General features: G+C 73.5%; 57 protein-coding genes (1 of these 57 only partly in view). 32 read left to right on the forward strand and 25 right to left on the reverse strand.

Annotated elements, in window-relative coordinates:
- Positions 1-260: 260 nt before the first annotated feature.
- On the forward strand, positions 261-1,013 hold the full coding sequence (locus ACFYZS_RS20855) for an MBL fold metallo-hydrolase (protein ID WP_389014454.1): 753 nt from the start codon (positions 261-263) through the stop codon (positions 1,011-1,013).
- Between the two features lie 36 nt (positions 1,014-1,049).
- Here the strand turns inward: ACFYZS_RS20855 and ACFYZS_RS20860 are convergent, their stop codons facing one another.
- Positions 1,050-1,628, reverse strand: a complete 579-nt coding sequence (locus ACFYZS_RS20860; protein ID WP_389014457.1) for a DM13 domain-containing protein — start codon at positions 1,626-1,628, stop codon at positions 1,050-1,052.
- Between the two features lie 318 nt (positions 1,629-1,946).
- Between ACFYZS_RS20860 and ACFYZS_RS20865 the strand changes: the two genes are divergently transcribed.
- Entirely contained in the window at positions 1,947-3,434 is a 1,488-nt protein-coding gene (locus ACFYZS_RS20865) for a cellulose binding domain-containing protein (RefSeq protein WP_389014460.1), read from the forward strand.
- 24 nt (positions 3,435-3,458) lie between these two features.
- Here the strand turns inward: ACFYZS_RS20865 and ACFYZS_RS20870 are convergent, their stop codons facing one another.
- The gene (locus ACFYZS_RS20870) at positions 3,459-4,229 is read right to left on the reverse strand and encodes a VOC family protein (RefSeq protein WP_389015153.1); all 771 of its coding nucleotides are present in this window, start codon (positions 4,227-4,229) and stop codon (positions 3,459-3,461) included.
- Between the two features lie 275 nt (positions 4,230-4,504).
- Here ACFYZS_RS20870 and ACFYZS_RS20875 point away from each other — a divergent pair, with 275 nt between their 5' ends.
- Positions 4,505-5,716 (forward strand): aromatic acid exporter family protein, encoded by a 1,212-nt coding sequence (locus ACFYZS_RS20875; RefSeq protein ID WP_389014463.1) that lies wholly within the window; start codon positions 4,505-4,507, stop codon positions 5,714-5,716.
- Between the two features lie 32 nt (positions 5,717-5,748).
- Here ACFYZS_RS20875 and ACFYZS_RS20880 read toward each other — a convergent pair whose 3' ends face one another.
- From ACFYZS_RS20880 to ACFYZS_RS20895, 4 genes are all read right to left on the reverse strand, one after another.
- Positions 5,749-6,120 (reverse strand): SH3 domain-containing protein, encoded by a 372-nt coding sequence (locus ACFYZS_RS20880; RefSeq protein WP_389014466.1) that lies wholly within the window; start codon positions 6,118-6,120, stop codon positions 5,749-5,751.
- 167 nt (positions 6,121-6,287) lie between these two features.
- Positions 6,288-6,443, reverse strand: coding sequence for a DUF6131 family protein (locus ACFYZS_RS20885; protein WP_389015156.1), 156 nt, complete (start codon positions 6,441-6,443; stop codon positions 6,288-6,290).
- Positions 6,444-6,551: 108 nt separating this feature from the next.
- Positions 6,552-6,932 carry a hypothetical protein gene (locus tag ACFYZS_RS20890; protein ID WP_389014469.1) on the reverse strand — a complete coding sequence of 127 codons (381 nt, stop codon included), beginning with the start codon at positions 6,930-6,932 and terminating at the stop codon, positions 6,552-6,554.
- 72 nt (positions 6,933-7,004) lie between these two features.
- Entirely contained in the window at positions 7,005-8,051 is a 1,047-nt protein-coding gene (locus ACFYZS_RS20895) for a hypothetical protein (RefSeq protein WP_389014472.1), read from the reverse strand.
- A gap of 179 nt (positions 8,052-8,230) precedes the next feature.
- Between ACFYZS_RS20895 and ACFYZS_RS20900 the strand changes: the two genes are divergently transcribed.
- The gene (locus ACFYZS_RS20900; protein ID WP_365957780.1) at positions 8,231-8,404 is read left to right on the forward strand and encodes a CsbD family protein; all 174 of its coding nucleotides are present in this window, start codon (positions 8,231-8,233) and stop codon (positions 8,402-8,404) included.
- Positions 8,405-8,480: 76 nt separating this feature from the next.
- Here ACFYZS_RS20900 and ACFYZS_RS20905 read toward each other — a convergent pair whose 3' ends face one another.
- Complete coding sequence (locus tag ACFYZS_RS20905; RefSeq protein WP_389014475.1) at positions 8,481-8,795, reverse strand: helix-turn-helix transcriptional regulator; 315 nt, start codon at positions 8,793-8,795, stop codon at positions 8,481-8,483.
- Positions 8,796-8,995: 200 nt separating this feature from the next.
- Here ACFYZS_RS20905 and ACFYZS_RS20910 point away from each other — a divergent pair, with 200 nt between their 5' ends.
- The gene (locus ACFYZS_RS20910; protein ID WP_389014478.1) at positions 8,996-9,388 is read left to right on the forward strand and encodes an STAS domain-containing protein; all 393 of its coding nucleotides are present in this window, start codon (positions 8,996-8,998) and stop codon (positions 9,386-9,388) included.
- 8 nt (positions 9,389-9,396) lie between these two features.
- Here the strand turns inward: ACFYZS_RS20910 and ACFYZS_RS20915 are convergent, their stop codons facing one another.
- Positions 9,397-9,897, reverse strand: coding sequence for an ATP-binding protein (locus ACFYZS_RS20915; protein ID WP_389014480.1), 501 nt, complete (start codon positions 9,895-9,897; stop codon positions 9,397-9,399).
- Between the two features lie 217 nt (positions 9,898-10,114).
- Between ACFYZS_RS20915 and ACFYZS_RS20920 the strand changes: the two genes are divergently transcribed.
- Positions 10,115-10,696 (forward strand): TetR/AcrR family transcriptional regulator, encoded by a 582-nt coding sequence (locus ACFYZS_RS20920; protein WP_389014483.1) that lies wholly within the window; start codon positions 10,115-10,117, stop codon positions 10,694-10,696.
- Between the two features lie 11 nt (positions 10,697-10,707).
- Here ACFYZS_RS20920 and ACFYZS_RS20925 read toward each other — a convergent pair whose 3' ends face one another.
- Positions 10,708-12,129, reverse strand: coding sequence for an NADP-dependent succinic semialdehyde dehydrogenase (locus tag ACFYZS_RS20925; protein ID WP_389014486.1), 1,422 nt, complete (start codon positions 12,127-12,129; stop codon positions 10,708-10,710).
- A 193-nt stretch (positions 12,130-12,322) separates the two neighbouring features.
- Between ACFYZS_RS20925 and ACFYZS_RS20930 the strand changes: the two genes are divergently transcribed.
- Positions 12,323-12,682 (forward strand): ArsR/SmtB family transcription factor, encoded by a 360-nt coding sequence (locus tag ACFYZS_RS20930; protein WP_376018071.1) that lies wholly within the window; start codon positions 12,323-12,325, stop codon positions 12,680-12,682.
- Entirely contained in the window at positions 12,679-13,320 is a 642-nt protein-coding gene (locus tag ACFYZS_RS20935; protein WP_389014489.1) for an SRPBCC family protein, read from the forward strand. Before ACFYZS_RS20930 ends, ACFYZS_RS20935 begins: the two co-directional genes overlap by 4 nt.
- Positions 13,321-13,334: 14 nt before the next feature.
- On the opposite strand, the gene ACFYZS_RS20940 is transcribed toward ACFYZS_RS20935, so the two are convergent.
- The 3 genes from ACFYZS_RS20940 to ACFYZS_RS20950 all read right to left on the reverse strand — a co-directional run bounded on the left by ACFYZS_RS20940 (position 13,335) and on the right by ACFYZS_RS20950 (position 15,752).
- Positions 13,335-13,916 carry a hypothetical protein gene (locus ACFYZS_RS20940; protein ID WP_389014492.1) on the reverse strand — a complete coding sequence of 194 codons (582 nt, stop codon included), beginning with the start codon at positions 13,914-13,916 and terminating at the stop codon, positions 13,335-13,337.
- Between the two features lie 123 nt (positions 13,917-14,039).
- Positions 14,040-14,453, reverse strand: a complete 414-nt coding sequence (locus ACFYZS_RS20945; protein ID WP_389014495.1) for an Ig domain-containing protein — start codon at positions 14,451-14,453, stop codon at positions 14,040-14,042.
- Positions 14,454-14,591: 138 nt separating this feature from the next.
- Positions 14,592-15,752 (reverse strand): aminotransferase class V-fold PLP-dependent enzyme, encoded by a 1,161-nt coding sequence (locus ACFYZS_RS20950; RefSeq protein WP_389014497.1) that lies wholly within the window; start codon positions 15,750-15,752, stop codon positions 14,592-14,594.
- Between the two features lie 182 nt (positions 15,753-15,934).
- Between ACFYZS_RS20950 and ACFYZS_RS20955 the strand changes: the two genes are divergently transcribed.
- From ACFYZS_RS20955 to ACFYZS_RS20965, 3 genes are all read left to right on the forward strand, one after another.
- On the forward strand, positions 15,935-16,714 hold the full coding sequence (locus ACFYZS_RS20955) for a class I SAM-dependent methyltransferase (protein WP_389014500.1): 780 nt from the start codon (positions 15,935-15,937) through the stop codon (positions 16,712-16,714).
- A gap of 18 nt (positions 16,715-16,732) precedes the next feature.
- A complete protein-coding gene (locus ACFYZS_RS20960; protein WP_389014503.1) occupies positions 16,733-19,495 on the forward strand; it encodes an exo-beta-D-glucosaminidase in 2,763 nt (920 codons plus the stop codon).
- A gap of 191 nt (positions 19,496-19,686) precedes the next feature.
- A complete protein-coding gene (locus tag ACFYZS_RS20965; RefSeq protein ID WP_389014506.1) occupies positions 19,687-20,790 on the forward strand; it encodes a mechanosensitive ion channel family protein in 1,104 nt (367 codons plus the stop codon).
- A 9-nt stretch (positions 20,791-20,799) separates the two neighbouring features.
- On the opposite strand, the gene ACFYZS_RS20970 is transcribed toward ACFYZS_RS20965, so the two are convergent.
- Complete coding sequence (locus tag ACFYZS_RS20970; RefSeq protein WP_389014509.1) at positions 20,800-21,378, reverse strand: MepB family protein; 579 nt, start codon at positions 21,376-21,378, stop codon at positions 20,800-20,802.
- A 96-nt stretch (positions 21,379-21,474) separates the two neighbouring features.
- Here ACFYZS_RS20970 and ACFYZS_RS20975 point away from each other — a divergent pair, with 96 nt between their 5' ends.
- Positions 21,475-22,473, forward strand: coding sequence for an NAD-dependent epimerase/dehydratase family protein (locus ACFYZS_RS20975; protein WP_389014511.1), 999 nt, complete (start codon positions 21,475-21,477; stop codon positions 22,471-22,473).
- Positions 22,474-22,745: 272 nt separating this feature from the next.
- Positions 22,746-23,477 carry a hypothetical protein gene (locus ACFYZS_RS20980; protein ID WP_389014514.1) on the forward strand — a complete coding sequence of 244 codons (732 nt, stop codon included), beginning with the start codon at positions 22,746-22,748 and terminating at the stop codon, positions 23,475-23,477.
- 33 nt (positions 23,478-23,510) lie between these two features.
- On the opposite strand, the gene ACFYZS_RS20985 is transcribed toward ACFYZS_RS20980, so the two are convergent.
- Positions 23,511-24,632, reverse strand: a complete 1,122-nt coding sequence (locus ACFYZS_RS20985; protein ID WP_389014517.1) for a sensor histidine kinase — start codon at positions 24,630-24,632, stop codon at positions 23,511-23,513.
- Complete coding sequence (locus tag ACFYZS_RS20990) at positions 24,619-25,452, reverse strand: response regulator transcription factor (protein WP_389014519.1); 834 nt, start codon at positions 25,450-25,452, stop codon at positions 24,619-24,621. Before ACFYZS_RS20990 ends, ACFYZS_RS20985 begins: the two co-directional genes overlap by 14 nt.
- A 123-nt stretch (positions 25,453-25,575) precedes the next feature.
- On the opposite strand from ACFYZS_RS20990, the gene ACFYZS_RS20995 reads away from it, so the two are divergent.
- From ACFYZS_RS20995 to ACFYZS_RS21005, 3 genes are read left to right on the forward strand one after another with little or no spacing between them, the layout of a single operon-like run.
- The gene (locus tag ACFYZS_RS20995) at positions 25,576-26,301 is read left to right on the forward strand and encodes a glycosyltransferase family 2 protein (RefSeq protein ID WP_389014523.1); all 726 of its coding nucleotides are present in this window, start codon (positions 25,576-25,578) and stop codon (positions 26,299-26,301) included.
- On the forward strand, positions 26,298-26,981 hold the full coding sequence (locus ACFYZS_RS21000; RefSeq protein WP_389014526.1) for a DUF2064 domain-containing protein: 684 nt from the start codon (positions 26,298-26,300) through the stop codon (positions 26,979-26,981). The genes ACFYZS_RS20995 and ACFYZS_RS21000 overlap by 4 nt, the downstream gene beginning before the upstream one ends.
- Complete coding sequence (locus tag ACFYZS_RS21005) at positions 26,963-27,661, forward strand: methyltransferase domain-containing protein (RefSeq protein ID WP_389014528.1); 699 nt, start codon at positions 26,963-26,965, stop codon at positions 27,659-27,661. Before ACFYZS_RS21000 ends, ACFYZS_RS21005 begins: the two co-directional genes overlap by 19 nt.
- Positions 27,662-27,733: 72 nt before the next feature.
- Here the strand turns inward: ACFYZS_RS21005 and ACFYZS_RS21010 are convergent, their stop codons facing one another.
- Both ACFYZS_RS21010 and ACFYZS_RS21015 read right to left on the reverse strand, forming a co-directional pair.
- Positions 27,734-28,138: a hypothetical protein gene (locus ACFYZS_RS21010; protein WP_389014531.1), complete on the reverse strand. Its 405-nt coding sequence runs from the start codon at positions 28,136-28,138 to the stop codon at positions 27,734-27,736.
- Entirely contained in the window at positions 28,138-29,286 is a 1,149-nt protein-coding gene (locus ACFYZS_RS21015) for a molybdopterin-dependent oxidoreductase (protein ID WP_389014534.1), read from the reverse strand. Before ACFYZS_RS21015 ends, ACFYZS_RS21010 begins: the two co-directional genes overlap by 1 nt.
- Positions 29,287-29,398: 112 nt before the next feature.
- Between ACFYZS_RS21015 and ACFYZS_RS21020 the strand changes: the two genes are divergently transcribed.
- Positions 29,399-30,811 (forward strand): glycosyltransferase family 87 protein, encoded by a 1,413-nt coding sequence (locus ACFYZS_RS21020; protein ID WP_389014537.1) that lies wholly within the window; start codon positions 29,399-29,401, stop codon positions 30,809-30,811.
- A gap of 15 nt (positions 30,812-30,826) precedes the next feature.
- On the opposite strand, the gene ACFYZS_RS21025 is transcribed toward ACFYZS_RS21020, so the two are convergent.
- Positions 30,827-31,225: a nuclear transport factor 2 family protein gene (locus ACFYZS_RS21025; RefSeq protein WP_389014540.1), complete on the reverse strand. Its 399-nt coding sequence runs from the start codon at positions 31,223-31,225 to the stop codon at positions 30,827-30,829.
- A gap of 167 nt (positions 31,226-31,392) precedes the next feature.
- Here ACFYZS_RS21025 and ACFYZS_RS21030 point away from each other — a divergent pair, with 167 nt between their 5' ends.
- The 5 genes from ACFYZS_RS21030 to ACFYZS_RS21050 all read left to right on the forward strand — a co-directional run bounded on the left by ACFYZS_RS21030 (position 31,393) and on the right by ACFYZS_RS21050 (position 38,527).
- Positions 31,393-33,702 (forward strand): family 20 glycosylhydrolase, encoded by a 2,310-nt coding sequence (locus tag ACFYZS_RS21030; protein WP_389014543.1) that lies wholly within the window; start codon positions 31,393-31,395, stop codon positions 33,700-33,702.
- 152 nt (positions 33,703-33,854) lie between these two features.
- Positions 33,855-35,090 (forward strand): cytochrome P450, encoded by a 1,236-nt coding sequence (locus tag ACFYZS_RS21035; RefSeq protein ID WP_389014546.1) that lies wholly within the window; start codon positions 33,855-33,857, stop codon positions 35,088-35,090.
- A 180-nt stretch (positions 35,091-35,270) separates the two neighbouring features.
- Positions 35,271-36,776, forward strand: a complete 1,506-nt coding sequence (gene mptB, locus ACFYZS_RS21040; protein ID WP_389014549.1) for a polyprenol phosphomannose-dependent alpha 1,6 mannosyltransferase MptB — start codon at positions 35,271-35,273, stop codon at positions 36,774-36,776.
- 213 nt (positions 36,777-36,989) lie between these two features.
- Positions 36,990-37,397, forward strand: a complete 408-nt coding sequence (locus tag ACFYZS_RS21045) for a VOC family protein (protein WP_389014552.1) — start codon at positions 36,990-36,992, stop codon at positions 37,395-37,397.
- Positions 37,398-37,585: 188 nt separating this feature from the next.
- On the forward strand, positions 37,586-38,527 hold the full coding sequence (locus ACFYZS_RS21050; protein ID WP_389014554.1) for an SDR family NAD(P)-dependent oxidoreductase: 942 nt from the start codon (positions 37,586-37,588) through the stop codon (positions 38,525-38,527).
- A 37-nt stretch (positions 38,528-38,564) separates the two neighbouring features.
- Here ACFYZS_RS21050 and ACFYZS_RS21055 read toward each other — a convergent pair whose 3' ends face one another.
- Complete coding sequence (locus tag ACFYZS_RS21055; protein ID WP_389014557.1) at positions 38,565-40,052, reverse strand: FAD-dependent monooxygenase; 1,488 nt, start codon at positions 40,050-40,052, stop codon at positions 38,565-38,567.
- Between the two features lie 134 nt (positions 40,053-40,186).
- Between ACFYZS_RS21055 and ACFYZS_RS21060 the strand changes: the two genes are divergently transcribed.
- Positions 40,187-40,867: a TetR/AcrR family transcriptional regulator gene (locus ACFYZS_RS21060; RefSeq protein WP_389014560.1), complete on the forward strand. Its 681-nt coding sequence runs from the start codon at positions 40,187-40,189 to the stop codon at positions 40,865-40,867.
- A gap of 34 nt (positions 40,868-40,901) precedes the next feature.
- Here the strand turns inward: ACFYZS_RS21060 and ACFYZS_RS21065 are convergent, their stop codons facing one another.
- Positions 40,902-41,795 (reverse strand): calcium-binding protein, encoded by an 894-nt coding sequence (locus tag ACFYZS_RS21065; RefSeq protein ID WP_389014563.1) that lies wholly within the window; start codon positions 41,793-41,795, stop codon positions 40,902-40,904.
- Positions 41,796-42,019: 224 nt separating this feature from the next.
- Here ACFYZS_RS21065 and ACFYZS_RS21070 point away from each other — a divergent pair, with 224 nt between their 5' ends.
- Both ACFYZS_RS21070 and ACFYZS_RS21075 read left to right on the forward strand, forming a co-directional pair.
- On the forward strand, positions 42,020-42,304 hold the full coding sequence (locus ACFYZS_RS21070) for a hypothetical protein (RefSeq protein ID WP_389014566.1): 285 nt from the start codon (positions 42,020-42,022) through the stop codon (positions 42,302-42,304).
- A 97-nt stretch (positions 42,305-42,401) separates the two neighbouring features.
- Complete coding sequence (locus ACFYZS_RS21075) at positions 42,402-42,956, forward strand: DoxX family protein (RefSeq protein ID WP_389014569.1); 555 nt, start codon at positions 42,402-42,404, stop codon at positions 42,954-42,956.
- A gap of 60 nt (positions 42,957-43,016) precedes the next feature.
- Here the strand turns inward: ACFYZS_RS21075 and ACFYZS_RS21080 are convergent, their stop codons facing one another.
- Positions 43,017-43,268, reverse strand: coding sequence for an EF-hand domain-containing protein (locus ACFYZS_RS21080; RefSeq protein WP_389014572.1), 252 nt, complete (start codon positions 43,266-43,268; stop codon positions 43,017-43,019).
- A 197-nt stretch (positions 43,269-43,465) separates the two neighbouring features.
- Between ACFYZS_RS21080 and ACFYZS_RS21085 the strand changes: the two genes are divergently transcribed.
- Genes ACFYZS_RS21085 through ACFYZS_RS21115 form a run of 7 tightly spaced genes read left to right on the forward strand, consistent with a single transcriptional unit; the run spans position 43,466 to position 48,884 of the window.
- On the forward strand, positions 43,466-44,077 hold the full coding sequence (locus tag ACFYZS_RS21085; protein WP_389014575.1) for a DUF5133 domain-containing protein: 612 nt from the start codon (positions 43,466-43,468) through the stop codon (positions 44,075-44,077).
- A 59-nt stretch (positions 44,078-44,136) separates the two neighbouring features.
- Entirely contained in the window at positions 44,137-44,586 is a 450-nt protein-coding gene (locus ACFYZS_RS21090; RefSeq protein ID WP_389014577.1) for a hypothetical protein, read from the forward strand.
- 2 nt (positions 44,587-44,588) lie between these two features.
- Positions 44,589-44,900: a hypothetical protein gene (locus ACFYZS_RS21095; RefSeq protein WP_389014579.1), complete on the forward strand. Its 312-nt coding sequence runs from the start codon at positions 44,589-44,591 to the stop codon at positions 44,898-44,900.
- Positions 44,897-45,229, forward strand: a complete 333-nt coding sequence (locus tag ACFYZS_RS21100; RefSeq protein WP_389014582.1) for a DUF4288 domain-containing protein — start codon at positions 44,897-44,899, stop codon at positions 45,227-45,229. The genes ACFYZS_RS21095 and ACFYZS_RS21100 overlap by 4 nt, the downstream gene beginning before the upstream one ends.
- A 3-nt stretch (positions 45,230-45,232) precedes the next feature.
- Positions 45,233-46,534 carry an MFS transporter gene (locus tag ACFYZS_RS21105; protein ID WP_389014585.1) on the forward strand — a complete coding sequence of 434 codons (1,302 nt, stop codon included), beginning with the start codon at positions 45,233-45,235 and terminating at the stop codon, positions 46,532-46,534.
- Positions 46,531-47,769: an anhydro-N-acetylmuramic acid kinase gene (locus ACFYZS_RS21110; protein ID WP_389014588.1), complete on the forward strand. Its 1,239-nt coding sequence runs from the start codon at positions 46,531-46,533 to the stop codon at positions 47,767-47,769. The genes ACFYZS_RS21105 and ACFYZS_RS21110 overlap by 4 nt, the downstream gene beginning before the upstream one ends.
- A 56-nt stretch (positions 47,770-47,825) precedes the next feature.
- Complete coding sequence (locus ACFYZS_RS21115) at positions 47,826-48,884, forward strand: alpha/beta hydrolase (protein ID WP_389014591.1); 1,059 nt, start codon at positions 47,826-47,828, stop codon at positions 48,882-48,884.
- Between the two features lie 13 nt (positions 48,885-48,897).
- Here the strand turns inward: ACFYZS_RS21115 and ACFYZS_RS21120 are convergent, their stop codons facing one another.
- The 4 genes from ACFYZS_RS21120 to pgm all read right to left on the reverse strand — a co-directional run.
- The gene (locus ACFYZS_RS21120; RefSeq protein ID WP_389014593.1) at positions 48,898-49,632 is read right to left on the reverse strand and encodes an SOS response-associated peptidase; all 735 of its coding nucleotides are present in this window, start codon (positions 49,630-49,632) and stop codon (positions 48,898-48,900) included.
- Positions 49,633-49,891: 259 nt separating this feature from the next.
- Positions 49,892-50,560, reverse strand: coding sequence for a hypothetical protein (locus ACFYZS_RS21125; protein ID WP_389014595.1), 669 nt, complete (start codon positions 50,558-50,560; stop codon positions 49,892-49,894).
- A gap of 134 nt (positions 50,561-50,694) precedes the next feature.
- On the reverse strand, positions 50,695-51,924 hold the full coding sequence (locus ACFYZS_RS21130; protein WP_389014597.1) for an FAD-dependent monooxygenase: 1,230 nt from the start codon (positions 51,922-51,924) through the stop codon (positions 50,695-50,697).
- 123 nt (positions 51,925-52,047) lie between these two features.
- A protein-coding gene (gene pgm / locus ACFYZS_RS21135) for a phosphoglucomutase (alpha-D-glucose-1,6-bisphosphate-dependent) (protein WP_389014599.1) crosses the window boundary here: on the reverse strand, positions 52,048-52,916 show its 3' portion. Its footprint extends 772 nt past the window's final position; only the last 869 of its 1,641 coding nucleotides appear in the window; its start codon lies beyond the right edge, outside the window; it ends in the stop codon at positions 52,048-52,050.

Here is a 52,916-nt window from a genome sequence, read left to right on the forward strand (position 1 = left end):
CGGTCGAGTCCCTGCACCGCGTGTTCCGCGACCGCCTCGACACCTCGCCCGGCGAGTACCGCAGCCGGTTCCGCACCGCCGCCTGAGAGAACCGCCTGCGGGTTCGGCTCGGTCGAGTCCCTGCACCGCGTGTTCCGCGACCGCCTCGACACCTCGCCCGGCGAGTACCGCAGCCGGTTCCGCACCGCCGCCTGAGAGAACCGCCCACCGGTGCGGCGACGGTCCCGTACGCCCACCCCACCCACCCTGGAGCCACCACCGTGAAGTTCTCCGCCACCCACATAGGCACGGCGACCGTCCTGCTGGAGGTGGCAGGCGTACGCCTGCTGACCGACCCGGTCTTCGACGCCGCCCCCGCCGAGTACCGCCACGGTCCGGTCGTCCTGCGCAGCACGGCCGGCCCGGCGTTCGCCCCGGCGGACCTGCCGCCGATCGACGCCGTCCTCCTCAGCCACGACGACCACCCCGACAACCTGGACACCGCCGGCCGCACCCTGCTGCCCGGGCGGCCCGTCCTGACGACGGCGAGCGGGGCGGCCCGCCTCGGCGACCAGGCCGTGGGCCTGGTCCCGTGGGCCTCGTACGAGCTCACCGTGCGCGGCACCACCCTGCGGATCACCGCCACCCCGGGCGTCCACGGGCCGGTCGGCGAGGTCATCGGCTTCGTCGTCGAGGCCGAGGGCGAGGAGGAGGCGCTCTACATCTCCGGAGACACCGTGTACGTGGACGAACTCGACGGCATCGCCGACCGGTTCGGCATCGGCACCGCGCTCCTGCACCTCGGCGCCGCCCGCATCGCGGCCTTCGGCGACGGCCGGCTCATCACCATGGACGGGGCCCAGGGCGCGGCGCTGACCCGCGCGCTGGGCGCCCGTACGGTCGTCCCCGTCCACTACGCGTCGTGGGAGCACTTCGGCGAGGACCGCGACGAGATCACCGCGGCCTTCGTGGCGGCCGGTGTCGGCGACCGCCTCCGCTGGCTCGCCCCCGGCGCTCGCGAGACCTTCGGCTGAGGGGGCGGGGGTTCAGGCCGCCCGCGGGACGGGCGTTCAGGCGGCCCGCAGGGCGGCTGCGCCGAAGGACACGTTGAAACGGTCGCACCAGATGGTGACGCTGGAGTAGTCGGCGAGGTTCACATCGGCCGGGATCTCGTAGTTCTGGTCGCCCTTGTTGCCCTTGAGCTTGCCCAGGCTGACGTACTTGCCGTCGTCGAAGACGAACCAGCCGTCCGCGCCCTCCTTCACGGGCGCGTCGGTGAGCCACACGCGCAGGTCGGGGCCGCTGCTGGTGTCGAGGTTCTCCAGGCGGAGCGTGCGCGAGCCGTCGGGTAGCCTGATGAGCCTCACCGTGCCGGTGGTGGCGTGCTCGTGACTGATCAGGGAGCCCTGGGAGATGGTCTGCGGGCCCTGCGCCGGGTCGGCTCCCGGCCGCGAGGAGCCGGGCGCCGGAGCGGCGGAGGCGGTGGGCAGCGCCTCGTTGACCGTGGAGTTCTGCCAGAGCTTCCACGGCTGGGCCCAGTACAGACCGGCGCCCAGCACCAGCGTGGCCGCGGTCAGCACCCCCACCAGCAGCCGACGGCGCCGGCGCCTCCCCGTTCCCGCCGCCGCGCCCGTCGTCGTCCCCGTCATGCCAGCCCCTCTTCGTCGTTGCGTTCCCTCACATTGAATGCGGCCGGAGATCCGGGATCCAGGATCTCCGGATGACGAAAGTCTTACGTCGACGGGCGGGGTGACCGGCGGCTTCCTTGACCACGGGGGCACCGGGCCACCCTGCGCGGCGCACGGGAAGGAAGTCCCCGCCGGGCAGAGGTCATTAACCCTCTCCGATCCGTTCCTTAAGGCGGCCTCAAGAACGCGGGACCGGAGCCCGAACCGCACATTCGTCCGTTTTGCGGTCGCTAGCGTGCTGCTCGAACCCCCATCCCCCGAGCACGGAGGCAGGTCCTCATGGCTGGCCATTCCCATCGCCGTACGACGAGTGCCAAGACCAAGGCGGCCGCGGCGCTGGCCGTCGCGGCGGCCGTCGCGGGCACCGCCGTGGCCCTGACCGGCACCGCACAGGCCGCGTCGGTCGGCGCGACCTTCACCAAGGCGAGCAGCTGGACCACCGGCTACACCGGCCAGTACGTCGTCACCAACCGGAGCGGCGGAACGCTCAAGGACTGGACCCTCGAGTTCGACCTGCCCGCCGGCACCTCCCTCGCCTCCCTCTGGAACGGTGAACACACCGTCAACGGGCAGCACGTGACGGTCAAGCCGCCCCGCTGGGACACGGCCGGCCTCACGGCCGGCGCCTCCGTCACCGTCGGGTTCGTGACCAGTGCGAGCGGGACCGCGGGCAGTCCCACGGGATGCCTCATCAACAAGGAGAAGTGCTCCCCGGCCACCGGGCCGACGCCCAGCCCGAGCGGCCGGCCCACCACCGCACCGACCACCGCGCCGACCGTCGCACCCACGGCGACGGCCACCACCGCACCCACGGCGACGTCGAAGCCGACGCCGAAGCCGACGCCGACCGTGCCCCCGGGCGGCGGCAGCAGCACGCCGGCCGGGTTCGCGCCGTACGTGGACACCTCGCTCTACCCGGCCTTCGACCTGCTGGACACGGCCGCCCGGACGGGGGTGAAGGAGTTCAACCTGGCCTTCGTCACCTCCGGCGGCGGCTGCTCCCCCCTGTGGGGCGGGGTCACGGCCCTCGGCGACGACCGGGTCGCCTCCCAGATCTCCGCCCTGCGGGCCAAGGGCGGGGACGTGCGGGTGTCGTTCGGCGGCGCCGCGGGCTCCGAGCTGGGCCTGGTCTGCGGCTCCCCCGCCGAGCTCGCCGCCGCGTACGGCAAGGTCGTGGACACGTACCGGCTGACCAAGGTCGACTTCGACATCGAGGGTGCCGCCCTGCCGGACACCGCGGCGAACGGCCGCCGTGCGCAGGCCATCGCGCAGCTCCAGAAGTCCCATCCCGGGCTCGACGTCTCCTTCACCCTGCCCGTGATGCCGGAGGGACTGACCCAGCCGGGGGTCGACCTGATCGCCAACGCCAAGCAGAACGGGGTGGCGGTGTCCGCCGTCAACATCATGGCGATGGACTACGGCCCGGCGTACAGCGGCGACATGGGCGGTTACGCCATCCAGGCGGCCACCGCGACGCAGGCGCAGATCAAGGGCGTACTGGGCCTGAGCGACGCCGCGGCGTGGAAGGCGGTGGCCGTGACCCCGATGATCGGCGTCAACGACGTCGCCGGCGAGGTCTTCACGGTGGACGACGCCAAGCAGCTCGTGGACTTCGCCCGCTCCAAGGGCCTCGGCTGGCTGGCGATGTGGTCGGGCGCCCGTGACAAGCAGTGCCCGGGCGGCGCGAAGAACTCGGCCGACGCGACGTGCTCGTCCATAGTCCAGGAGCCGCTCGCCTTCACGAAGGCCTTCGCCGCCCGCGGCTAGGGGTGTCTTGCGGATCAGACCGGATCAGGAAGCCGCCGGGCCCTTCGCCCGGTGGCTTCCTCCGGGTGGGTCCTGGAGCGCCACGATCGTGAAGAGGGCGCCGTCCGGGTCGGCCAGGGTGATCCGGCGGCTCGTAGGCGTGGTGTGGACGGGTGAGACGGTGCGGCCGCCGAGCCGGGTGGCGGTCTCCACCGCGGCTTCGAGGTCCGGCACGTCGAAGTGGACGTGCCAGCGCGGCCGGACCTGCGGGTCCGGGGCCTCCTCGACGGCTCCGCCGCTGATCACGGCGACGGTGTCGCGGCCGCGGCGGATGACGACGTGGTCGTGTTCGTACGAGACGTCGCAGCACCCGGAGCGCTCACACGCCCAGTCCAGGACCTCGCCGTAGAACACGGCCGCCGCGAAGGCGTCCCGCGTGCGCAGTTCGAGCCAGGCGGCGGCGCCGCCGGGATGCGCCGTCCAGTCCGGGATCACCTCGCCCTGCCAGAACCCGAAGACCGCGCCGTCGGGATCGGCCGCGAGTGCGGCCCGGCCGGTCCCGAAGGCCAGCGGGCCCACCCCCATCGTGGCGCCGCGCTCGCGCACCCGGGCGGCGGTGACGTCCGCGTCGTCGACGGCGAAGTACGGGGTCCACGCCACCGGGACCCCCAGGCGCCGGGCCAGCCCACCGATGCCGGCGACCGGCGCCCCGTCGCGCATCGCGACGGAAAACCCCTCGCCGAGGCGGGTGGGGCGGAACCCCCAGCCCAGCACGGCCCCGTAGAACCGCTGCGCGGCATCGAGGTCGCCGGTCATCAGGCTGACCCAGCACGGCGCCCCGAACACCTCATGGCTTGACGTCGACACCGGCTCCGACCTCCCTCGACCTCCCCCCGATCCACCCTAGCCCCGGCCCGCGCGACCGGCTCCGAGGCCGGGCCGCCCGGGTGGGAGGACGGCGTGGGCCGTACGGAGTAGGGGCGCGGCTCGGGACGACCGGCGGGAAGCCGGGAGGAACCGCCTCGCGTACGGTGGTGCCGTCTTGATCCGTGTGACGCGTGGTGCCGCCGAGTCCGGGAAGGCTGGCACGTATGCCCGAAGTCATCGTCACCGTACGAACCCTCGTCAGCCGCCGCCGTGAGCCCGTCGTCGTACAGGCCGTCCGGTCGACGGCGGCAGCCGTGGTGTCCTACGTCGTCGCGCTCTGGCTGAGCAGCGAGCCGGCGCCGCTGACCGCACCGCTGACGGCGCTGCTCGTCGTCCAGGTCACCCTCTACACCACCCTCACCACCGGCATCCGCCGGGTGAACTCGGTCGTCGCGGGTGTCCTCGTCGCCATCGGGTTCAGCACCCTCGTGGGGCTCACCTGGTGGAGCCTGGGGCTGGTCATCCTCACCTCGCTCGTCGTGGGCCATCTCGTACGGGTCGACGAGTTCGTCCCCGAGGTCGCGATCAGCGCGATGCTGGTGCTCGGCGTGACGCAGGTGGCGGCCACCGCCTGGGACCGGGTGCTGGAGACGCTGATCGGTGCGGTCGTGGGGCTCCTGTTCAACGTCTTCCTCACGCCGCCCGTCTGGGTGGCACCGGCGAGCGAGGCGATCACCTCGCTCGCCCGCCGCATGGGCGACCTGCTGGTCCACCTCGGCGACGAGCTGGCGGAGCACACCCCGGTGGAGAAGGCGGCCGCCCGGCTGCACGAGGCGCGGCGGCTGGACAACGACATCGCGGACGTGGACGCGGCGCTGCGCCAGGCCGAGGACAGCCTGCGGTTCAACCCCCGGGTGAAGGAGGGGCTCCTCTTCCGCCTCGTACTCCGTACGGGACTGGACACCCTGGAGATCTGCGCGGTGGTGCTGCGGGTCTGCTGCCGCACGCTGACCGACCTCGCCAAGACGCGTACGGACGGCCCGCTCTTCCAGGACCACCTCGCCCAGGCGCTGCGGGAGCTGTTCGCGCACATGGCGAGCGCCGTCGAGAACTTCGCCGTACTGATCACCGCGCAGATCAGCACGAGCGCCGAGGAGGCCGAGCTCCGGCTGACGCAGGAGCTCGCGGCGGCCCGGATCAGCCGCGAGCGGGCCGCGCGGCTCCTGCGCGAGGAGGCTCGGGCGAGGCCCGGGACCTGGCAGCTGTACGGGGCCCTGCTCGCTGAAGCCGACCGGGTACTGGACGAACTGGGGGTGGAGAAGCGCTCGGAACGGCTCGTGGAGGAGCTCGACCGGCACTCCCGTACGCAGCGTGCCCGCGGTCCGCGGCTGCGGCTCGGCCGGCTGTGGCGCGACCGCTCGCCCGCGGACGATTAGGCCGTGTCCTTCGGATCAGGCAGGGCCGCCCGTCAGCACCACCGGACCGGCGTGTAGTTGTGCACGAAGCGGGCCGAGACCCAGCCGGGCTCGCCGTGCAGCCGGTACCAGATGTTGTTGCCCTCCACCGTGGAGCCCTTGGCCTGGCAGGACAGTTGCACCTTCTCGAACGGGTCCAGCGAGCCGAGGACCGTCGCCGAGGTCGTCGCCCTGGCCCGTACGTGGAGGGCGACGCGGCTGACCACGACGCCCTGCACGTGCGCGTTGGCGGCTTCGGTGAGCGTGGCCGCGTTCGATGCCGGCTCCGGCGTGCCCGCCGGCGCGGCGGACGCCGGCACTCCCGGGACCAGCAGTCCCAGGCCGAGGCCCACCGCGGCCATCGCGATCAACGTCTGTTGGTTCATCCGCTGCCCCATGCACTGACTCCCGTTCCCTGGTCGACGCCTGGGCCCGGCCGGTTTCGGCCGGCCTGCGTTCGACCTTGCCCCGGGAGGCAGTGCCCGGAACGGCGACGTGCCGCCCACTCGCTCGTATGGCGCAGCGCTCGGCCGCCGGCGGGTGGGGGCCGCCGTCAGTAATAGTGCTTGCGACCTCCCACCGCGTGCCCGACAGCACCGAGGACCCAAAGAACCAGGCCGATGATGACCAGGATCAGGCCGATCGTCCAAAGAATCGAGATTCCGAAGACGAACCCTAGGATCAGCAGGATCACTCCGAGGACAATCACGACTACCTCCAGGCGCCCCGGCACCTCAGCGCACCAGGACATCCTGCGTGTACCATCCACGCCGCGTTTCATGCCTGGAAGGCGCCTCGAATCATTCGGCCTCCGGTGTCAGTCGGCCTCCGAGTAGCTGAAGTCGCCCATCGTCCAGGCACTGACGTCCTTGATCGCGATCCGGTACATCCCGCCGGTCTCGGGGATGCCCACGGTGCCCTGGAGGATCCTGGCCACGTGGAAGTGCAGGTAGGAGGGTGGCGGTGGCGCCTTCCGCGGGGTATCGCCGTCTTCGGCGCCCATGAACAGGCCGGCGAACGTACCGAGGCGGTCCGAGTCCGCCAGGACCTCGGCCACCCGTCGGCGCCACGCGCTCTCGGGAGCGAGGCGGCCGGTGATGACGGCCCCGTGCACCAGGACGGTCAACGACATCTGATTGGTCTGCTGCGACTCCACGGCGGCAGCGATGGCGACGAGCAGGTCGTCAGGCTTCGACATGGGCAGGAATGCTACAAGCATCCGGGGCCGAAGCCGGGCGTGTTCACCCCCTTGTGCCGGGGCGGGGCGGCTTCAGGTGGCGAAACCGACGTGTACGTGGTCGTGGTGCGTGGCATCGGAGAAGAACTGGTTCGGCCGGGTTCCACCCGAAAGTTGTACGGGGCCGCCGACGTTGTACGAGCCCGCGGCGGCGGCCGCGCGCATGAACGCGGTGACGAGGCTCCGCGGCGTCGCGGGGTCGACGACGGGGCGGCCGTCGACGGCCCAGACGTCGAAGGCACGGCCGACGGGGTGGTCGCTCGGCCGATCGGTGCCGAACACGTTCAGCGGGTGTCCGGACCGCACCACGCTGACCGACATCCGGTGGGCGTCCGCGAGGCGGAGCATCGCGCGCAGCACGCTCTCGTGCACCGCGCCGCTGCGGATGTCGGCGGCCGAGGCGGGCGGCAGCTCGATCCGGGGCTGGGCGAGCACGGCCCGCGCCGAGGCGCCGAGGGGGGCCGCGGGCCCCGGGCGTCCGGGGCGGAGCGCGGTCACGGCCCAGCCCGCGGAGGTGCGCTCGAGGCGTACGTCGATCGTGGTTCCGCCCTCGCGTACGGCGGACCCGGTCCGGGTGGACTGGGCGCAGGGGACCAGGACGCTCGCGGAGTCGGGCAGGAGCCCGCCGTACTGGGCGTCGATCACGCGGACGACCGCCTGGTCCGCCGCCGGGGTCAGCGGCCCCGCCTCGGCCGCGAGTTCGGCGGCCCGTGGCGGGGAGATCCCCAGCGCCGCCGCTCTGGCCGCCGCTTCGCGCCGGCCGCCCCGCCCCGCCGGCCAGGTCCCGAGCGCCTCGACGAGCCGTACAGCGGCGAGTTTGGCCGCGGGCTCGATCTCGCCCGGCCCCGGACGCCATGGAACCGCGGCGGGAAGGGCCCGCGGGGACGCGGGCGCCTGCGGTGTGGCGGGCGCGGCTCCGGCGGGCGTACGCGCTCCCGCGGCGGGCGGGATCGCTGCCGAGGGCCCCGTACCCTGCCCGCACCCGGCGGCAGCGGCGCACCAGGCCGCCGTGCCCAGCAGCAGTGAGCGGCGCCCGGGACCACCGGACGAAGGCACGTGCGGGGCGGGACGCGGGACCATGGCCGGCTCCTCGAACATCCGGGGACGGGACGGAACGTGGTGCGACGGCCGTGTCCGCCGACCGCCACGGGCAACTTCGCACCTCGATGGCCTTCGATCGGGGAGCGGCACGTTTACGGTGGCCCATCCGGGTCAGACGCCAGAGCGTCCGGAATTCCCTTCCCAGCGGAGGACCCACCATGTCCGGTGAACAGAAGGCCAAGGCCAAGGGTGAGCAGGCCAAGGGCAAGCTCAAGGAAACGGCAGGGCGGGCCGTCGGCAACGAACGGATGACCGCCGAGGGCCGCGCCGAGAAGGCGAAGGGTGACGCCCGTCAGGCCAAGGAGAAGATCAAGGACACCCTCAAGGACTGACGCATTCCGTCGGTGAAGCGCAGCCTCCCGAGCGCCCTCACGGCGCCGGGAGGCTCCTTTGCGTGTGTCCCGCGCGCTACTGCGGCATCGAGGACGTGTCCTCGGCGAGCAGGGCGAGGAGGCCCGCGACCTCGTGGCCGGCTTCTGCCGGGTGCCGGAACATCGCCCCTTCGGCGATTTCGTAGCGGTTGCGCCTGCCGTCGCGCGAGCGGCTGAGGTATCCGTCCGCTTCGAGGTCGGCGACGATCGCCTGGACCGTCCGCTCGGTGAGTCCGCAGGTGGCCGCGACGTCACGCAGGCGGATCCCCGGATCTCGGGAGATCGTCACGAGGACCCGTGCGTGGTTGGTCAGGAACGTCCAGGAAGGGCGGAGCTCCGAGCTGCTTGCCATTCCTCCATCATGCGCCGCCCCATTCATGTGAGACAAGTCGCGTATGGCGGATCGCGTGAGGTGAATCGTGTGAGGACAATCGCGTAATGGAAGACGTGTAAAGGAAACCACGAAATACTTTTCCAGTAATTCTTGACGTATGACCCCGCGCGGCGCACGATCGAGATGCAGCGATCCGACAGGGCCAAGGGAGTCGGGAGATGTCTGCAGCTCGGGAAGGCACCACGGCGGCGCGGGCTGACGATCCGCGGTCGACCGTCCGCGTGCGACCGGACGGCGCGGGCGGCGCACTCGTCGTCGTCGCGGGAGAGATCGATCAGGACTGCGCCCCGGAACTCGGGGAGGCCCTGGCCTCCGCCTTGCGTGCCCATCCCGGCGCGATGGTGGTCGATCTGGCCGGCGTCACCTTCTGCGACTGCACGTGCCTGAACGTCCTGCTGCAAGCCCGCCGGAAGGCAGGCGCCCGGTTCAGCGTCCGGAACATCAGCGCCCGGATGTCGCGGCTGCTGGAGCTGACGGGTACCTGCGCGTACTTCCCGAACGGCGCCGGCCCGCGCGCGCATCCGCCCCGGAAGGGTCGGGGCCGGGTCTGACGGCGGACTCAGCGGCTTCGCGCCCCACGGGCCGGAACCGGGGCCGCCACCTCGAACCAGACGGTCTTCCCGGCCTCCCGCTGCATCACTCCCCAGCGCCTGGCCAGCAGCTCCATCACCATCAGGCCGTATCCGCCGGGCAGCCCCAGCAGCGTCGGGGTCCGGCGCCGCGGCAGTGCCCGGCTGGCGTCGCTGACCTCGATCCGCAGGTCTCCCGCGCGCCGCGGCGCGACCGCTTCGCACGGCGCGACCGGTTCGCGCGACCCGAGCCTCAGGACGAGCTCCGTGGGGCCTCCCCCGTGCCTGACCGCATTGGTCACCGCCTCGGAGACCAGCAGCAGAACGTCCTCGACCACCGCGTCCCGCTCTTCGTCCGTGAGGGCGCCGAGGCATTCCGGTTCGGGCCAGGACCAGTCCTCGATCGCGCTGCGGCAGAAGGCGCGGCATCTCGCGACGACCGTGGCGGCGCCGTACAGGCTGAGCCGCCTCGTCCGGGCACTCGATCCCATCCGCTCCCTCATCTCCGGGTCCACGATGCCTCCGGTTCCGTGCCGACGCCCCTGTGCCCACTCCCCCACCACTGGCCCCTACCCCCGATGCCGGAGTGGAACCTGCGGCCCCGAGGCCGACGAGGTGGACGAGGTGGACGAGGTGGACGAGGTGGACCCAAAAGGCTAACAGATAGCCTTAATGAGTCGCTAGCCACCGCAGGGTAGGGTGGTCCGCATGACCGAGACGACGGGGCGCCGCGAGCGCAAGAAGGCCCAGACGCGCAAGGCTCTGGCGGATGCCGCCCTGCGGCTCTTCACGGAGCGCGGCTTCGACAACGTCGGCGTCCGGGACGTGGCCGAGGCGGCGGACGTGGCGGTCACGACCCTGTTCAAGCACTTCCCGAGCAAGGAGGCGCTCGTCTTCGACGAGGACGAGGGCAAGGAGGCCGCGCTGATCGCGGCCGTGCACGACCGCGCCCCCGGCCGGTCCGTCCTGCACGCCCTGCGCGACCACCTGACGCAGACCGTCGTGGCGGTCGGCCGGGACACCCCGGAGTTCGCCCGGCTCACGGCGCTGGTGGACTCGGCCCCCGCCCTGCAGGAGTACATGCACCGGATGTGGCTGCGGCACGAGAAGGCCCTGGTCGCCGCCCTCACCGAGGCCACCGGCGCCCCCGAGGGCGACGTCCGCACCGCCGCGCTGGCCCGTTTCGTCATGGAGAGCCCGAGCCTGGTCCGCGGCCACGCGGATCCCCAAAAGGCCCTCCACGAGGTGTTCGACCTGCTGGAACACGGCTGGGGCAGCGCCCCGTCCTGACCCGGCGGCGGCTACGAGCCGTTGCCGGGCTCGGCCGCGTGCCACACCGTCGTCGTGTTGCAGAACTCGCGGATGCCGTGGCCCGAGAGCTCGCGCCCGTACCCCGAGCGCTTCACCCCGCCGAACGGCAGGGCCGGGTGGGAGGCGGTCATGCCGTTGAAGAAGACGCCGCCCGCCTCGATGTCCCGTACGAAGCGCTCCTGTTCCGCCGCGTCACGGGTCCAGACGTTGGAACTCAGGCCGAAGGGCGTGTCGTTGGCGAGCTCCACCGCCTCGTTCAGGTCCCGCACCCGGTACACGGTGGCCACCGGCCCGAACGCCTCCTCGCGGTGGATGCGCATCTCGGGCGTGATCCCGGTCAGGACGGTCGGCTCGAAGAACCAGCCCCGCTCCAGGCCGTCGGGCAGGCCCTGCGGCCGCCGCCCGCCGCACAGGGCCGTCGCCCCGCGGCGTACGGCGTCCTCGACGAGCTCCTCGACGTCGGCGCGGCCCTGCTCGGTGGCGAGCGGACCGACGTCCGTGGACTCGGACAGCGGGTCGCCGACGGTCAGCGCGGCCATGCGGGCGGTGAAGGCGCGGGTGAACTCCTCGTGGACGTCGGCGTGGACGAGGAACCGCTTGGCCGCGATGCAGGACTGGCCGTTGTTCTGCACCCGGGCGGTGACGGCGACCGCCGCGGCCCGTTCCACGTCGGCCGACGGCATCACCACGAACGGGTCGCTGCCGCCCAGCTCCAGGACGGTCTTCTTCACCTCGTCGCCCGCCACCGCCGCGACGGCCCGGCCCGCCGGCTCACTGCCGGTGAGCGTCGCCGCCGCGACCCTGGGGTCGCGCAGGATGCCCTCGACGGCGCGGGAGGAGACCAGCAGCGTCTGGAACACCCCTTCGGGGAAGCCGGCCCGCCGGAAGAGGTCGCCCAGGTAGAGCGCCGTCTGCGGCACGTTCGAGGCGTGCTTGAGCAGCCCGGCGTTGCCCGCCATCAGGGCGGGCGCCGCGAAGCGGACCACCTGCCAGAGGGGGAAGTTCCACGGCATCACGGCGAGGACCACGCCCAGCGGCCGGTAGTGGACCCGGGCGCGGGAGGCTCCGGCGTCCGCCACGTCGGCCTGCGAGGGGTGCTCGTCGGCCAGCAGTTCCTCGGCGTTCCTCGCGTACCAGCGCATGGCCTTCGCGCACTTCGCCGCTTCGGCCCGGGCGGCGGCGAGCGGCTTGCCCATCTCGATCGTCATCGTTCGGGCGATGTCGTCCCGGTCCTGGTCCAGCAGGTCGGCCGCGCGCTCGAGGAGGCGGGCGCGCTCGGGGAACCCCGTCGTGCGGTAGCCGCGGAAGGCCGCGTGGGCGGTCGCCAGGCACTGCTCGATCCGCCCGGCGTCCAGCTCGTCGAAGGTCTTGAGCGTCTCGCCGTTCGCGGGGTTGACGGTTGCGATGGGCACGTCCGGCCCTCCTCGTCCTCGATGCGTCGAACCGAACCGGATCGAACCGGACCGTACCGGCCCCGTCATCCGTCCGCCCGGCAGACTGCGGTGGCGTGTCCGCCGGGGAAGCGGATTCACTCGATCGCCGAGGGCGGCGTCGACCGCCGGACGGTTATCTAAGTCGTTGCTTATATAAGTGGAGGATGGCATAGTGGCGGGTGTGCACGCCTTTGACGTACTCGGAGACCCCGTGCGGCGCCGGATATTGGAGCTGCTCGCAGCCGGCGAGCAGCCGTCCGGAGCTGTCAGCGAGGTGATCCGGGAAGAGTTCGGGATCTCTCAGCCCGCCGTGTCGCAGCATCTGCGGGTGCTGCGGGAGAGCGGCTTCGCCGTCGTGCGGGCGGAAGGGACCCGGCGGTTGTACGCCGTCCAGGCCGAGCCCCTGCGCGAGGTCGACGCCTGGCTGGACAGGTTCCGCGGCTTCTGGGAGCAGCGGTTGGACGCGCTGGGCACGGAGCTCGCGCGGGGCCGCCGCGAGCGGCGGGAACAGGAAAGAGGAGAGGCGCCATGAGCGACATCGTCGGACAGATCAACGACATCCACCGCGAGGTCGGCCGCCGCGAGGTGGGCGGCGAGGAGGCGCGGACCGTACTGCTGCGCCGCACGTACCCGTCGGGTGTCGAGGACGTGTGGGAGGCCTGTACGAGACCGGACCGGCTCGGGCGGTGGTTCCTCCCGGTCAGCGGCGACCTGCGGGAAGGCGGGCACTACCAGACGGAGGGGAACGCGGGCGGGAAGATCCTGCGGTGCGAGCCGCCGAAGCTGCTCCGGGTGAGCTGGGTGATGGGCCAGGCGCCCGGGTTCAGCGAGGTGGAGCTGCGGCTGACTCCCGAGGGCGCGGAGCGGACCGTCTTCGAGCTCGAACACGTCGCGGTGGTGGAGCCCGAGTTCTGGGACCAGTACGGCCCCGGGGCGGTCGGTGTCGGCTGGGACCTCACCGTGCTGGGTCTCGGGATGCACCTGGCGGGCAATTCCGTGCACCCCTCGGAGGCGGTGGCATGGATGGCCTCGGACGATGCCCGGGCGTTCATGACGGGCAGCAGCGAGGCCTGGGGCGAGGCGCACACGGCCTCCGGGGAGTCGGCGGCGGCCGTGGCCGCGGCGGTGCGCGCGACGACCGGGTTCTACGTGCCCCCGAAGCCGCAGTAGCCGCAGTAGCCCGCCTACACCTCCCGGAAGGGACCGGCCGCGGCGACGAGGGTGCTCAGGGCGAGCAGGACCACGGCGCCCAGACCGGCCGCCCAGGGCGAGTTCGCGCCCTCCAGCGCCGGGGACACGCGGTGCCGGGGGTCGTAGGCCACGCGGATCTCCCCGCCCGCGGCCGCGATGCGCCGGCCGTCCGTGAGCTCGTCGGGGTAGCCGCCCGGGCAGTCCAACAGGTGGCGGTAGACGATCCGCTCCCCCGGGAGGCCCTCGCCGGCGGAACTCGTCTTCTGCTCCTGGACCTCGCGTACGGCGCAGGGGGCGACCTCCGCCCGCGCCGCGGCCTGGTCCGTGGCCGTCACGGTGAGCAGCAGCCCGAGCGCCAGGAAGAGCGCCCCGAAGAGGCTCCGGCTCCCGCCGACGCAGGCGAAGTACACCACCGAGGCGCCGACGAGCAGGACCGCGCCCCCCGCCAGCGCGACCGCGGCGGACGGCGCCGAGGCGCCGGCGTAGCACCAGTGCGCCCAGCCGTACAGCGCCGCGGCCGCCACGACGGGCACCAGCGCGGCGAGTCCCCGCACCTTCGGCTCAGCCTCTGACATGAACACCACCCCCTCCCCGACGGGGACGCCGTGGGGCGCACGGATGGTTTCCGAGCGCCCCACGGCGCGGGCGGCCGCGGCGGGCGCCGGCTCCGCCCGCGACGCGGGGCTGGGTCGGGCGGTTCAGCAGCGCGGGCAGGCGTCGCGGATCACGCGCCAGGTGAACGTGGTGGAGCCCGTGGCGCCCGCCGCGTCCTTCGCGGTGACCGTCACGGTGCGGGTGCCGCTGCCGCGCAGCAGGCCGGAGATCAGACCGGTCGAGGCGTTGATCGTGAGGCCGGTCGGCAGGTTGGCCGCCGACCATGCGTACGGGGTCGTGCCGCCGGTGGCGGACATCTGCAGCCGGGCGCTGTCGTACTGGTAGTTGACCTGGTTGCCGGGGAAGGCCACCACCGGGGCGGCGGCCACCGCGGCGGCCGCGGATGCAGCCGGCTGCGCGGCAGCCACGCCCGAGGTGGCGACGGGGACGGCCAGGACGGCCGCCAAGCCGACGGCCAGGACCGCCAATCGACGCGGGACACGCTGGTTCGCTCTCAAGATGACCTCCGAACTCGCTTGGTGGAAAGCTGCGTTCAAGGTGCGACGTGACGCCGGAATGCTACGCACGCGTGTGCGTTTCCACCAGAACGGGTCTCGGACCCGAACAGGGCTCCGCAGGGCTGCCCGGCCCTGCGGTCACGGCCGGTTCAGCGCGGCGTCCAGCGCGCTCAGCAGCTGTTCGATGTCGGCGCCGGTGGTGTGGAGGTGGGGGCTGATGCGGATGGCCGAACCGCGGGCACCGACGAACACGTTCGCCTCCTGCAGCGCCGCCACCACGCGCTGCTGGAGGCCGTCGGGGACCGTGACGCCGAGCATGTGCGGGCCCCGCGGCGACGGGACGGGCAGGCCCCGCTCCCGCGCCGCCGAGGCGATACGGGCCGTGGTGGCCGCCAGGGTGACGGCGATCCGGGGGACGGTCCAGGCCGACAGCTGCTCCAGGGCGGCCAGCGCCATCGGGGTGAGCTCGAAGGCGGTGCGCGCGCCCACGTCGAAGCGGCGGGCTCCGGGCTGGTATTCGGTGCGGTACTCCACGAGCCGCCCGAAATCGTCGGAGTCCTTGCGCACGATCCAGTTCTCCTCCAGCGGCCGCCCCTCCTGCCGGGCCGGAGCCACGTACAGGTAGCCGAGCCCGAAGGGGCCGAGCAGCCACTTGTAGCCGACGCTGACGAGGAAGTCGGGCTTCAGCGTGCGCACGTCGAGGGGGATCGCCCCGACGGACTGGCTGGCGTCGATGACCAGGGCGGCGCCGGCGGCCCGGGTGGCCTCGGCGATCCGCTCCAGGTCGAGCAGGGCGCCGTCGGTCCAGTGCACCCGGGGCACCGAGACCACGGCCACGCCGTCGTCGAGGGCGTCGAGGACGGCCTCGGTCCAGGTCTGGCCGCTCTCGCGCCGGACGGTGAGCATCGAGGCCCCCGTACGCTCGGCGAACCGCCACCAGGTGTAGATCCCGGACGGGTACTCGCCGTCGAGGACCAGGATCCGCTCGCCGGCCCGCGCGGACAGATTGGCGGCGGCCACCGCGAACCCGTAGCTGGTCGCCGGCACCAGGGCGATGTCGTCGGCGGCGGCCCCGATGAGGTCCCCGAACAGCGCCCGGCGCCGCTCGGCCCCGCTGAACCAGTCGGGGCCCAGGAGCCGCCACGGCTGGGCCCGCTTGAGCAGGGCGGCCTCGCCCGCGACGAGGCCGGTGCGCAGGGTCGGTGCCACGCTGGCGGTGTTGAAGTAGGCGATGCCGTCGGGGATGTCGAACAGCTCGCGGGCGTTGGGGAGCGGCTCGCTGCCGACAGGCGAGGTCATGGCGTGCCTTTCGCGTCGTTCGAGGGCCGGAGCCCACCACACTGCCCGGCTCGCGCGGCCGGAAACATCAGCCGCCCCGGAGCAGCACCGCACTCGCCCCGGTTGGCCGACCGTCGCCGTCGGGGTGGCGGACGGGCGCGCCGCAGCCGCCGCCCGGGCCGCCGGGCCGATAGTGGGGAGCTGTGAACAACGGCTCAGCGGGACATGAGGAAGAGGGCGGCGCCTGGTCCGGGCCCGCCGGGGCAGAGGCCTTCGCGGCGGTGGAGGCGGCCACGGACTGGCTGCTCGGCTATCCGTTCGTGTTCGAGGCCCTGTCCCGCCGGGTCGGCGCGGACGAGGTGCTCGTGGACTACGGCTGCGGGCCCGGCGCAGTGGCCGACCGGGCCGCGCGGGTGCTGGGCGCACGGGTGGTGGGGGTGGACACGTCCGCGGAGATGCTGGCGCTGGCCCGGAGCACGGCGCCGGCGGTGGCGGAGTTCCACCTGGTCAGGGACGGCCGGGTGACGGGCCTGCCCGACGGGTGCGCGGACGCGGTGATGTGCAATCACGTGCTGGCCTCGCTGCCGACCGAGGAGGCCCTGCTCGGGGTGTTCGCCGAGATCCGCCGCCTGCTGCGGCCCGGAGCCCCGCTCGTCCTGCTGTCCACGGACCCCGCCTGTACGGCCCTGGAATACGCCTCGCTGCGCGTGGGCGACGCGGGGGCCTCGTACCGGCCGGGCGAGGAGATGCCGCTGCGGCTGCGGCGTACGGACGGCACCTGGCAGGAGGTGCGCAACCACGCCTGGCCCCTCGACCGGCTGCCGGTCCTCCTCGAGAGCGCCCGCTTCCGCGAGGTCTCCCAGCGCCGGCCGACGGTGGACGAGGCACTGGCCCTCGCCGACCCGGGTCTCCTGGACCGCTACCCGTGGACCGCGGAGCGGGCCGCACCCCCGCTCGTGATCACCGCCGCCGTCGCCGCCTGAGCCCTCCCGGAGACCACCGTGATCCCCTCTTCCGTCCGAGCCGTCCGTTGGGAAGCCTCGGTCCTGGCCGTGCTGGGCCTCTTGGGCACGCTCCTCGCGGGTGCCCCGGCCGCGGCTCCCTACCCCCGGGCCGCACCGGTCCGGGCGGTGACCGCCGTTGCCTCTGCCCCGGGCAGCACCACGCCCCTGTCCGGCTACGCCATCCGCTCCACGGCCGAGGTCGTGGACGCGGCGGCCCTCGTCTCCGCCCCGGGCTACCCGACGACCGGCTGGCACCCGGCCGGGCCGCGATCCACCGTGCTGGCCGCCCTGGTCGCGGACGGCACCCATCCCGATCCCTTCTACTCCACCGACCAGCAGCGGATCCCGGCCGCCGATTTCACCGTGCCGTGGTGGTTCCGCGCCGAGTTCACCGTGGCCGACACCTCCTCGCGCACGTACCTGGACTTCAGCGGGGTCGTCTCCGCCGCGGACGTGTTCGTCAACGGCAAACAGGTCGCCACGGCCTCCGCGGTGGCCGGCGCGTACACGCACCACGAGCTCGACGTCACCGGGCTGGTGCGGGCCGGGGCCAATGCGGTGGCCTTCCGGATCAAGCCGAACAACCCCCGCAAGGACCTCACCATGGGCTGGCTCGACTGGCTGCAGCCGCCGCCGGACGAGAACATGGGCATCGTCCGCGACGTGCTGGTGCGGCGCGGCGGCCCCGTCGCCCTGCGCGACGCGCACGTGCTGACCAGCCTGGCGCTGCCCTCCCTGGCCTCTGCGGACCTGACCGTGAAGGCGAAGGTCCGCAACGAGTCGGCCGAGGCCGTCACCGCCGCGGTCTCCGGCACCATCGGGACGGGGATCGCCTTCCGCCGGGACGTTCCCCTGCTCGCGCACGAGACGAAGACGGTGGCCTTCACCCCGGCCGACACCCCGCAGCTGCGGCTCGACCGGCCGCGGGTGTGGTGGCCCGCCGGACTGGGCGCCCAGGAGCTGTACGAGCTCGATCTGGCGGTCACCGTCTCCGGTGCCGAAACGGGAGCCGGAGCCGCCTCCGGCACCGTCTCCGACCGGACCCGCCACGGCTTCGGCATCCGCAGCGTCCAGGCGCCGCTCAACAAGGACGGCGCCCGCCAGTACTCCGTCAACGGCCGGCCGCTGCTGATCCGCGGCGCCGGCTGGTCCCCCGACGAGCTGCTGCGCTGGGACCCGGCCTACGCCGAGGACCGGCTCGCGTACGCACGGGACCTGGGCCTCAACACCCTGCGCCTGGAAGGGCACCTCGAACAGGACGAGTTCTTCGACCTCGCCGACCGCTACGGGATCCTCACCCTGCCGGGCTGGCAGTGCTGCACCAAATGGGAGGGGGAGGTCAACGGCACCGAGGCCGGAGAGAGCTGGACCTCGGCCGACCACCTCGTGGCCAAGGCCTCCATGGCGGCCGAGGCCGCCCGCCTGCGCGATCACCCCAGCGTGATCTCCTTCCTCGTCGGCAGCGACTTCGCCCCGAACGCGGAGATCGAGCGGGCCTACGTCGAGGCGCTGAAGGCCGCCGACTGGCCCACCCCCGTGATCCCCGCGGCCGCCGCCAAGTCGGCCCCGCTCACCGGCGCTTCGGGGATGCGGATGCCGGGACCGTACGACTGGGTGCCGCCCGGCTACTGGTACGACAAGCGGGAGGGCGGGGCCACCGGCTTCAACTCCGAGACCAGCGCGGGCCCCGACATCCCCACCCTCGACACCCTGCGCCGCATGATGTCCCCGGCCGAGCTGACCTCCCTCTGGAAGGACCCGGCCGCGCCGCAGTACCACCGCTCGCCCTCGCGCACGTACTCCACGCTCAAGCTGTACGACGACGCGCTGAGCGCCCGGTACGGCGCCCCGCGCAGCCTGGAGGACTACGTCGCCAAGGCGCAGCTCGCCCAGTACGAGAACGTCCGCGCGCAGTACGAGGCGTACGCGCGGAACGCCACCGACGCCTCGAAGCCGTCGACGGGGTTGATCTACTGGATGTTCAACAGCGGCTGGACCTCGCTGCACTGGCAGCTCGTGGACCGGTACCTCGACCAGAACGGCGCCTACTTCGGGGCGAAGAAGGCGAACGAGCCCCTGCACATCCAGTACTCCTACGACGACCGGACGGTGGCCGTCGTCAACCGCCGCACGGCGCCGGTGTCGGGGCTGACGGCGCGGGTCTCCCTCTTCAACACGGACGGGACGCGGAAGTACGACCGGACGGTGACGGGCCTCGCCGTCGGCGGGGACGGCGCGAAGGCCGTCGCGCTGACCCTGCCGGCGTCGGTGGACGGGCTGTCCACGACCCATCTCGCGCGGCTGGTCCTGACCGACGCCGCCGGGCGCGAGGTGAGCCGCAACGTGTACTGGCTCTCCACGCGCCGCGACGTCCTCGACTACGACGAGAGCGACTGGTGGCACACCCCGACCACGGCCTACGCCGATCTCACCGGGCTGCGGTCGATGGCGCAGGCCGCCGTCTCCGCCACGGCGACGACGAGCGCGGGCGCCGACGCGCCGTCGACCTCCACGACGGTCGTCACCGTACGCAACACCGGCACCGGGAACACTCCGGCGCTGCTCACCGATCTCCACCTGGTCGACGACAAGGACGCCCCCGTCCTGCCCGTGCGGTGGTCCGACAACCAGATCAGCCTCTGGCCCGGTGAATCGGCCACCGTGACGGCGACCTACCGCACCGCCGATCTGCACGGCTCCACGCCCAGGATCCGGATCTCCGGCTGGAACACCCCGACGGCCACGGTCCCGGCCGCCTGAGGGCGGCCCGCGTGCAGGGGGGCCGCCGGCCATGGGGCAGGATGGCCATCCGTTCCGGAATGCGTACGCGCGCCCGAACGCGGCTCCACGCACGACAAACTGACAGGTGACAAGGTGACGACACACCTCATACGACGGCCCGCGTGGCCCGTCGCCGCTCCCCCGGTCCGGCGCCGAGCGGAGGGCGTCCGTTGAACCGGGAACTGCTCCTGCACGACTGGCTGGTGGCCGGGATCGCGGTGGCCGCGGGCGCCCTGGCCGGACTGCTGCTGCGCGCCCTGATGCGCTGGCTCGGCCGGCACGCGGAGCGGACCCGGTGGAACGGGGACGACATCATCGTCGACGCGCTGCGCACCCTCGTCCCCTGGGCCGCGGTCATCGCCGGTGTCGCCGTGGCCGCTTCCACCCTGCCGCTCACCGCTCGGGTCCTGGGGTTCGTGAACCAGTCCCTGACCGCCGTGCTCGTCCTCATCGCCACGTTCGGTGCCGCCCGGGTCGTCGCGGGCCTCGTCCAGTCGGTGGCGGGCTCGCGGACCGGCGTGGCCGGATCGGCGTCCATCTTCGTCAACATCACGCGGATCGTGGTCCTCGTGATGGGTGTGCTCGTCGCGCTCGAGACCGTGGGCGTGTCCATCGCCCCGCTGGTCACCGCGCTCGGGGTGGGCGGTCTGGCGGTGGCCCTGGCCCTGCAGGACACCCTCGCCAACCTCTTCGCGGGCGTCCACATCCTGGCCTCGAAGACCGTGCAGCCCGGTGACTACATCCGCCTCAGCAGCGGGGAGGAGGGGTACGTCGTCGACATCAACTGGCGCAACACCGTGGTCCGCAACCTGTCGAACAACCTGGTGATCATCCCCAACAACCGTCTCGCGCGGACGAACATGACCAACTTCACCCAGCCCGAACAGCAGTTGTCGATCCTGGTCCAGGTGGGCGTGGGGTACGAGAGCGACCTGGAGCACGTGGAGCGGGTGACCCTCGACGTGGTCGACAGCGTGATGGCCGACATCAACGGCGCGGTCCCCGACCACGAGGGCAAGGTCCGCTTCCACACCTTCGCGGACTCCAGGATCAACTTCACGGTGATCCTGGGCGTCGGCGAGTTCAGCGACCAGTACCGGATCAAGCACGAGTTCATCAAGCGTCTGCACGAGCGCTTCCGGGCGGAGGGCATCTCGATCCCCGCGCCCACGCGGACGGTCTCGCTCCACCACGACGGCCTCCAGGCGTCGGCGCTCCCGCCGGTTCCGCACCAGCGCGAGGCGCCGCCCCGGTCGCCCGCCGCCGCCGGCTGAGCCGGGCCCTTACGAGCGGCGGTACAGCTGCGCGGCGCGGACCAGGTCGACGGCGCCGTCCGGTGGCAGGTGGAGGAAGTACTCCACCTGCCACGCCTGGGTGCGGTCGGCCTGGCGGCCGGCGGTGGCCACCCACGGCGGGTAGAGGCGGAAGCCCCGCTTCCCACCCGCGCCGTCCACCGATACGACGCCGTGCCGGGCCAGCGCGTCCACCGGGAAGACGAACTGGCCGAAGCCGTGGTCGTCATGGCTGCCGATGACGAAGAGGTCCACGCGATCCGCCGTGTCGAAGGGCCGGATGGGCCCCTCAGGGGACCGCTTCCACACGGTGACGAACTGGCCGGCCTTGGTGGGGGTCGTCTTGGCCGCCCGGAACCGGACGGCCCGCCCGTCCAGGGTGAATGCGCAGGCGGCGTACGCGGCGCCCTCGGCCTCGGGAACCGGCTGCGAGCAGGTGAATCCGCACGGATCGAAGACGCGTGACTTCGCCGCGAGGAGATCGTCGTGGACCCGGAGCCCCTCCGGCCAGGGTTCGGCGCCGGCCGGGGCCGGACGGGGATCGGAGGAGTGCACGTCGCGGGTCGTCATCCGGCCACCCTGTCATGGATCCCGGACGTCTTACGGATCCGTGACGTGCGGCCGGGAGAGCGCCTGTCCGGGCGGGCCGGGGCATAGCGTCGGACCATGCGCGTACTTGTGACTGGAGGAGCGGGCTTCATCGGCTCGCACATCGTCTCCGAGCTGGCCGGCCGCGGCCACGACCCGGTGGTGTTCGATCTCGCGGAGGACGGAAGGGACGTGAGGGACCCCGGCCAGGTGCGCGACGCCCTGGCCGGGGTCGACGCGGTCTGCCACCAGGCGGCGAAGGTCGGCCTGGGCAAGGACTTCGGTGACGCGCCGGCGTACGTGTCGGCCAACGGCCTCGGTACGGCGGTCCTGCTGGCCGAGATGGCCGCGGCGGGGGTGGACCGGCTGCTCCTCGCCGGTTCGATGGTCGTCTACGGCGAGGGGCGCTACGCCTGCGCCGCGCACGGCGTGGTGCGGCCCGGGCCGCGCGCCGAGGCCGATCTGGCGGCCGGCCGGTTCGAGCCGCGCTGCCCGCGCTGCGACGCCGAACTGGCGCCCGGCCTGGTCGGGGAGGACGCCCCGATGGACCCGCGGAACGTCTACGCCACCACCAAGCTGGAACAGGAGCACCTCGCGGCCTCGTGGGCGCGGGCCACCGGCGGCTCCGCGCTCTCGCTGCGCTACCACAACGTGTACGGGCCGGGGATGCCCCGCGACACCCCGTACGCGGGGGTCGCCGCGCTGTTCCGTTCCGCCCTGGCACGGGGCGAGGCGCCGCGCGTCTTCGAGGACGGCGGCCAGCGGCGGGACTTCGTGCACGTGCGGGACGTGGCCTCGGCCAACGCCGTGGCGCTGGGGTCCCTGGCCGGCGCACCGGCCGGGTTCACCGCGTACAACGTCGGCAGCGGCGATCCGCGGACCGTCGGTGACATGGCCAAGGCCCTGGCCGCCGCGTGCGGGGGCCCGGACCCGGTGGTCACCGGCGAGTACCGGCTGGGCGACGTCCGGCACATCACCGCCGACTCGGCACGCCTGCGCCGGGACCTGGACTGGCGTCCCGTGGTGCCGTTCGCCACGGGCATGGCGGAGCTGGCGGCGGGGGCGGAAGGCCGCTAGGGGGTGTCCGCAAAGGAGCGCCGTGCGCCCGCAGGGCGCTCCCGCGGCGTCCGGTGCGTGCTCTCGGTGTGCCGGGCGGAAGCCCGTGTACTGGACGTACTCGGGATTACGCCCGGTGCGCCGAGAGCGCGTGCCGGGCGCCGCGGGGCAGGCGGGACTTTGCGGACACCCCCTAGGCCGGGTGTCCCTCGGCCGCCGCGGCGCCCTCGCCCCTGCCCGATATCCTGGTGTGGTCCGACATCGGGGGCTTTCCTCTCAGGAAGGGCAGCACGATGAATCGGCAGACCAACCGGTACCGGGGTCTCATCCTTCTCGTGGCCCCGCTGCTCGCCTCCTCCGTCGCCCTCACCCCCGCCTTCGCGGCCCAGGGCCGTACGGCGGGGTCGGGAGCCGCCCGGACGCCCATGGCTCCCTCCTGCGAGCTGACCGCGGGCGGGGGCGGCCAGTCGGGCGACAAGGGGAACACACGCTACGACCTGCACCTCAGCGGGTTCCCCGCGAACCAGTCGGTCCACGTCCAGGGCAAGTCGTCCTTCCGGGGCACGGTGGACGGATCGGGCTCACTGGACCGCCGGGGAGTCCGCTACGGCACGTACGGCGTCGGATACCGCGACGCCGGGTCGAAGCAGGGCAAGCACGTCGACTGCAGCACGCCGCCCCGGGAGAAGCCGGGCGGCGGCAAGGGGAACGTGCAGGTCACCAAGGTCGAGGTGAAGGCCCTGACCAAGTCGGGGACGGTCGTCGACTGCAGCACACCGCCCAAGTTCGAGTTCGACGGCAAGATCACGGGCAGCGGGAACGGGAAGGTCCGCTACTACTGGACCTACAACTCCAGCGCCGACCCGATCGCCTCGGGCTCGGCCGAGTTCACGCCGGGCATCGAGAGCGTGTCCCTCTTCAAGGCGGTCAACGGATCGGTACTGGCGAACACCGACACGGTGACGGTGTTCCTCACCCTGCACGTGCCGGATTCCAACCTGACCGGGGGCAGAGCGAGAACGTGACGTTGACCTGCGCGAAGCAGCCGTGACCTGTTTCTACGCGGGCGCCGGGAGGGTGAGTTCGAAGCGGCAGCCCCCGGTGACGTTGCGGACGTCCGCGTGCCCGTCGTGCGCTTCGACGATGCCCCGCACGATCGCAAGGCCCAGGCCCGCGCCCCCCGGAGGGGTGCGGGCCTGGGTCCCGCGCCAGCCGGTGTCGAACACGCGCGACAGGTCCTCCTCGGGGATGCCTCCGCAGGCATCGGTGACGGACAGCACCACCGCCCCTTCGCGGGCTTCGGCGGCGATCGCGACCGTGCCGTCGGCCGGGGTGTGGCGGATGGCGTTGACCAGCAGGTTCGACAGGACGCGGGTCATTTCCTTGCCGTCCACCTCCACCGGCAGCGAGGCGATCCCGTCGCCGACCAGACGTACGCCGTGCTCGCGTGCGAGGGCGTCGGTGCCGGCCAGCGCGTCGCCCACCAGGTCGTAGAGGTTCAACCGGGTGGGGCTGAGGCTGAGGGCGCCCGCGTGGATGCGGGAGAGCTCGAAGAGGTCGCCGACCATGGAGTTGAGGCGGTCGACCTCGGTGCGCATCTGCCGGTGGTAGCGGGCGGGGTCGGCGGCCATGCCGTCCTCCAGCGCCTCCGACATGGCGCGCAGACCGGCCAGCGGGGTGCGCAGATCGTGCGAGATCCAGGCGACGAGCTCGCGCCGTGAGGTTTCCAGGGCCCGCTCGCGCTCCCGGGACTCCGCCAGGCGTTCGCTGGTCACGGCCAGTTCGCGGCTGAGCGCGGCGAGTTCGGCGGGGGCCGGCACGGGGGGCGTGGTGAAGGTGCCCTCCTCGCCGAAGACGCGCGCGGCGTCGACGAGTTCACGGCAGCGCCGGACGACCTGCCGCCCCAGCAGCAGGGCGGTGCCCAGCGAGACGGCGGCGGCCACCGCGACGACCACCGTCACCACGGTCAGGTCGTGGGAGGAGAGGAACATCGCCCAGGCCACCGCGAGCGTCCCCGCGAGCATCGCGGACACGGCGACGGCGGTCACGACGGCGAGCGAGACGGCCACGCTGCGCCTGCGCAGTATCCGCAGGGCGAGGGCGCCGAGCGCTCCGGCGCCGCCCGCGCCGAGGAGCGCGTACAGGGCGATCAGCAGCAGGTCCTGATCACGCATGGTCATGGCCGTCCGCCGTTCTCGGGGCCGCGGCGGGTACCGCCGGGGTCGGGTGGGTGTCGAAGCGGTATCCGGCGCCCCAGACGGTCTGGATCAGCCGCGGGTTCGCCGCGTCGTCCTCGATCTTGCCGCGGAGCCGGCGGACGTGGACGGTGACGGTGGACAGGTCACCGAAGTCCCAGCCCCAGACCTCGCGCATGAGCCGCTCCCGGTCGCAGACCTGACCGGGGTGCCGCAGGAAGAAGGCCAGGAGGTCGAACTCCCGCAGGGTGAGGGCGAGTTCCTGGCCATCCTTGTTCACACGGCGCGCCGCCGGGTCCAGGCTCAGGCCGGCCGCGGTGAGCAGGGGGCCCGCGGCCGGTGCGGCGGGGACGGCCCGGCGCAGGACCGACTGCACGCGCAGGACGAGCTCCCGCGGGCTGAAGGGCTTGGTCACGTAGTCGTCCGCGCCGACCTCCAGGCCCAGGATCCGGTCGTCTTCGTCGCCGCGCGCGGTGAGCATGATGACCGGGACGGGCGGGGCGGCGCCCTGACCGCCGTGCAGGCCGGCGGCGCGTTCGCGCGCCCGCAGCCGGCGGCAGACCTCCAGCCCGTCCATGCCCGGCAGCATGAGGTCGAGGACCACCAGGTCCGGGCGCTGCTCCTCGGCGGCGCGCAGGGCGGCCGGTCCATCGGCGGCCAGGCGCACGGTGAAACCGGCGCGGTCGAGGTATCCGGCCACGACCTCCGAAACGGTCGGGTCGTCGTCCACGACCAGGATGTTGCCGCCGCCGGCGAGGTCCGGCGTTCGCGCGCCGTCCGTGCTGTGCGTATTGCTGACTGCCATGGCCACAGCCTGACATCCACCCCGCTCCGCGTGCACGGCGCCCTCCCCGGATCGGGCACGGCGTCCGCGTTTCGTAAGGAGTGAAAGCCCCTTTCGTCCGCACCCGCTTCCTACGGTGTGGACGTGACTGAATCTGCTTGTGTGCCGCCCCGGGCGGACCTCGTACTGCCGTGCCTCGACGAGGCGGAGGCGCTGCCCTGGGTGCTGGCGCGGGTGCCGGCCGGCTGGCGGGCCATCGTCGTCGACAACGGCTCCACCGACGGCTCCGCCGACATCGCCCGCGACCTGGGCGCGACCGTGGTGCGCGAACCCGTACGCGGCTTCGGCGCGGCCTGCCACGCCGGGTTGCTCGCCGCGCGCGCCGAACTCGTCTGCTTCTGCGACTGCGACGCCTCGCTGGACCCCGGGCTGCTCGCCCCCATGGCGGCGCGGGTCGAGGCCGGCGAGGCCGACCTGCTGCTCGGCCGGCGCCGCCCGCAGGGACGCGGCGCATGGCCGGCCCACGCCCGCGCCGGGAACCTCGCGCTGGCCCGGCTGCTCCGGCGCCGTACGGGGCTGCGGCTGCACGACCTCGGACCGATGCGGGTCGCGCGCCGCGAGGCGCTCCTGGACCTGGACCTGACCGACCGGCGCAGCGGCTACCCGCTCCAGATGGTCGTACGGGCCGCCGACGCGGGCTGGCGGGTGGCCGAGACGGACGTCCCCTACCTGCCGCGCGCCGGCAAGTCGAAGGTCACCGGCACATGGCGGGGCACCTGGCACGCGGTGCGGGACATGCGGCGGGTGCTGGCCGAGACGCCCGCCGCCCGGCCGGTCCCGGCCGGCGGCGCCGGCGGGGTCGGCGCATGAGCGCCCACGCGGGCGAACACGCCCAGGACGGCCACGACAGCCAGGGCGGGGGCGGGGGTGAGGGCACGCTGATCGTCATCGCCAAGGCCCCGGTCCCGGGCCGGGTCAAGACGCGGCTGACCCCGCACTTCACCCCCCAGCAGGCTGCCGCCCTGGCCCGCGCCGCGCTGCAGGACACGCTGGACGCGGTCCTCGCCACGCCCGCCCGCCGTCGCGTCCTGTACCTGGACGGTGCGCCGAAGCACTGGCTGCCCGACGGCATCGAGGTGGTCCCGCAGTGTGCGGGCGGGCTCGACGTCCGGCTGGCCGCGGCCTTCGGCCTGTACGAGGGTCCCGCGCTGCTGGTCGGCATGGACACCCCGCAGGTCACCCCGGAGCTGCTCGCCCGGGGCCTCGACTTCGCGGGTACGGACGCCTGGTTCGGACCCGCCCTGGACGGCGGCTTCTGGGCCCTCGGGCTCGCCGAGCCGGACCCCGCGCTGCTGCTGGGCGTGCCCATGTCCGCCTCGCACACCGGGACGGTGCAGCGCCGGCGGCTGACCGCGTCGGGGCGCGCCGTGCGCGACCTCGCGGCGCTGCGCGACGTGGACACGCCGGACGACGCCGGGCTGGTCGCCGCCTCGGCGCCCGGGACCCGGTTCGCCGCCCTGCACGCCGAGCTGTGCGCGGCCGTACGGTGACCGCGCAGCTGACGGCGCGGCCGACCGGGCAGCCGGCGGAGCCCGCCGCCCGGGCCTGGCGCGCCGATCCGTACTCCGACGCCCTGCGCACCGGCCGGGGCCCGCTCTTCCTGCGCCGCAGCGACGGCTGGCTGCTGCCGCTGGAGGTGGAGCGCTGGTGTGCCGAAGCCGACGCGGCCGACGCCACCGTCCTGGCCCGCTGTGAGGGCCCGGTGCTGGACATAGGCTGCGGACCGGGCCGCCTCGTCGCAGCCCTGGCCCGCCTCGGGCGGCCCGCGCTGGGCGTGGACGTGACCCCGGAGGCGGTGGCCCTGACGGTGCGCACCGGCGGCAGCGCCCTGTGCCGGTCGGTGTTCGACCCGCTGCCCAGCGAGGGCCGCTGGGGCACGGTCCTGCTCATCGACGGCAACATCGGCATCGGCGGCGATCCGGGTGCGCTGCTGCGCCGGGCCGCCCGGCTCGCGGCCCCCGGCGGCGCCCTGCTCGTCGAGGTGGCCACCGTGGACGTGGACGAGCGGGTCGAGGTGCGCGTCGAGGACGGGAGCGGCGGGCGCGGGGAACCCTTCCCCTGGGCCCGGCTCGGCACCCGCGCGCTCCGTGCGCAGGCGCAGGACGCGGGCTGGACGCGGGCGGTGACCTGGAGCGCCGCGGGCCGCGCCTTCGTTCAGCTGCGGCGTTGAGTCCGGGCAGGACATGGGGAAAGCGGCTGACGCGCTCTCGCGTCAGCCGCCTTCTTTCGTGTACGGGGCCGCTCAGGTCCGCCGGCGCGCCCCGCCCAGCGCCGCGCGCGCCGCGAGGTACAGGCCCGTCGCGAGGGCGATGGCCGCCATCGTCAGCAGCCAGTTGCGCAGGTAGTCCAGCGGCACCACCGTCGGGTTGGCCGCCCCGCCCGGGCGCAGGAGCGGCGGGAGGGCGATCGCGGTCAGGGAGCCCGCGACGATCAGCGCGGCGCGCGGGACCCCGCGCAGGCGCAGGCCGAAGGCGCCGGTGAGCGCGGCGATCGCGATGACGAGCGGTGCGATCAGCCCGTCGTGCACCACGACCGCACCCGCGAGCCACAGCGCGATCCGCCAGGGCGAGGGCTGCTCGACGAGCAGGGCGCCGCCCAGGCCCATCAGGACCAGGCCGAGACCCGCCACCACGTACCGGTACCTCATCACGCCACCTCCAGTCGGCCGACCCACTTGGTCTGGAGCACGCCGGGCCGGTTCGGGGCGATGATCCGCGCCGGGTAGCCGTGGTCCGGGGAGAGTTCCTCTCCGCCCAGGCGCAGCGCGAGCAGGGTGAGCGGGTCCTGGGCGTACTCGCGGCCCAACTCCGTCACCCGGTACGCGCCGACCGGCTCCAACGACTCCACGCGGGCTCGGGCGTCCGGGCCGCCGCCCGCGCGTTCCAGCAGGTCGCGTACGCGGACCCCGGTCCAGCGGGCGTTCTTGCTCCAGCCCTCGACGCAGGCGATGGGCAGTGTCACCTCGTGCTGCGGCATCGTGCGCAGCTCGTCGAGGGTGAGGGTGTACGGGCGCGGGCCGTCGACGGTCAGCCGCCAGTCCCGCAGGGCGGCCGCGGTGATCCCGGCCGCCTTCGCCGTACGGTTCACGGGGAGTCCTTGCGGGCCGACGGCGGGATCGCGCGGGGCGAACAGGTCGAGCTTCCCGAGCGCGGTCACGGACTGCCCGGCGGTCGTCAGCGTCACCGCCCCCACCGCCGCGGCGACGCCCACCAGCAGCGCGCGCCGGTCCGGGCCGTCGGCCTCGGGCAGCGCGAGCGTGCCCGGGGAGCGGCGGGTCCAATGACTCTGGATCTCCGGCCACTTCACGGCGAGGTGCACCATGAGCGCTCCGATCAGCAGCCAGGACAGGGCGAAGTGCACGGGTACGAAGGAGAACGGCCAGGGGTACCACTGGAAGGTGTTGAGCAGCCCGGTGAACAGCTCGAACACGCCGGCGGCCACCAGCACCGCCACGGAGGCCCGTTCGAGCGCGTGGCGCACCGACCGCAGCGGCGGCCATTCGAACAGCCGGGGGTAGACCGCCCACAGCTTCGCGAACAGCAGCGGGATCGCCGCGATGCCGGAGATCACGTGGAGTCCCTGGGTGAACCGGTAGCCCCAGTACGGGCGGCTGGGCAGCCGGTCGGCGAGCCAGTGCGGCGGGTGCTGGAGGTAGTGGCTGAGCACACCGGTCGCGAAGCAGACGGCGAAGGCGAGCCCGAGCCAGCGGCCGACGGCGGTCGCGGTACGGGCGTCGTGCAACCGCGCCTTGAAGCTGACGGGCGGGTCGGCGGGGAGACGGATGGGGAAGCGCATGGACCCATGACACCCCCGAGAGGCCGCTCGGAGGCGGTTCGGACACCTTACGAAACACGGACATGGGCGGCGCGGGACCCCGTTGCGCGCCGTTCCCTGGAACGCTGCGGCTGTGAACCTGCGTACCGCCCTCGGCCCCTGCCTCCTGTCCGCCCTCGGTCTCTCCGCCCTCGCCGCCGTCCTCGTGTGGACCGTCCGCTACGACGGCAATTTCACCGACCCCGCCGGGCTGTCCTGGCGGTACGCGGCCTGCTGGGCGCTGTTCGCGGTCGCGCTGCTCGCGCTGCGCCGGGTCCCGGCCCGCGCGGTGGTGCCGCTGGTGCTGGCGGGGGCCTTCGCGGTGACGGCGACTGGGCTGGTGTCACCGCCCCGGACCAGCACCGATTCCTACCGCTACGCCTGGGACGGCCGCGTGCAGTCCGCCGGGATCTCCCCGTACGACCACGCCCCGCAGGACCCGGCGCTGGAGGGGCTCCGCGATCCGTGGCTCTTCCCCACGGGCGCCGCCGCCTGCACCGGCCCGGACCGAGCCCGGATCCCGTACGCCGGGGACACGGCGCACTGCACCCGGATCAACAGGCCGGCCGTGCACACCATCTACCCGCCGGTCGCCGAGGTGTACTTCCTGGCCGTCGACCGGCTGTCCCCGGAGGGCGCCCGGCACAAACCGCTCCAGATCGGCGCCGGGGTGCTGTCCCTCGGCGTGACCGGCGCCCTGCTGCTGATCCTGCGCCGCAGGGGCAACGACCCCCGCGGGGCCGCGTACTGGGCGTGGTGCCCCGCCGTGCCGATCGAGGCCGTGAACAACGCGCACGTCGACGTGCTGGGGGTGCTGCTGGCCGTGTCCGGTCTCGGGCTCGTGGCCGCGCGGGGCCTCGGGCGGCGGGCCTGCGGCGGGCTGGTCCTGGGCGCCGCCGTCGCCACGAAGCTGATGCCTGCGGTCGTCCTCCCGGGAGCCCTGTCGGGCGTGCGCCGGGTGCGCGACGCGCTCGCCGTACTGCTGCCGGCCGCCGCGTTCACGGGGCTCGCCTACCTTCCGTACGTCCTGCTCTCCCACGGCTCCGTCTTCGGCTACCTCGGCGGCTACGTGGAGGAGGAGGGGTACGAGGACCCCTCGGCCGGTTCCCGCTACGCACTGCTGCGGCTGGTGCTGCCGGGCGACTGGGCGGTGCCGGTGCTGCTGGCCGTGATGGCGGGCGTGTGCGGGTACGTGCTGTGGCGCGGGGATCCCCGACGGCCGTGGAGCGGTGCGCTGTTGGTGACGGGATGGGCGTTCATGCTGCTCACGCCGGGCTATTCGTGGTACGCACTGCTGCTCGTCGGGCTCGTGGCGCTGGACGGGCGCTGGGAGTGGCTGGGTATCGCGGTCGCGGGCCCCGCGGTCTACGTCACGGGCCAGGCGTTCGGCTCGCGCGGGGCCGTCGCCGCCACGGCGTACGGGGCGGCCGCGCTGCTGGTGCTCGTGGTCACGGCGGTGCGGTGGCACCGGCGGCGCGGCCGCGAGTCGGGCGGGGAGCCGTCTTAGGCGGCCCGCTCCGGCTCAGGGCTGGTCGTACCAGGAGAACGCGGCGATCCGCCAGCCGTCCGGGGTGCGGACGAACTGGATGGTCTTGGTCCCGCGGCCCTCGAACGGTTCGCCGTCCAGGATCCCGGACTTGCGGTACTCGCCGAACCGCGAAGCGATGTCGCCGGCGATGTCGGTCCGTTCGGAGGTCTCCCATTCCGAGAACCCGACCAGCCGGCCGTCGTTCAGCAGCCTCTGGCGGGGCTCGATGAACTCCTCGACCGTGTAGACCGCGAGCTCCGGCCCCGTCTTGACGATCACCCCGCCCGGCAGGACCAGCCGCCGGATCCGGGCCACGTCGGCGGCCTTGCCGCCCCTGTTGTCGAATGCTCCGAAGAACTCGGCGGTCAGCGCGTCTATTTCACCCTTGGACATGGCGCGAAGGTAACACGCGACACGTGTGACGGGTGGGTGCGCGATCCTGCTCGATGAGGCGGGGTTTCGAGCAGGTATTGACATGCACCCGGTGCTGCGCTGCACTTTGGCTGCACTTTGGCCGACCCCTGAACTCCCCCTTCCCTCCCATGACTTGGGGACTTGCCATGCGTCTGCTCAGATTGCTGATCGCCGCCGTCTGCGCGGTGGCCGCGCTGTCGTTGCCCGGTGTCGCCGTCGCCCGTCCCGCGCAGGCCGCCGCCGCGCCGCCGCAGACCGTACCGGCGCTGCGCCAGTGGACGGCCGCCGCCGGCTCCTACACCTTCACCGGCGCCGGCCGCATCGTCGTGGATCCCGCCGACGCCGCCCGGCTCTCCGACGAGGCCGCCACCTTCGCCGAGGACCTCGGCGCGCTCGCCGGCCGTCCCGTGGCCGTCGTCACCGGGAGCCCCTCCCCCGGCGACATCGCGCTCGGCCTCGGCGAGCCGGGGCTGCCCGCCGAGGGGTACCGGCTGACCGTCGGCGCGTCCGTCGCCATCCGGGCCGGGACCGACGCCGGCGCGTTCTACGGCACCCGCACCGTGCTCCAGCTCCTGCACCAGTCCGCCTCGGTGCCCGGCGGAACGGCGGTCGACTGGCCCGCCAAGGCGGAGCGCGGGCTCATGATCGACCAGGGCCGGAAGTTCTTCACCGTCGACTGGGTCAAGCAGCACATCAAGGAGCTGGCCTACCTCAAGCTCAACTACTTCCACTTCCACCTGTCGGACACCTTCGGGTTCCGGCTCGAGAGCTCCACCCACCCGGAGATCGTCTCCGCCGACCACTACTCCAAGCAGGACATCGCCGACCTCGTCGCGCTCGGGCAGAAGTACCACGTGACGATCGTTCCCGAGATCGACACCCCGGGGCACATGAACGCGGTCCTGGCCGCCCACCCCGAGCTGAAGCTCAAGAACAGCTCCGGGACGGCGAGTCCCGATTTCATCGACCTCTCGCTGCCGGCCTCGTACACCCTGATCAAGGACCTGGTGAACGAGTACCTGCCGCTGTTCCCGGCCCCGTACTGGCACATCGGCGCCGACGAATACGTCACCGACTACGCCAAGTACCCGCAGCTGCTCAGCTACGCCCGCGCCCACTACGGGGCGGGCGCCACCGCCAAGGACACCTACTACGGCTTCGTGAACTGGGCCGACGACCTGGTGCGGGCGGCCGGCAAGACCACCCGGATGTGGAACGACGGCATCAAGGCCGGGGACGGGACGCTCACGCCGCACCCCGGGATCCTCGTCGAGTACTGGTACACCTACGGGCTCACCCCGCAGCAGCTGGCCGCGGCCGGCCACACGGTGGCCAACGAGTCCTGGACCCCGACGTACTACGTGCTCGGGGGCGCCAAGCCCGACACCAAGTGGATGTACGAGACCTGGACCCCCGACCGCTTCGAGGGCGGGGCCACGCTCACCGACCCCTCGAAGAACCCCGGCTCGCTGCTGCACGTGTGGTGCGACAACCCCAACGCCGAGACGCAGGAGCAGATCGCCGCGGGCATCATGTACCCGCTGCGCGCCCTGGCCCAGCAGACCTGGGGCTCCCCCAAGCCTGCGGCCACGTACGCCGCCTTCACCCCGATCGCGGCCGCGGTCGGGCACAACCCTGCCTGGCCGGGCCTCGCCCAGCCCGGCAACCTCGCCCGCAACCGGCCGACCACCGCCTCCAGTACGGAGACCGCCGGCTTCCCGGCCGCCTCGGCCACCGACGGCGACCCCGGCACCCGCTGGTCCAGCGCGTACTCCGACCCGCAGTGGCTCCAGGTCGACCTGGGGTCCGGCCAGGCCGTGAGCCGCGTGGTGCTGCGCTGGGAGGCGGCGTACGGGAAGGCCTTCCAGATCCAGCTCTCCGACGACGCCGCGACCTGGCGCACCGTGTACTCCACGACGACGGGCGCCGGCGGGGTCCAGGAGCTCACCGGACTGTCCGGATCGGGCCGCTACATCCGGGTGTACGGGACCGCGCGCGGCACCGCGTACGGCTATTCGCTGTACGAGTTCGAGGTGTACGGCGGCGGCCTGAGCGGCACCCGTACGCTCACCGCGGCCGGCAAGGCCCTCGACGATCCGGGGAGTTCCGGCGCGTCCGGTACCCAGCTGATCACGTGGACACCGCACGGCGGCCCCAACCAGCAGTGGCAGCTCGCGCTCGACGCCGACGGCTCCTACTCCATGGTCAACGGTTCGTCGAGGCTCTGCGCGGACGTCTCGGGCGGCTCCACCGCGGCGGGTGCGGCCGTCGTCCAGGCCACCTGCACGGGCGGGGAGAGCCAGCGCTGGCTGGTCACCCCGCTCGGTGGGGGCGAGTACTCGGTGGCCAACAAGAAGAGCGCGCTCCTGCTGACCACCGCCTCCGGGGCGGACGGCGCCCCGGCCACGCAGCAGACGGGCTCCGGTTCGGTCTACCAGCGGTGGCAGATCGCCTGACCGGGCGCACGCCTCACGGACCCGCCTGAACTCACGGGTAACACCGTGGGTTCAGGCGGAACACCGTGCCCACCACACACGTTGTGCGGGAGATGACACACCCTTCCTACCGCCGCGACCACCTCTTAGACCCCCACGCAAAGGAGTCCCGCGTGAACCAGGCACCCGCCGCCCCGCTGGTCCTCGACCCCGCCGGCGCCGACCGGCACGCGGAGCACCGGCTGCTGCGTGCCCAAGGGCCCGCGGCCCGCGTCGACATACTCGGCGTGACGGCCTGGGCCGTCACCGACCCCGCCCTGCTCAAGGAGCTGCTCACCAGCCCGGACGTGTCCAAGGACGCCCGCGCGCACTGGCCGGAGTTCGAGCAGGCCGTCCAGACGTGGCCGCTCGCCCTGTGGGTCGCGGTCACCAACATGTTCACCGCGTACGGAGCCGACCACCGGCGGCTGCGGCGGATGGTGGCTCCCGCGTTCAGCGCCCGCCGGGTCGCCCTGCTCCGCGAAACCGTCGAGGACCTCGTCGCCGGCCTCGTCGACGAGCTCGCCGCGCTCCCGCCCGGCGAGGTCGCGGACCTGCGCGAACGGCTCGCCCACCCGCTGCCCATCGCGGTGATCGGGCACCTGATGGGCCTCCCCGAGGAGCAGCGCGCCGACTTCCGTACGGTGGTGGACGGGGTCTTCGACACGACCCTCACCCCCGAGGAGGCCGCCGCCAACACGGTCCGGGTCTACGAGGTCCTCGCCGAGCTCATCGCCGCCAAGCGCGCCCGGCCCGGTGACGACATGACCTCCCTGCTCATCGCCGCCCGCGACGAGGAGGGGGACGGCTCCGCGCTCTCGGACTCCGAGCTGAGCGACACCCTCATCCTGATGATCAGCGCCGGGTACGAGACGACGGTCAACGTCATCGACCAGGCGGTGACGGCCCTGCTCACGCACCCCGATCAGCTGGAGCACGTCCGTTCCGGGCGCAGCGGCTGGGGCGACGTCGTCGAGGAGACCCTGCGGCACGAGTCGGCCGTCAAGCACCTGCCGATGCGCTTCGCGCTGGCCGACATCCCGCTGTCCGACGGGCGGACCATCGCCAAGGGGGAGGCGATCCTCGCCTCGTACGCCGCCGCCAACCGGCACCCCGACTGGCACGGTCCGGACGCGGACACCTTCGACGTCACACGGGTCACGAAGGAGCATCTGGCCTTCGGGCACGGGGTCCACTTCTGTCTCGGCGCCCCGCTGGCCCGGCTGGAGGTCGCGGCCGCGCTCGAAGCGCTCTTCGACCGCTTCCCCGCGATGGAGCTGGCGGTGCCCGCCGAGGAGCTGCTGCCCGTCACCTCCCTCATCAGCAACGGCCACCGGTCGCTGCCCGTCCGGCTCGGCCCGCCGGCGTGACGGGCCGGCACGGGACCGGGTGACCGGCGCCTGACCCGGGTGGCCGACGGCCGACCCGGGTGGCCGACGGCTGACCGGGTGACCGGGATACCGGCGTCTGACCGGAAGGACGCCCGAAGTTCACCTCCCCGACGCCTCGGGCGGGCCGATCATCGGCCTTGTCCCCCCTAGGCTGCCGCCATGTCTGAGGTGGGGGTCGCGGTCCGGGGTTGCCGGCTGCTCGGAACGCTCGGGTCGGTGCTGCTGGCAGCCGGGAGCTGGTCTGCGGGCGCGCTGCCCTTCGGTGTCCCGGACGGGGTGTGGGCGCAGCGGAGCCCGGCGCACACGGTGCTGGGAGCGGCGGCCTCGTACGCCGGCCTGGTGCTGCTCGTGGTCGCCTGGTGGCGGCTGGGCGGGCTGCTGCGGGCCGGCGGACCGGTCGGCCGCAGGCAGCTGCACACCGTGCTGTGGTCCTGGGTCCTGCCGCTCGTCCCGGGCCCGTTGCTCTTCAGCAACGACGCGTACAGCTACGTCGCGCAGGGTGCGCTGGCGGTCCGCGGCTGGGACGTGTACCGGCTGGGGCCGTCCGTGCTCGGCGGGCCGCTCGCGGACAACGTGCCGGAGATGTGGCAGGACGCGCCGGCGCCGTACGGGCCGGTGGCCATCGCGGCGACGCGGGCCGTCATGGCCGTCACCGGCGAGCACCACACGGTGGCCGCGGTGCTGGGCATGCGGCTGCTGGCCCTGCTCGGGCTGGCGCTGATCGTCTGGGGCGTGGGTCGGCTCGCGTCCGAGTGGGGCTCCGAGCGGGGCTCCGGGTCCGGCCCCGGGTCCGGCGGCGCGGAGGCCGGAGCGCTGTGGGCGACCGTGCTCAACCCGCTCGCCCTGGTGCACCTGGTGGGCGGGGCCCACAACGAGGCGCTGATGATCGGCCTGATGGTGGCCGGCCTGGTGGCCTTCCGCCGGGGGCACTGGGTGCTGGGCACCGTCGTGCTCGTCTCGGCCGCGCTGGTAAAGGTCCCCGCCGCGGTGGCTCTGCTGTGCGCCGCCGCGTGGTCCGCGGGCGGGCGGCCGGACCGGCGTGCGGGATGGCTGCGGGCGGCCGGGATCGCGCTGGTGGGTCTCGCGGCGCTGGTGCTGGGCGTGGCGGTGTGCGGCCAGGGCTGGGGGTGGCTGTCGACGCTTCGGGGCCCGGCGCAGGTGTACACGGTGCTCTCGCCGAGTACGGATGTGGGCCGGGTGCTCGGGCTGCTGTCCGAGGGGTTCGGCCTGGGTACGGCGGGCGACGCGATCGCCGCCGCGCGGTCGGTGGGGCTGGTGCTGGGCGTGTGCCTGGTGGGCTTCTGTGCGTGGCGTGCGCCGCGCACGGGCCCCGAGTACGCCACCGGCATGGCGCTACTGGGACTGGTGGTGACGGCTCCGGTCGTACAGCCCTGGTACGTGCTGTGGGGGATGGTGCCGCTCGCGGCGGTCGCCTGGCACCTGGTGGAGAACACGCGGGCGCGGCTGGCGATGCTGGTGCTGCTGTTCTTGGTGCTGCCCAGCGGGACGTCGGCGACGTGGTCCTACGGGTTCGCCGCCGTCACGGGCGCGTCGGCGGCCGTCGCCGCGCTCCTGGCCTGGGGTCCGCCGGTACGGGAGGCACTGCCCCGCCTACGCCTGCAGGAGCGCTCGTGGGTACGGGCGGCGGTCAGAACGCGCCGGTGAGCCGGCGGGGAATCGGCGTTGCGCCGGCCCGCGGTGATCACTAAGGTCGACCGGGTGACTGCCGGGTCGGCCTTGAGCCATGCACGAGTAGGGTTCCCGGCCTCGGCGTGAGCCCGAGGCGGGCCAGGAGCCCGCCCTTTCTCCGCGTTTCTTGCGCCCGGCGCCCGCGTGCGGCGCCTTTCCACGGGAACCGAGACCGGAGACACCTCACTCATGTCGAACACCCAGCAGTATCCGAACGCCGTCCAGTTGAACCACACCGTCGTCCACGCCAGGGACCGGGGCCTGTCGGCCGAGTTCCTCGCCGTGGTCCTGGGGCTGGAGGTCGGCGCTCCGTTCGGGCCGTTCCTGCCCGTCGACCTCGGCAACGGCGTGACGCTGGACTACTACGCGATGACCGAGGAGCCGATCCAGCCGCAGCACTACGCGTTCCTCGTGCCCGAGGAGCGGTTCGACGGCATGATCGCCCGACTGGAGGCGGTCGGGGTCACCTACTACGCCGACCCCCACCACACCGACCCCGGGAGGATCAACCGCATGTTCGGCGGCCACGGTGCGTACTTCGCCGATCCGGACGGCCACAACATGGAGATCATGACGCGCCCGTACGTCCGGCCGTAGCCGGGCACCGGCCGCGCGAGCGGCGTGGTGGTCCTCACCACCCGCCTCTCACGTCGGCAGGTTGTCGGACGTCCGGCGGGGCTGTCGGTGATCCGGAGGCGATGTGTCGGTGACCGCTGGAACCGTGGGTGTCCAGTTGCCCGAAGGGGCGGCTGCAACCGCCTCCGACAGCAAGGGAGCCCCTCACCATGTCATCCACCCCGCCCTGGAACGTCCGACGACTGCCGGGTGCCGATGGCCGCGTCTTCCTGGTGACCGGCGGCAACGCCGGCATCGGGTACTTCGTCGCGGAGCAGTTGGCGGCAACCGGAGCCACCGTCGTACTCGGCAGCCGCAATCCCGCCAAGGCCGAGCTCGCCACGGCCTCGATCCGTACGCGCGTCCCCGGCGCACGGGTCAGGGCCGTGCGGCTGGACCTCGCCGACCTCTCCTCTCTCGAAGCAGCCGTGGAATCGCTGGAGGTGGAACGCCTTGACGCGGTGGTCCACAACGCCGGCGTCGCGCTCGACGACCCGCCGCGCAGGGAGACCGTGGACGGGCACGAGCTCATGTTCGGCACGAACCACCTCGGGCACTTCGCCTTGACCCGCCGGCTCATGCCCCTGCTGTCGGCGGCGCCCGCGGCCCGCGTGGTGACCATGGGCAGCTTCGCGGCGAAGTCCGAGCGGCTCGACCTGGACGACCTGCAGTCCCGGAAGGACTACCGGCCCAAGCGCGCCTACGGACGCTCCAAGCTGGCGCAGATGTACTTCGGCGTCGAACTCGACCGCCGCCTGCGGGCTGCCGGCAGCACGGTGGCGAGCGTGGTGGTCCACCCGGGCGGCGCGCTGGACTCCCTCACCCCGTCGCGGCCGCCGATCCACGTGCGGACCACCGGCGGACGGCTGAGCGCGGCGCCTGCGGCCCTCCTCGTCCAGGGCAAGCACGCCGGCGCATGGCCCGCGGTCCGGGCGGTGCTCGACCCGGCCGTGCGCGGAGGCCGGCTGTGGGGACCGCGCGTCTTCGGCCTGCGCGGCGAGCCCCGCCCTGAGCCGGTGTGGAACCACCTGGCCGACGCCTCCGTGGCGGCACGTCTGTGGGACGCGAGCCGTGACCTGACCGGCGCCGACCTCGGCACCCTCTCCGGATGACTCGGCACGCGCGCTGCCCGGCGGGGCGCCGAACAGATCAAGCCGCCGGCACGGGCCCCGCGACCCGGGAGGCCCAGGCCCGCAGATCCTCGGCCGAGGCTTCGAGCGCCTCGCCGCCGGGCCCGGCCCAGGCTATGTACCCGTCCGGCCGGACCAGGTACAGCCCGCGTCCGTACGCCTCGTACGGACCTGTTCGCGCGGTCCGCAGACCCGGGAGCGGCGGCAGGCGCTCCGGCAGCGGGGTGTCGACCGCGAGCAGGGTGAAGTGGGTGCCGCGGTAGAGGTCGAAGAGGCGCAGCCCGTCACGCCTCCCGTCGGGCGCGCGGTCTCCCGCTCTGACGGCGTCCTCGGCGAGGCCGGTGCGTATCTCGCGGGTGAGCGAGGAGTCCCTTTGGTCGAGGCCGAGTTGGCGGGTGGCGGCGCCGCGCCGCTCCTCACCCCGGTGGATGCGCGTGGACAGCCCCAGCATCGCCGCGGCATTGGGCAGGCGCTCCTCCTCGTACGTGTCCAGCAGCGCCTCGGGGGCTGCGTCGCGCAGCACGGCCGCGAGCTTCCACCCCAGGTTGTAGGCGTCCTGGACGCTGGTGTTGAGTCCCTGGCCGCCGGCGGGCGAGTGGATGTGGGCCGCGTCGCCCGCGAGGAAGACCCTGCCCTCACGGAAGCGGTCGGCGAGCGCGGCGTTCACGGTGAAGTCGGATGCCCACCGGACCTCGGTGACCTCCTCGGCTGGTATGTGGGTGAACGCGGCGACCAGCGCACGCACTTCCTCCGCCGTGGCCCTCCCGGCGACCGGCGCCGGCTGCGCGACGAACTGGAACTCCCGCGTATGCGGCAGGGGACAGAGGGCCGCGAAGCCGGTACCGCCCGCGGCGGGCGGGAAGAGGTGCCAGTTGTCCCGGTCGAGCGACGGTATGACCACATCGGCCACGAGCATCGGGGCGGGGTCGACCCGCTCACCGGACATCGCGATGCCGACGAGCCGGCGGACCGTGGACCGGCCGCCGTCGGCGGCGACGGCGTATCCGGCGCGGACGGTCATCGGGCTCCCGCCGACCCCGGGTACGAGCGTGGCCGTCACGGACTCGGCATCCTGCGTGAGGCCGGTCAGCTCGACTCCGAACACGACGTCACCGCCCAGGTCGCGGAGCCGGTCGAGCAGGATCCGCTGGGTGCGCCACTGGGGCAGCAGCCAGGGCCCGGTATAGGGCGCGTCCTCGGTCGGCTCGACCTCCTCGAACATGCGGTACTCCCCCGCACGGCCGCCGCCCTGCCATGTCATGCCGATCGGCGCCCGGCCGCCCCACCGCAGGACCTCCCCCACGACTCCGAGGTCGTCGAAGACCTCCAGGGTCCGCGGCTGGACGCCCTTGCCGCGGGAACCGGGAAACAGCTCCGGCGACCGCTCGACGACCAGCGCGCGCACTCCGCGCCGGGCGAGGTCACAGGCCAGCACGAGGCCGGTGGGCCCGGCCCCCACGATCAGGACGTCACTGCGGTCTTCTTCTCGGTACCACTGCTGGTCCATCGCTCTCCCCGTTCGATCGCTTCCACACGGCTCCTTAACAACATTAAGGAGCCTCTTCACGCAAGAATGCCCTTAACGTTGTTAAGCTGTCAACGCCACGAACGAGTGAGCCGCCCCGAGAGACAGAGCAGACGATGAACGCCAAGCCGCAGCAGACTCCGCCGCGCGTCCCGCCCCTGACGCGCCTGACCGTCGCCGAGACCGCGCTGCGGCTGCTGAACGAGGGCGGGCTCGACAAGCTCACCCTCCGCGCCATCGCGCAGGAACTGGATGTGAAGGCGCCGGCGCTGTACTGGCATTTCAAGAACAAGCAAGAGCTGATCGACGAGATGGCCACGGAGATGTTCCGGCGCATGGTCACGAACCCCGAGGAATCCGGGCCGGACGACTCCCCCGCGTCCTGGCGGGAGCGGATGCTGACCGCCAATCGCGGGTTGCGCCGGGCCCTGCTCGCCTATCGCGACGGCGCCCGCGTGTTCACCGGCTCGCGCTTCACCGGAACCGAGCACGCGGAGCAGTCCGAGGCCCATCTGCGCGCCCTGCTGGCGCACGGCTTCGAACTGCCCCAGGCGGTACGCGCCATGGCGACCGCCTTCTCGTACACGCTCGGGTTCGTGATCGAGGAGCAGGGCGTCCACCCCGTCCCGGGCGAGCGCCGGGAGGGGTACGACGTGGCGGAGCGCGGCGAGCGTCTGGCCGACTACCCGCTCGCCGCGGCCGCCGGTACGCACCTCTTCGACGCGTACGACGAGCACTTCGAAGAGGGTCTGCAGATCGTCGTCGACGGCATCGCCGCGCGGTACGGGATCCACTGACCGCACCGGCGCGAGCGGCGCCGGTCGGCACGGGTTACGGAACGTTCGACATGGTCTCGCAGCGCACCGCGATGTCGGCTCCGGCCGTCCCGTCGCAGGAGTCCTTCGCGTCCTCGCCCCCGTCCATCACGTCGTTGCCCCCCGCCGCCGCGACGGGCGCGACCGGGGCGACCGGTGCGCCCTGCGCGGGCTTCGCCGCCGGGGTCGGGCGGCCCTGACGGCCCGGGCGCGCGGGCTTGCCGGTCACGCCGCCCTCGCCCTTCCCGTGCGCGGCGTGGCCCGAGTTGCTGTCGCCGATGATGGTGTCGACGCCGGGGCCGCCCAGCAGTACGTCCGCGCCCTGACCGGTCGCGCTGCCCTCGGCGGAGGAGTCGCCGGTGATGCTGTCGTCCCCGGCCCCGCCGTCGAGGACGTCCCGGCCGCCGCCGGTCGCGTTGATGCCGCCGCGGCTGTCGCCGATCATGGCGTCGTTCCCCGCCTCGCCGAACAGGACGTCGTCGCCCCCGCCCGACGCGCTGGAGCCGAAGGCCATGCTGTCGCCGCCCATGCGGTCGTCACCCGGCCCTCCGAAGAGGACGTCGTTCCCGCCGCCGTCCACGGGAGCCTTGGTGGAGAGCAGGTCGCCGCGCATGAGGTCCGCGCCGTCGCCGCCCTCCAACTGGTCGTCGCCGAGGCCGCCGGCGATCGTGTCGTTGCCGCCGAGACCGCAGATCAGGTCGTCGCCGCCGAGACCGTCGATGGTGTCCGCCTCCGCCGACCCGATGATGACGTCGTTGCCCTCCGTCCCGGTGATCGTGCCCGATCCGGTGATGGTGGCCGGCCGGCCGAAGCAGGTGGCATCGGCCGCGTGCGCGACCGTTGCCGGGGCCGTGAAGGAGAGCAGGGCGGTTGCTGTCAGCAGGGTGAGTGACGTGCGACGACAGGGCATACAGACCTCCGGTCGGAGTGTGCACAGCCGTTCCGGCTGTCCAAGGAACCAGGCTCGAATCCGTGGGGAACGTATGGCGCAAATGCCTTGAATGCAATGAAATGCATGGCATTTTGTATGCCTTCCGCTCGGTTGGCCCCGCTCGGGGCGGGGCCAACCGGCCCAGGACGGGGCCGCACCGGCGCGAAGGAGCGGGCGGCCGGAGGGTCGCCTACCGTCGGGGTATGAGCGGGATCATCGTGGTGCACGAACTGGACACACCGGCACCGAGCCGCGCGGCGGACAGGTCGGCCCAGGGCGCCGAGGCCGCCGTACGTCGGGTGCATGCCGCGCCGGCGGCCCCGGGCACCACCACCGAGCCCGGCCCGCGAACGCTGTGCGGCCGGGACACCTTCGCGATGCGAGCGGCCGCGCGGACCCCGCCCGGGGAGCCGGGCTCGCCGTGGTACCCGCCGCAGGAGGAGGGCCTGGTGTGCCCTTCCTGCGATGCCGCGATGGACGACGGCTGATCCGCCGCCGGGCGCGGTACAGCGCGTGCGCGCGGCGGGTCCTCGCGTGAAGCTGGAGTCCAGGTGACACGCAACCCCTTCGAAAGGGTCTGTCCTCATGCCGCTCACACATCGCAAGGATCTCGGACTGCTCGCCCTGCGCCTGGGCGCGGGCGGGGTGCTGCTCGCCCACGGGTCACAGAAGCTCTTCGGGTGGTTCGGCGGGGCCGGCATCGAGGGCACGGCCCGGGGCATGGAGCAGATGGGGTTCACCCCGGGCCGGGAGAGCGCGATCGCGGCCGGGCTCGGCGAAGCGGGCGGCGGGGCACTGCTCGCCCTGGGACTGGCGACCCCGGCGGCCGGCGCGGCCGCGGCGGGCGCCATGGCGGGGGCCGTCGCCGTGCACGCGCCGGCCGGGTTCTACGCCCAGGGCGGCGGCTTCGAGTACCCGGCCTTCCTCGGCTTCGTCGCGGCCTGTCTCGGCCTGTCCGGGCCCGGCCGCTTCTCCCTCGACCATGCCACGCGGCACCGGCTGGACCGGCCGGCCACGGTGGTGATGGCCTTCGCCCTCAGCGCGGCCGCGGCCACCGTCGTACTCAACCGCCGGGCCGCGACCCTCGCCGCGGCCGAAGCGTCCGGCCCGGACCGGGACGCCGACAGCCGGACGGCGTAGCGGCGGTCGCCGATTCGCCGAGCGGTCGATGCCCCGATCAGTCGATCCGCGGGGGCGGGACTACCAGCCGAAGCGGCGGTCGACCTCCCGGGCGAACTCCTCGAACGTCAGCACGTTGTCGCCGTTCTTGTCGGCGGCGTCGAAGAGCGCGGACGAGGCGTCGATGTCCCCCAGGCCCCAGAACGGCAGGTCGCCGTTGGCGGCCAGGGTCGGCCCCTTCGTCCGCAGGGCGGTGATCACTTCCAGACGGGTCAGGGTGCCGTCGTGGTTGAGATCGAGCGCCTCGAACAGCTTGCGGGCCTTCTCACTCATCGCGTACGTCCTTCCGGAGGAATCGGCAGGGGGTGCCTGCCGCCAGCCTACGGCGCACCCCGTCCGGACCGACGGGGGCGGGGGGCTCAGCGCCGACGGGCCCGGCCGCGGCGGCCGTTCGGCGTACCCGGACCGTGCGGTGAACCAGGCCGCGCCCCACCCCGAAGCAGCAGCCGGAGGAACGAGGAACCAGGCGGATGAACGAGACACCACCCCGGCACACCATCGCGGAGCAGGCCGTCACGGTCCTGATGGCGGTGGTGCCGTGCGGCGCCGACACCGCGCGGCGGATCCTCGCCGACACGGCGCGGGCCACCGGTGCCGGACCCCGCGAGACGGCCGAGGCCGTGCTCGTACCGGGAGGCGGCGGCAAGCCCGCGACCCCGCTCGGCAGGGCTCTGGCGGACGCCGTGGAAGAGGCCCGCTCCGCCACCGAGCCCGTGGCGCAGCCGTACACGCGGCTGCTCCCCGACCCGCGGGCCGTCGGCGAACTGCTGAAGCGGCACCGCGGCCTGCGTCGCCGCGCCCTGGCCACGCCCGGTGATCCGGCCGTACGCGACGAGCTCGACGACGCCACCTACACCCTGTGCATCCTGATGGGCCGGCGCAACGCCCACGCGGCGCTCCGCGCGGCGGAACTCCTCCTCGGCACCGAGTGGCTCGGCACCCCCGTCATCGACATCCCCGTCAACGGCACCCCCGTCATCGGCACCGGCGCCCGCGACACACCGGGCCAACGCCCGGACCTCCCGCCCCTGCGCGGTTCCGGAGCACGTCAACAGGGCGCCGCGGGACGCGACTTTCCGTAGTCGAGGTGCTACCTTTCGTGATCGCCAAGGTAAGTGATCATGCGTGGAAAGGTGCGTCCATGAAGACGGTCGGGAAGACGACCCGTGCACTGGCGCTCGCGGTGGTGAGCCTGCTGGCGGCGGCAGCGGTGCCGGCCGGGCAGGTCTCCGCCGCGACGGGGCGGGCTGCGGAGTGCCGCAACATCGGAACGTCGTTCACCGACAAGCTCATCCCCGGGCAGTGCATCGGCAACGGTGCCAACCGCCTGGAGATGCAGTACGACGGCAACCTGGTCCTCTACTCCGGCAGCCGCGCCTGCTGGGCGAGCGGCACCGACGGCACCGACGGGGTGTACGCCGAGTTCTCCGGCGACTGGAAGCCCGACTCCCCCTACCTGTCCCTGGAATCGCAGTTCGGGCAGCTGCGGAAGTACCGCGGGAAGTACACCGGACTGCACAAGACCGGCAACGTCAGCATCAACGGCAAGGGCGAGGTCTGGATCGCGTACGGGAAGCTCGCGGGCTGCTGATCATGGCCGTCATCGGAAGGCCGGCGCGTGGCGCCGCCGCCCTCGTCCTCGCCTGCGCCGTCCTGTTCGGGGCGCCGCCGGCCGCCGGCGCCGTGCCGGTGCGACTGCCGGCGCAGTCGTCGGACGCGTGCGTGGCGGGGGAGAACCTCGGCGAGATCGCGAACAACTTCATCTCGCGCTGCCGCAAGGGGTCCATCCGCCAGGCGTTCCCCGGGGAGCACTTGGGCGACACGCTCGAATACATCCGGGGCTGCGGGCTCAAGTCCTGCAACACGGCGTGGAAGCTGCTCAACGACAACCGGTTCAAGAAGTGAGGACGTACGTCGCCGTCCTCGTCTGCGCCGCCGAGGCCGCGCCGACGGCGGACGGCCGCCGGCCCCTGTACCGGGAGAGCTTCGTCCTGCTGACCGCCGGGACCGAGGACGAGGCCAGGTCGAAGGCCCGGTCCCACGGCGAGGGCATGGAAACGAGCTACCGGAACGAGAAGGGCGAGCTGATCACCTGGACATTCCGGCAGCTCGTGGACGTCGCGGAGGTACCGGACGAGCGCGTGGGCGACGGAACGGAGCTCTACACGCGGCACTTCCGGAACTTCGCCGCCTACACGGCCTTCGAACCCCTCCTGTCGGGCGAGGACCTCTGACCCGTGAGACCCCTCGATCTGCGTCCCGCGGCCGTCCGTACGAACACCACCCGCCGGGCGCTGCTCGCCGGGTCGGTCGGCAATCTCGTCGAGTGGTACGAGTTCGGCGTCTACGGGTGCCTGGCCACCGTCATCGCCGCGAACTTCTTCCGTCACGAGGGGAGCAGCGGTGCCGAGGCCCTGGTGGCCGCGTACGCCTCCTTCGCCCTCGCGTTCTTCTTCCGGCCCGTCGGGGCCGTGCTGTTCGGACGGCTCGGGGACCGGCTGGGGCGGCGGCCCACGCTCATCGTCGTCGTCGGTCTCATGACCCTCGCCACCGTGACGATCGGCCTCCTGCCCACCCGCGCCACCATCGGCGCCGCCGCGCCCTGGCTGCTCACCCTCCTGCGGGTGCTGCAAGGGCTCTCCGCGGGCGGCGAGTTCGGCGGAGCCGTCGCCCTCATGACGGAGTACGCGCCCGCCGGCCGGCGCGGCCTCTACGGCGCCTGGCAGTCCTTCACCGTCGCGCTCGGCCTGCTCACCGGGGCGGGTACGGCGGCCGCCCTCGCGAGCGCGCTGCCCGCCGACGCCCTGCACGCGTGGGGGTGGCGGATCCCGTTCCTGCTGGCCCTTCCGCTGGGGGCGGTGGCGCTGTGGCTGCGCACGGCCTTGGCGGAGCCGCCCCCTCCACAAGAGCCGGCCGCTGCGGCGGACACCCGCCCGGCCGGCTCCCGGGAGCTCGCGCGGGCCGTCGTCCTCGGCATCGGGCGGGTCATGGGCTGGTCGGCGGCCGGGTACACCTTCCTCGTCGTTCTGCCCTCGTACCTCCAGGCGACCCTGGGCGCCTCCCTCCGCGAGGCGCTGCTCGCCACCGCCCTCGCCAACACCGGGTTCGCCGCCTCGATCCTGCCCGCCGGAGCGCTCAGCGACCGGATCGGCCGGCGGCCGGTGATGCTGGGCGGAGCCCTCGGCGTGGTGCTGCTCGCCCTCCCCCTCCTCCATCTGCTCCAGTCCCCCGGCGCCTCGCCGTGGTCCAGGGCCGGGGCCGTACTGCTCGCGGGTGCGCTCGTCGGGCTGATGGCCGGGCCGGGGCCGGCCATGCTCGCGGAGATGTTCCCGCGCCGGGTGCGCTGTACCGGGCTCGGACTGGCCTACTCCCTCGCCAACGCGGTGTTCTCCGGCTGCGCCGGGCTCGTCATCACCGCCCTGATCGCCCGGACGGGAGACACCGCCGTGCCCGCCTACTACGCCGCCGGCGCCTGCGCCCTCAGCTGCCCGGCCCTGTTGAGCCTGAGCGGCCGCGACCACGAGGAGGCGCTGCGATGAGGACGAGGGTGATCGGGCTGATGTCGGGGACCTCGTACGACGCCGTCGACGCCGCGGCCGCCGACCTCGAACTCCGCGCCGAGGACGGCACGCTGCACATCGAACCGCTGGGCATGGTCAGCGAGCCCTACCCGGCCGACGTACGGGAGGCCCTCGCCGCCGCCCTGCCGCCCGCGGCCACCACCCTGGCCGAGGTCTGCCGCCTCGACACCCGGATCGGCCAGGTCTTCGCGGCGGTCGCCGCCCGCGCCGACCGGGAACTGTGCGCGGGGCGAGCCGAGTTGGTCGCCTCGCACGGGCAGACCGTGTACCACTGGGCCGAGGACGGTCGGGTACGGGGCACCCTGCAGCTGGGCGAACCGGCCTGGATCGCGGAGCGCAGCGGCTGCCCGGTCGTCTCCGGCTTCCGGCCGCGCGACGTGGCGGCCGGCGGTCAGGGCGCGCCGCTGGTGAGCCTGATCGACCTGATGCTCCTGCGCGGGCGCCCCGGCGTACCCGCCGCCCTGAACATCGGCGGGATCGCCAACGTCACCGTGCTGCCGGCGGGCGGCGAACCCGTGGCGTTCGACACCGGCCCGGGCAACGCGCTGATCGATGCCGCGGTCCGTGAACTGAGCTCCGGGCGGCTCGCCTACGACGCGGACGGCGCGCTCGCCGCCGCCGGGCGCGTCCACGAGGGGCTCCTGGAGCGGCTGCTGTCCGGTGAGCCGTACTACCGGCTGCCGCCCCCGCGGACGACGGGCAAGGAGCTGTTCCACCCGGGCTACCTGCGGGCGCGGCTCGCGGGGTTCGGCGAGCTCCGGCCGCAGGACCTCGTCGCCACCCTGACGCGGCTGACGGCCCGTACGGTGGCCGACGCGCTGCGTCCGCTGGGCACCACCGAGGTGTTCGTGTCCGGTGGCGGCGTGCGCAATCCCGCGCTGATGGCGATGCTCCGCGAGGAGCTGGCGAACGGCACGGGCGGAGCCGGCGGCGCGGGCGGCACCGCGGTGCGCGGGTCGCAGGAGCTGGGACTGCCCGCGGAGGCGAAGGAGGCCTACGCCTTCGCCGTGCTCGGGTACCTCACCCTGCACGGCCTCCCGGGCAACGACCCGGGGTGCACGGGCGCCGCGGGGCCGCGCGTGCTCGGGTCGCTCACCCCGGGCAGCCGCCCGCTGCGCCTGCCCGCGCACCCGGGCCGCGCCCCGCGCGCCCTGACGGTACGGGGACCGGCCACCGCACGGGCCGCGGTGTGACCGGCGTCGGGAGGGACCGGCAGGGGAACGGCGAGTCGGACAGAGGGAAGGTTCTCGTGCACCAACCGATCATGCGATGCGCGGCGGCGGTCGCGGCGGCGCTGGTACTCCTGCTGCAGACGGCGGGGGCCGGGGCCGCCCGCGCGGCCGAGAACCCGGCCCGGGTGGTCGAGGAGCGGCGGATCGACGCGCGGACGCTCGATCTCACCGTGTCCTCGCCCGAGATCGACGCGCCGGTCACGGTGCGGCTGCTGCTGCCGTCGGGCTGGTCCAAGGACGCCGCCCGGACGTGGCCCGTCCTGTGGCTGCTGCACGGCGGCCCGGGGGACCACACCGACTGGACCGCGCACACGCACGTCGAGGAGCTGGCCGCCCCGCGGGACGTCCTCGTGGTGCTGCCGCAGACCAGCCCGTGCAGCGGATACAGCGACTGGTACAACACCGGCGGCGGCGGTCCCCCGGCCTGGGAGACGTACCTGGTCGACGAGGTGCGGCCGCTGCTGGAGAGCCAGTACCGCGCCGGTACGGGGCGTGCCGTCGCGGGGCTGTCGATGGGCGGGCTCGGCGCGCTGAAGCTGGCCGCCGCACACCCCGGCATGTTCCGCGCGGCGGCCTCGTACAGCGGGGCGGTCAGCACGCTCCACCTGTCGCTCGACGGCGGGCTCTCCGGGCCCGATCTGGTGAAGGGCGCCGGTCCCGGATGCGGCATCGACTGGCGGCGCATCTGGGGCGAGCCGGGTTTCCCGTACGACACCGCGGACCCGACGGACGTGCGCCAGCGCGGCGTCTGGGAGCGCAACGACCCGGTGCACTTGGCCGCCGGGCTGACCGGTACCGCGCTGTACGTCTCGTACGGCGACGGCACGGACGCCGGTACGGGCTGGCAATGGGGCGACCCGCCGGCGAGCCCGACGCGCTGCACGAGCCCGATCGGCCACGGCACGGAACCCGTCGAGCGCCTCGTCCACGGCATGAACCAGGACCTGCGGCTGCGGCTCGCCCAGCTCGGGATCCCGGCGGCGGTGTGCTCGTACCGGGGCGTCCACGCGTGGCCGTACTGGGAGCGCGAGCTGGTGTCCTCGTTCCCGATGCTGATGGCGGCCATCGGCGCCTGAGCGGGATGCGGTCTCAGCCTTCGGCCGCGGGTTCGAGCAGCTCGGGGCCGTTGTTGCGGACGCTGTTCACCGCCGTGGAGACGGCGCGCACGTCGAGGTGGCCGCCGGCCGGCGTGTGGAGCAGGGCCCGGAGCTCGTGGACGTCCTCGCGGGCGGGGTCCAGCCAGGCCTCGTGGTCTTCCGCGGCCACGGCCAACGGCATGCGGGGGTGGATGCGGCCGGCCGCGTCGGTGGCCTCCGTGGTGATGATCGTCGTGGTGACGAGCCAGGCGGCCGGGTCGTCCTCGTCGGTCACGGCCGGGTCGCGCCAGAACTCGTACAGGCCGGCCATGGCCATCACCCCGGCGTCCTGCGGAGTGATGAAGTACGGCTGCTTGTACGCCTTCGCCGTGGCGGTGGCGGACACCGACTGCCACTCGTAGAAGCCGTCGGCGGGCAGCAGGCAGCGGCGCCGGGTGAAGGCCCGGCGGTAGGCGGGCTTCTCGTGCACCGTCTCCACCCGCGCGTTGATCATCCGGGCGCCCCCGTTCGGGTCCTTCGCCCAGGAGGGGACCAGGCCCCACCGCAGGGTGCGCAGTCGGCGCTCCACCTCCCCCGTCGCGCGGTCCGGGCGTTCGAGGACCGCCCACACCTCGTCGGTGGGGGCCACGTTCCAGCTCGGTGCCAGCGTCTCCCGGGGGTCCCAGCGGGCCTCGAAGAGGTCGGCCAGGTCCTCGGGGGCGCGGCTGGAGGCATATCGACCGCACATGGCATCCACTGTCCCACCGCGAGGCCCCTTCCGGCTCGGCTCCGCGCCGGGCCGCCCCCGCGTGACCGCACGCCGTGCCGGCGCCGCGGGCGCGGGATTCAAGGAGGGGTACGTGCCCGCAGCCGCCGGGGCGGCCGCCCGGGCCGCTCACCGCGGACGGCCGCCGTCTCCAGCGTAGGCCGCACTGCCGCCGCCCCGCACAGCGGCGGCGGCCGTCCGGCGGGCGCGGTCACGGTGTGGGCCCCGGGCCGCCGCCGGGCTACGAGACGAACTCCTCGTCCCCGTAGCGCACCTTCGCGGTGTTCCAGTCGATCCCGAGGCCGGCCGTGAGGCGGCGGGCCAGCGGGAGCTCGGAGACGGGGGTGATCAGGATGAGGCGGCCCCCCACGGTGACGGAGCCGCCGCCGAGGCGTTCGCGGGCCTCGGGGTCCGCGAGCAGCGCTTCGCGCAGGCCGGCGGCCGAGACGCCCGGAGCCTGGATCTCGACCGCGTCGGTGTCCGGCGAGGTGCGCGGCAGACAGCGGAAGGTGAGCACCGACTCCTGGTGGTACTGCTTGCGGATGACGTCGGCGATGTGGTGGAGCCCGTCGGCGCCGACCTTGTCGACGTCGAACTCCCGCGAGCGCTCGTACGTGGTCGTCTTCAGCTCTGCGGACCAGAAGACTCCGTCGAGCAGGGTGGACTCCCCCGCCCTCGCGCCGCCCGCGCGGATGATCCGGCGCACCTCGTGGTCGAAGCGCGTCAGCCGCGTCCGCAGCCGTACGTCATCGGGATCCGTGATGACCGCCGTGTTGTCGGTGGCGAAGATCTCCCCGGCCGCCCGGCAGCCGCCGGTTGCGTCCCCGGCACTCGCCTGCGCGGTTCCGCCGCCGATGGTCCCCCACACCAGGACGCCGACCGCGACCAGGACGCCCCACCGCTGCTTCATGCCCAACTCCCCGCCGCCCACGAGCCCATGACGCCGCGCCCCGCAGGCGCCGCGGGATCACCGTAGGGCCTGCGGCGCGGCTCGCGGGGCGGCAACGCCCCGCCTGGCCGACAACGAGCGGAGGGAGCGGCCGATCAGCCACCGGTCTTCGGCGTCATGGCCTGGCCGCCGATGTCGGCGGCGCCGTCGAGCAGTTCCCGCCACCACGACTCCACCTCGCGGTGGTTCATCGCGGCCCAGGCAGGGGTCCGCTCGACCTGGCCCCGGCCGAGGCGGCGGGCGAGGGCGACCATCTCCCGCCCCGCGGGGCCGCGCGCGGCCTGGTATCCGCCCAGCAGCTCGGCCCAGCCGCCGGCCCGGCGCCAGGCGTCCTCGAACGCGGAGGCGTCCTGGAGCGCCTTGGCCACCCCGCTCGTGTTGTGCGGGCGCACCACGGTGGCCGCGTCGCCCGCGAGCAGCAGGCGACCGGCCGTCGTGCGGGCCGTCTCGAGGTCGTAGATGGGCTGGACGTAGGTGTCGGCGGGCTCCGTCAGCGCGAGCACCTGCGCCCAGTGGGGCGGGAACTCCCGCTCCAGCAACGTGCGCAGGTGTGCGGTGAGTTCCTCGGTCACGCGGCCCGGCGGGAAGCTCGTCGGATCGTCGAACGGCAGCCGGCTGCCGCGCGGGGGCATGGCGTACAGGACCCAGTTGACCCGGGGGCCGTCCGGCCCGGGGATGGGGTAGACGACGCAGCTGCCGCCGGTGAAGCAGACGGTGGTCACCGCGTCGGTGGGCACGCCGCCGTTTCCGAGCCCGTCCAGCCGCCGGGCGTCGAGGTTCCCGCGCCAGCAGACGTACCCGGCGTAGACCGGCCGGGACTCCGGGCAGACCGCCTCGCGCACCACCGAGCGGTATCCGTCGGCGCCGACGACCAGGTCGAAGGGCTCGGCGGTCCCGTCGGCCGTCCGTACCTCGGCCCGCTCGCCCGTGTCGGCCACGCCCGTCACGGCCGCGCCCTGCCGGTAGACCACCGAGGCGGGCGTCGCCTCCCGCAGGCCGCGCCACAGCAGGCCCCAGTGGTAGGAGTGGAAGGGGAACGGCTGCTCCCAGAACACCCTCCCGGCCGGGCCGGCCGCCGCGTCGTCGCGGACGATCCAGCGGCGCCGGGTGAGCGGGTGGGCGGCGATGCCGGCGGGCAGGGCGCCGGTGGCGGTGAGTTCGGCGGCCCGGCCGTCGTGGATGCAGAGCCCCAGTCCCCGGTCCGCCAGCCGCCCGCGGGTGCGCTCCAGCACCACCACCTCGTCGGCGCCCGCGCGGGCGGCCGCCGAGGCCAACGCGCAGCCCGCAACGCTCCCGCCCACCACCGCGACTTTGCCGCCTCGCATGACCGCTCCCTCCGCGCGAACTCCCGGAGCCCGCCACCCTACTGAGAAGTCCCGGGTGGGGTGGCGGGTTCGTCGGCGCGAGGCGCGTCGGTGACCTCGGTGACGGCTCGTCCGCGGGGCGGCTCAGTCGGCCAGCGCCGCGGAGACGACGGAACGGGCCTCCTCCTGTACGCGGGTCAGGTGGTCGGCGCCCAGGAAGGACTCGGCGTAGATCTTGTAGACGTCCTCCGTGCCCGACGGGCGCGCCGCGAACCAGGCGTGCTCCGTGGTGACCTTGATGCCGCCGATGGCGGCCCCGTTCCCCGGAGCCTGCGTCAGCACCGCCGTGACCGGTTCCCCGGCCAGGGTGTCCGCGCTCACCTGATCGGGGGACAGCCGGCCCAGGACCGCCTTCTCCTCCCGGGTGGCCGGGGCGTCGATCCGGGCGTACGCCGGCTCGCCGAACCGGGCGGTGAGGGCGGCGTAGCGCTCGCTCGGGGTCTGCCCCGTCACGGCGAGGATCTCCGAGGCCAGCAGGGCGAGCAGGATGCCGTCCTTGTCGGTGGTCCACACCGAGCCGTCTCGGCGCAGGAAGGAGGCCCCGGCGGATTCCTCGCCGCCGAAGCCGATGCCGCCGCGGGAGAGCCCGTCGACGAACCACTTGAAACCGACGGGCACCTCGACCAGTTCACGGCCCAGGTCCGCGGCCACCCGGTCGATCATCCCCGAGGAGACGAGGGTCTTGCCGACGCCCGCGTCCGCCGGCCACTGCTCGCGGTGGCCGTAGAGGTACTCGATCGCGGTGGCGAGGTAGTGGTTGGGGTTCATCAGCCCGCCGTCCGGGGTCACGATGCCGTGCCGGTCGGCGTCCGCGTCGTTGCCGGTGGCGATCTGGAAGCGGTCCCGGCCCTCGATCAGCGAGGCCATCGCGTACGGGGAGGAGCAGTCCATCCGGATCTTGCCGTCCCAGTCCAGCGTCATGAACCGCCAGGTGGGGTCGGTGTACGGGTTGA

This window comes from Streptomyces sp. NPDC001903, assembly GCF_042891345.1.
In the GTDB taxonomy this organism is placed as follows: Bacteria; Actinomycetota; Actinomycetes; order Streptomycetales; family Streptomycetaceae; genus Streptomyces.

What these genes read in the sequence shown, in the direction of transcription:
- ACFYZS_RS20860 (WP_389014457.1), bottom strand. Translation starts at nt 1,628, where the DNA reads ATGACGGGGACGACGACGGGCGCGGCGGCGGGAACGGGGAGGCGCCGG.
- ACFYZS_RS20865 (WP_389014460.1), top strand. Translation starts at nt 1,947, where the DNA reads ATGGCTGGCCATTCCCATCGCCGTACGACGAGTGCCAAGACCAAGGCG.
- ACFYZS_RS20870 (WP_389015153.1), bottom strand. Translation starts at nt 4,229, where the DNA reads ATGACCGGCGACCTCGATGCCGCGCAGCGGTTCTACGGGGCCGTGCTG.
- ACFYZS_RS20875 (WP_389014463.1), top strand. Translation starts at nt 4,505, where the DNA reads ATGCCCGAAGTCATCGTCACCGTACGAACCCTCGTCAGCCGCCGCCGT.
- ACFYZS_RS20880 (WP_389014466.1), bottom strand. Translation starts at nt 6,120, where the DNA reads ATGAACCAACAGACGTTGATCGCGATGGCCGCGGTGGGCCTCGGCCTG.
- ACFYZS_RS20890 (WP_389014469.1), bottom strand. Translation starts at nt 6,932, where the DNA reads ATGTCGAAGCCTGACGACCTGCTCGTCGCCATCGCTGCCGCCGTGGAG.
- ACFYZS_RS20895 (WP_389014472.1), bottom strand. Translation starts at nt 8,051, where the DNA reads ATGGTCCCGCGTCCCGCCCCGCACGTGCCTTCGTCCGGTGGTCCCGGG.
- ACFYZS_RS20900 (WP_365957780.1), top strand. Translation starts at nt 8,231, where the DNA reads ATGTCCGGTGAACAGAAGGCCAAGGCCAAGGGTGAGCAGGCCAAGGGC.
- ACFYZS_RS20905 (WP_389014475.1), bottom strand. Translation starts at nt 8,795, where the DNA reads ATGGCAAGCAGCTCGGAGCTCCGCCCTTCCTGGACGTTCCTGACCAAC.
- ACFYZS_RS20910 (WP_389014478.1), top strand. Translation starts at nt 8,996, where the DNA reads ATGTCTGCAGCTCGGGAAGGCACCACGGCGGCGCGGGCTGACGATCCG.
- ACFYZS_RS20915 (WP_389014480.1), bottom strand. Translation starts at nt 9,897, where the DNA reads ATGGGATCGAGTGCCCGGACGAGGCGGCTCAGCCTGTACGGCGCCGCC.
- ACFYZS_RS20920 (WP_389014483.1), top strand. Translation starts at nt 10,115, where the DNA reads ATGACCGAGACGACGGGGCGCCGCGAGCGCAAGAAGGCCCAGACGCGC.
- ACFYZS_RS20935 (WP_389014489.1), top strand. Translation starts at nt 12,679, where the DNA reads ATGAGCGACATCGTCGGACAGATCAACGACATCCACCGCGAGGTCGGC.
- ACFYZS_RS20940 (WP_389014492.1), bottom strand. Translation starts at nt 13,916, where the DNA reads ATGTCAGAGGCTGAGCCGAAGGTGCGGGGACTCGCCGCGCTGGTGCCC.
- ACFYZS_RS20950 (WP_389014497.1), bottom strand. Translation starts at nt 15,752, where the DNA reads ATGACCTCGCCTGTCGGCAGCGAGCCGCTCCCCAACGCCCGCGAGCTG.
- ACFYZS_RS20970 (WP_389014509.1), bottom strand. Translation starts at nt 21,378, where the DNA reads ATGACGACCCGCGACGTGCACTCCTCCGATCCCCGTCCGGCCCCGGCC.
- ACFYZS_RS20975 (WP_389014511.1), top strand. Translation starts at nt 21,475, where the DNA reads ATGCGCGTACTTGTGACTGGAGGAGCGGGCTTCATCGGCTCGCACATC.
- ACFYZS_RS20980 (WP_389014514.1), top strand. Translation starts at nt 22,746, where the DNA reads ATGAATCGGCAGACCAACCGGTACCGGGGTCTCATCCTTCTCGTGGCC.
- ACFYZS_RS20985 (WP_389014517.1), bottom strand. Translation starts at nt 24,632, where the DNA reads ATGACCATGCGTGATCAGGACCTGCTGCTGATCGCCCTGTACGCGCTC.
- ACFYZS_RS20990 (WP_389014519.1), bottom strand. Translation starts at nt 25,452, where the DNA reads ATGGCAGTCAGCAATACGCACAGCACGGACGGCGCGCGAACGCCGGAC.
- ACFYZS_RS21000 (WP_389014526.1), top strand. Translation starts at nt 26,298, where the DNA reads ATGAGCGCCCACGCGGGCGAACACGCCCAGGACGGCCACGACAGCCAG.
- ACFYZS_RS21010 (WP_389014531.1), bottom strand. Translation starts at nt 28,138, where the DNA reads ATGAGGTACCGGTACGTGGTGGCGGGTCTCGGCCTGGTCCTGATGGGC.
- ACFYZS_RS21015 (WP_389014534.1), bottom strand. Translation starts at nt 29,286, where the DNA reads ATGCGCTTCCCCATCCGTCTCCCCGCCGACCCGCCCGTCAGCTTCAAG.
- ACFYZS_RS21025 (WP_389014540.1), bottom strand. Translation starts at nt 31,225, where the DNA reads ATGTCCAAGGGTGAAATAGACGCGCTGACCGCCGAGTTCTTCGGAGCA.
- ACFYZS_RS21030 (WP_389014543.1), top strand. Translation starts at nt 31,393, where the DNA reads ATGCGTCTGCTCAGATTGCTGATCGCCGCCGTCTGCGCGGTGGCCGCG.
- mptB (WP_389014549.1), top strand. Translation starts at nt 35,271, where the DNA reads ATGTCTGAGGTGGGGGTCGCGGTCCGGGGTTGCCGGCTGCTCGGAACG.
- ACFYZS_RS21045 (WP_389014552.1), top strand. Translation starts at nt 36,990, where the DNA reads ATGTCGAACACCCAGCAGTATCCGAACGCCGTCCAGTTGAACCACACC.
- ACFYZS_RS21050 (WP_389014554.1), top strand. Translation starts at nt 37,586, where the DNA reads ATGTCATCCACCCCGCCCTGGAACGTCCGACGACTGCCGGGTGCCGAT.
- ACFYZS_RS21055 (WP_389014557.1), bottom strand. Translation starts at nt 40,052, where the DNA reads ATGGACCAGCAGTGGTACCGAGAAGAAGACCGCAGTGACGTCCTGATC.
- ACFYZS_RS21060 (WP_389014560.1), top strand. Translation starts at nt 40,187, where the DNA reads ATGAACGCCAAGCCGCAGCAGACTCCGCCGCGCGTCCCGCCCCTGACG.
- ACFYZS_RS21065 (WP_389014563.1), bottom strand. Translation starts at nt 41,795, where the DNA reads ATGCCCTGTCGTCGCACGTCACTCACCCTGCTGACAGCAACCGCCCTG.
- ACFYZS_RS21070 (WP_389014566.1), top strand. Translation starts at nt 42,020, where the DNA reads ATGAGCGGGATCATCGTGGTGCACGAACTGGACACACCGGCACCGAGC.
- ACFYZS_RS21075 (WP_389014569.1), top strand. Translation starts at nt 42,402, where the DNA reads ATGCCGCTCACACATCGCAAGGATCTCGGACTGCTCGCCCTGCGCCTG.
- ACFYZS_RS21080 (WP_389014572.1), bottom strand. Translation starts at nt 43,268, where the DNA reads ATGAGTGAGAAGGCCCGCAAGCTGTTCGAGGCGCTCGATCTCAACCAC.
- ACFYZS_RS21085 (WP_389014575.1), top strand. Translation starts at nt 43,466, where the DNA reads ATGAACGAGACACCACCCCGGCACACCATCGCGGAGCAGGCCGTCACG.
- ACFYZS_RS21090 (WP_389014577.1), top strand. Translation starts at nt 44,137, where the DNA reads ATGAAGACGGTCGGGAAGACGACCCGTGCACTGGCGCTCGCGGTGGTG.
- ACFYZS_RS21095 (WP_389014579.1), top strand. Translation starts at nt 44,589, where the DNA reads ATGGCCGTCATCGGAAGGCCGGCGCGTGGCGCCGCCGCCCTCGTCCTC.
- ACFYZS_RS21110 (WP_389014588.1), top strand. Translation starts at nt 46,531, where the DNA reads ATGAGGACGAGGGTGATCGGGCTGATGTCGGGGACCTCGTACGACGCC.
- ACFYZS_RS21120 (WP_389014593.1), bottom strand. Translation starts at nt 49,632, where the DNA reads ATGTGCGGTCGATATGCCTCCAGCCGCGCCCCCGAGGACCTGGCCGAC.
- ACFYZS_RS21125 (WP_389014595.1), bottom strand. Translation starts at nt 50,560, where the DNA reads ATGAAGCAGCGGTGGGGCGTCCTGGTCGCGGTCGGCGTCCTGGTGTGG.
- ACFYZS_RS21130 (WP_389014597.1), bottom strand. Translation starts at nt 51,924, where the DNA reads ATGCGAGGCGGCAAAGTCGCGGTGGTGGGCGGGAGCGTTGCGGGCTGC.